This is a genomic window from Pseudomonadota bacterium, assembly GCA_039033415.1.
In the GTDB taxonomy this organism is placed as follows: domain Bacteria; phylum Pseudomonadota; class Gammaproteobacteria; order Xanthomonadales; family SZUA-38; genus JANQOZ01.
Genome location: JBCCCR010000024.1, coordinates 1 through 57,671, shown reverse-complemented (window position 1 = coordinate 57,671; position 57,671 = coordinate 1). Strand labels below are relative to the sequence as shown.

Below are 57,671 nucleotides of genomic sequence, written 5' to 3'. Positions count from 1 at the left end.
CCTGCCAGCGCAGCTCTTCTTCCAGCTGCTTGCGGGCTGACACGTCGCGGAATGCCACCACGGATCCTTTTCGTCGCCCACCGATCTCCAGCGGAAATACGGTGCACTCCACCGGGATCGCGCGACCCTGGCGCGACCAGAACGTCGTCTGCCAGCCGGTGATCTGGTTGCCGGTGCGGTAACACTGGCTCAGGAAACACGACTCCCGGGCCATCTTTTCACCGTCCTCGAAGCGGTTGTGAAACCCTTCGTAGGCGCTGCGTCCGACGAGCTCGTCCTCCGCCTCAAACTGCAGGATGTCGCGTGCGGCCGGATTGATGAACTGGATAAAACCGCGCTCGTCGACGCCGTAGACGCCGTCACCCACCGAGTGCAGGATGCCTTCCAGCTGCCGCTTTTCGCGGTCGATGGATTTACGGTCGATGATGTTGCGGGCCAGCGAACCGATCCGGGCCAGGAACAGCTCGCGCGCCTCGGACTTGAAGATGCACTCGCTGGCGCCCGCGGCCAGCGCCTCGTTGATCACCGTGTCCGAATAGGTCCCGGTGATCACGGCCGTCACAATGTGGGCCGTATTGGGATCCGCGCGCAGCTTGCGGACCAGCGCGACCCCGTTCTGAGCCGGCATGAAATAGTCGACGATCGCCAGATCAAAAGGCTCGCGCAGCGCCATCCGGTACCCCTCCAGCGCGCTCGAGGCGGTGCTCACCAGAAAGCCGTATTTCATCAGCATCCGCCGGAATGCAACCCGCACAGTCGGCGAGTCGTCGACGAACAGCACGCGCAGGTGGTGTTCCGCCAGGAGATCCAGATAATTGACCTGCTGCGGCCGGTAGGGCTCCAGCAGCTTCTTCATCGCGTCAGGGATTTCGGCGCAGTCGCTCCACAGCAGGAGCGCCGAGCGGCGCCGCTGCTTGAGCCATGCGACCGCCATGGAAGCCATCTCATCAGCCACCACCAGCACCACCCGTTGGAGGTGCCTGGAATCCGCCAGAGCGTTGAAGAAAGACTGAGAGGCGGCGTCAGCGCCATTTGGCCATCCCACAACCAGACCGTCGATCGGCGGCCCGCCTCTCGCGGCGGTCGCCAACGCGATCAGTGCTTCCTGGAACGTCTCGCAGGTAGCAACGTGATAACCGGCCTGCTGTAACCGGCTGATGACCCCTTTCTTCTGTTCTGCGGATGGGTTGACGAGTAAAACATGCTTCACCGGGCGTCCCACCGACGACAGATTGACCTTATATCATAGCGTAGCAGCCGCATCTGCACAGGGCGGGTTGACCGGCGCCGAGGTTGGACCGACGAAAGGAAAAGGTCAAAATGCGTCGGCGCAACGAATTTGGCCACTCATTGGTCCAACAAGACATCGAAAAAAAGCCAACTTTTGCGACCGCTGTAGATGATCTGACGGTACGGCGGGCTCAACGAGGTGATACGGACGCAATGGCAGCGATTTATCAGCTATTTGCCAAACCCTGTTACAACGTGGCCTATCGGATGGCCGGTAGCGCCGCCGTGGCCGAAGACATCGTGCACGACACTTTCGTGAAGGTGATCAGCAAAATCCACCGTTATCGGGGCCCAGCGCCCCTGTGGGCCTGGGTTCGCCAGATCACCTTCAATACCACCATCAACCACCTGAATCGGCGCAAATGGCACGTCCCGATGGATACGGCGGAGCAGATCGAAAACACCTGGGCGGACGCCGGCGCGGAGGTGAGGCCAGCGGCCACACATGACGCCGAGAAGCTCCTGGCACAGCTTTCGCCGCAGGCCCGAGCCGTGGTCCTGATGCATGACCTCGAGGGCATGACCCACCGGGAGATCGCCGCCGCCTTCGATCAGACCGAGAGTTTCTCCAAATCGGTGCTCTTTCGGGCCCGCAAGCAGCTCAAGGCGCTGCTTTCGGTCGACCCGGCGCCCGATCAATCCCCCATAGAACCGACCAACCAGCAAGACTTCGAACCATGAGTACATCAGAAGAACCCCGCATCCAGCAGTGGCTGCACAGCCTGCCCGAACGCGAACCGCCCGCGCACCTATGGCCGCGCATCGTCGAAAGCGCGCTGCATCGACAGCAGCGACGCGCTGCGCGCAACGGCTGGCTGGCCGCTGGTGCCGTCGCGGCGGCGCTGGTCATGGCCCTGAGCCTGGGCATTGTGCTGGGTCAGCGAAGCGCCGTGCCGCCGGTTGAGGTAGCGTCGGTCAGTGCTCCGGAGCTGCTGGCGCTGATGGAGCGCACCGAACAACTCGAGCGGGCCCTGAGGGAGCAGCGCAGTGAGTTTGCCCGCCTGGCCAGCACGCAGCAGCAGCTGGTCCGGACGCAGCAAGCCCAGCTGATTGTGCTCGATCAGGCTCTGGCCCAGGCCTACGCCCGCAACGAGCCGGAAGAGACGCTGGCCCGGCTGTGGCAGCGGCGAGTTGACCTGATGGCAAATCTTGTGAGCATCTACGACACAACGCCCGGGGCCGGCAGCGTATGAGTGCCCAGCGCCCAGCAGCCGTTGCCCTCACGCTTGCCGCGATACTGAGCTGGCCGAGCATCCTTCCGGCCCAGAGCGGCGGCGGTGACCCCCGCAACGAGCGAATCAACCAGGCGATCCGCACCATGCTGATCTCCCTGGCACAGGACCCGCTGTTCGACGGCGAAGACCTGGATGTGGTCTTCAGCCAGCAGCCGGAAGCGCTGATCAATCTGGGCGTGATCTACGGCGATACCCGCAGCTCCGACATCGATTCGCTGGGCCTGCCCGTGGTGGCGGTGACGCCCGGCAGCACGGCCGCCGCTATGGGGCTGCGGGCCGGTGATCGGATTGTGTCCATGAACACCGAACCGTTGCTCGGCCTCGGCCAGGATGACAAAGGGGTCTCGCGAGCGGTTGATCGGGTTTCCAACATGCTTCAGCAGATCCCGGCCAACGACCCCGTGACCCTGATCGTCGCCCGCGGCAACCGTCGCGAAACGCTGACCGCGCCGCTGCAGAAATGGCAGCTGCCGCGGGTTGAACTCGCGCTTTCGATGCCTGAGGACGATGGGCCACCGGAAGACCTGATCCTGGGCGCACCGCCCGGATCGGATGATGACCGCTCTCCCTGCGGCACGCTGTCGCTGTATGACCCCCCGCCGCACGAGTTCAATCTCTATCCGGCCTACCTCATGGGGATCAACGTTAATAACAGCGGCGGCATCATGCGCGGCTTTCAATACCTGCCGCCGGGTGAATACGAGCTGCTGGTCAGTGACCTGATTCCCAGCCGTGAGCTTCGGATCAAGCACACCCGGTTTGCCAAGCGCCGCCAGGCGCGCCAGATGACGTTGGAGGTGGCGGACGGCATGGTCTACCACGTCGCCGCCAAGCTCCTTCACGAGCGCAAGCAGCAGGCGGAACATGACGAGTACTGGGAGCCGGTGGTCTGGCGCTCAGAGCCAGGGCACTGCAAAGGCAAGCCGGTCGCTCGCTAGGCCCGTCCTCAACACAAAAATCATCGGTCGCGGCGAGGGTTGCGCGAGAGAACGTGTTATGAAATACTTGCTTACTCAAATATTACACAAGCATAACTCAATCACATGTCACATTTAACTTCTGCCGCCAGCCTGCTCATGAGCCTGACCGAGGCGGGCAATCGCGTCAGCCGCAGGCTCGACCACACGCTGGCCATTCATGGGATTAGCTTTACCGAGTTCCGGGTGCTGCACCACCTGGCGCAAGCGCCCGGTGAAACCATGCGACGGGTGGATCTCGCGGAGACCGTTGGGCTAACGGCTTCCGGCGTGACCCGCCTGCTCAACCCCATGGAGAAGATCCACCTGGTCGAGAAGGAGCGAAACCCTCGGGACGCTCGGGTCAGCCTCGTACGTCTATCGGCGGCGGGCAAAGAAATCTACGGGGACGCGCTGGCGAGCTTTTGTCAGCGGGCACAGGACCTGGCGGTTGGCCTGCCCGGCGAACGGATGGCCGAGCTCGGTGAGCAGCTCAACAGCCTGGCCTAGGGATTCAACCTAGTGCGCTGTCCCGCAAGTTACTTGCGGGACAGCGCACTAGTTGGCGCAATAAAAATGCTCGAGTTCTTCTCGTTTTCCCGACACTCAACGGAGTGCACCCATACCCTGCCCTGGGTTCGCTGCTGAACCCAGGGCTCCAGGTAGTCGTAAAACTCCCGAGCACTGCCCTCGGTACCCACGTCGTCGAACACCACCAGCCGACAGCCGCCGGCAGCCTCGAGCGACCGAAGTTGCTCAAGGAGCGGGTCGTCAGCGTCCACCAGCACGGTATGGTCGAAATGGTCTTCGAGCCACTGGCGCGGCTCCTTCAGGTCGCCGTAATCCATGACAAAACCATGGCGATCGCGCTGCTCACAAGCGAACCACACCTCAAAGCTGCGGCTGTAGCCGTGGAGCAGCGAGCAGTGGCCCTCATGGCGCCATTTGCGGTGCGCGCACGGATAGCCTCGAAAATTCTTGGACGAACGGTACACGCGTCAGCCCGTCTCAGCTCGGGCCTGGATCCGATCGAGCGCGCGATCGATACGCCCCAGGGAGCGATCCTGGCCGAGCAGCGCCAGCACTTGATCATTGCCCGGCGCCGCACCGCGGCCAGTGAGCGCCAGGCGCAGCGGCTGCCCCACCTTGCCAAAGCCAACACCGAGATCGTCGACCACAAGCTGGAGCTGCGTCTGGAGGGCCTCGGGAGTCCAGTCCTCGTGCTGTGCCAGCTGCTGTCTGACCCGCTTGAGCGGCTCGAGGGCCGCCGCCTTGAACTGTTTGGCTTCAGCCTTTTCTTCATACCGGGCGGGTTCAACAAACAGAAAGTCTGCCTGCTGCGCCATTTCCTGAAGCGTTGCCGCACGCTCGCGTAAGAGCCCGGCAACGGCAGCGGGCGGCGGGCCGCTCGCCAGCTCGTAGCCAGCCGCCTCCAGAATTGGCGCGAGGCGGGCGCCAAGAGACTCGAGCTCAGAGTCGATCTGGTACTGCTGGTTGAGCCAGCGCAACTTGTCGGTGTTGAAGCTGGCCGGTGCCCGGTTTACGTCCTTCAGATCAAACAGGGTGATCATCTCCTCCAGCGAAAACAGCTCCTGATCGCCGTGTGACCAGCCCAGCCGGACCAGGTAATTGAGCAAGGCTTCCGGCAGATAACCCTCATCGCGATAGGCCAGCACGCTCACCGCCCCGTGACGCTTGGACAGGCGCGAGCCGTCCGAGCCCAGAATCATCGGCAGGTGAGCAAAGACAGGCGGCTCCGCGCCCATCGCCCGGTACATATTGATCTGGCGGGGGGTGTTGTTGACATGATCGTCACCGCGCACCACGTGGCTGATCTGCATATCCAGATCGTCGACAACCACGGTCAGGTTGTAGGTCGGGCTACCGTCGCTGCGGGCGATGATCAGGTCGTCCAGCTCCTCATTGGAAACCTCGATCCGGCCCTTCACCGCGTCGTGCCAGCTAACGCTGCCGGTGAGGGGGTTACGGAAACGAATCACCGGCTTGACGCCGGCCGGGGGGGTGCCGGTGAAATCCCGATACGTCCCGTCATAGCGAGGCTTCAACCCAGCCGACTCCTGCGCGGCCCGCATTGCTTCGAGCTGCTCGGGACTGCAGTAGCAGCGATAGGCGTGGCCCTCCGTCAGCAGCCTCTCGATGACCTCTCGATAGCGATCGTTCCGTCTGGATTGAAAGATCGGCGCTTCATCCGACTCAAGGCCCAGCCAGGCCATGCCATCGAGAATACTGGCAACCGATTCCTGCGTGGAGCGTTCACGGTCTGTGTCCTCGATGCGCAGCACAAACTCGCCGCCATGGCGGCGGGCGTACAGGTAGCAGAACAGCGCCGTGCGGGCGCCACCCACATGAAGAAAGCCGGTGGGGCTGGGGGCAAATCGGGTACGGACAGTCAACGCTCTTTCTCACCACAATCGGGGCGCCGAATGATACCAGACCGGGCATAATAGGTAGGGTCTGTATTCCCTTGCAGGACCATGGCCAGCAGCCCAGCCGACACCCACCGCCCAGGGGCGGAAACGATTTATTGGCACGACTACGAAACCTTCGGCATCAGCCCCCAAAAGGATCGGCCGGTGCAGTTCGCGGGGCGGCGCACCAATCTTGAGCTGAACGACGTCGGTGAGCCGCTGATGGTGCTGTGCCGCCAGACGGAAGACTACCTGCCCCACCCCATGGCGGCCCTGGTCACCGGCCTGACGCCGCAGCAGGCGGCAGGGGGGCTTATCGAGGCGGACTTTGCCCGGCTGATCCATGACGAGCTGGCGGCCCCGGGCACCTGCGGGTGTGGCTACAACAGCATCCGTTTCGACGATGAGTTCACGCGCTACCTGCTTTTTCGCAACTTTTACGATCCCTATCAGCGCGAGTACCGCGACGGCAACTCGCGCTGGGATCTGATCGACGTGGTCCGACTCTGCTACGCGCTGCGGCCCGACGGGATCAGCTGGCCACGCAAAGACTCCGGCGACCCGAGCTTTCGTCTCGAAGATCTGACGGCCGCCAATCACATCGAACACAGTGACGCACACGACGCGCTTGCTGACGTTGATGCGACAATCGCGCTCGCCCGGCTGCTGCGCTCGCGCCAGCCGAAGCTGTTCGACTACGCTTTCCAGCAGCGAAGAAAGCGCGAAGTGCTGGCCCGGCTGACTCAGCACCAGCCAATCCTGCACGTGTCGGCACGCTATCCCGCCCGGCGCGGATGCCTGGCGGTGGTTCTGCCGGTCGGTCCGCACCCGAGCAACCCCAACGCGATGCTGGCGGTGGACCTGGCGCAGTCGCCAAACGATTTGCTTTCGCTGGACCCCGATGCCATCGCTGACCGGGTGTTCACACCCAGCCGGGACCTGCCGGACGGCGTCGAACGCATCGGCGTTAAGGCGATCGCCGTGAATCGCGCGCCGGTGCTGGCGCCGCTGGGAGTCCTCAACGGAGTCGATCAGGCGCGGATCGAGCTCGACCTTACGCGTTGCCTGCACCACAGCGAGCAGGTGCTCGCCGCCCTGCCCGAGGTCGCCCGAAAGCTGCAGCAGGTCTTCGGCGCCGGCGCGGATTTTGCTCCGATCGACGAAGCCGACTGGTCGCTCTACAGCGGCGGCTTTGCTTCGGCTCACGACCGGAAGCTGGCCCAGGCAGTGCGGCAGAGCGAGCCCAAAGCCCTGGGTGAGATGGGTGATGCGTTTGACGACCCGAGGTACGCGGATCTGCTGTTGATGTATCGCGCCCGCAACTGGCCACAGACGCTGTCGCCGGTGGAGGCCGAACGCTGGCATGCTCATTGTCGAGATCGACTGCTGCGGGGCCAGCCCACCGAGGCCGAACAATTTACGGCCGCGCTGACGGAGGCACGACAGTCACCCTCAGCGGTCGATCAGCAGCCGGTCCTGGACGCCCTGGAAGACTATGGAAGGCAGCTGCTATCGGCCTTCGAACGAGAGTCAGGAGCGACCGCGGACACTACAATCGACTGAGGGCTGTGGGAACCTCGCTACCGGCAAACCGCTACTGGCGTTCGTGGAGACGAATGTCGGTCAGCACACCGCCGGTCACCGTGAGCACCCGGGTCAGTCGGCCGCGGCCAGGTTTATAAACCCACTGCTCAGTGACCAGATCGCTGCTGTCGCGGGCGGCCAGCAGTCGATCGCCCCGGGTCACGGCAGCCACGTCGGTGAGCCGGGTCAACGCGACCACGTCGCGGTATGCGGGCTGGCCGCACTTTTCGATCAGCTGGAAGGCCTGCTGGCCCACTCTCACGATGTCTCGGCCGCAGCGCATGCTGTTTTGCTGGACACCGAGAAACTCAGCCGCAACCACCGGTTGAGCCAGAAACAGCGCCGCCGCGGCGCTAGTGCAATAAGAAAGCGCTCGATTCATGAGTCTATTATGCCCACGGTTTGTCTAAACAAGCTGAACAGACTCGCAGTCCCGCGTCCAGCTGGCGAAGACCACAACCGGGTGCTGGCCAGCCCGTTCGGCTCCTAAAGAACTCAAAGAAATTGCGCTAACAACATGTTTTTAAGACGAAACTATGGGATAATCAGACGTCGGCCGGAGGAATTTTTGTAAAGAAATGGAAACTTTCCCGTAACCGGCACTACCAGCAGGAAAACTGTCGATAGAATCGGGCGACGTCAAAAAGCCCCTGAGCCCTAAGAAGCGCTGAATGCAAAAAGACGCGACACCCCAGGCTGACGAACGCCGGCGCCACCCAAGGCTGCCCGTTCGACACGCCGCCTCTCTGGACGTGCCCGACCACGGGCAGGTTCATATTGTGATCGAGGACTATTGCCCTGGGGGGTTGTTTGCATCGCTGATGGATCAGGGTTCCGTGGCCGAACATCCGGACGCCCGCAACGTTCGCCAGGGCGACAAGCTGGGTTTCAGCATCGTCGTAGACGATACGTCAGTCAGCGTGCAGACCGAGGTTACCGTCGCGCGAGTGGGCGCCCTGGGTTTCGGTCTCGCTTTTGGCAGGGACGAAACCGAGCTGGCCCGAGCCCTGGGTGTCGTCGCCCAGAAGCAGGGGTTCGACGTCCCGGAAGATCGAGGATCATCACCACAGGCCGCGTCCGGACCGGCGGCTGAGGCACTGGAACAGGCCGCGCTGAAGTTTGTCGATGAGGCCCTTCCGGAGCTTCTTGAGGCGGCGAAAGACGAGCTGCTCGGAGCTGCGGGCAGCGCGGCCAGCGACGTCAGCCAGGCCCCGTTTTTTGAGGCAATGAGTCTCCTGCGGCGGCAGGGCCATGAGATCACCGCCGAATTTCGCCGGCTGCTCAAAGACCACCTCCGCAGCTTTGAGGAACTTTCCAAGCCCGGCACCGGCATGGGCCAGCGCCCCGAGTCGGGCGAGCTTTCGCTGGTCGATGAAGAAGAATTTGAAGCGTGGCTGTCCATCTCCGAGGTGGTCGCCAGCGTTGAGAATCGGAACCATGAGGCGCTTCACAGCCTGGAAGCCCGGCTTACGGAATTGATCGGGCGCCGGGTGGATTCCCGCAATAATCCGCTGGCTCCGGCCGCTTTCTGCCACCACTTTGCGGCGGCAATCGACCGGCTGGATATCGGCCACACGCCGTCTCAGGTGCTGTGGCGAAGCTTCGGCAAGAAGCTCAATGAAACCGTTGGGCCGTTCTATGACGAAGCCAATCAGCAGTTAATCGACGCCGGCATTTTGCCTCGGCTGGTGTTTACGCCGGTGCGTCCGCGCCGGGCAGCCCCACCAGGCGGTGGGGGCGGCGCCCCGGCGGCCGGGGACGTTGCACCGCAGGTGGCTGAAGCGCTCAACGAGGCGTTCGCGGAACCCGCACCGACGCCCGGCGGCTACGCTCAGGCGCGGCCGTTCGGCGATGAATACCTGGGGACGCCGCCGGCTACGGCCACCAACAGCGCCAAGATTATCGACCTGCAGCGCTTGCTGCGCGACCGCGCCGCCGCCGAGCAAAGTCCCGAGGCCAGCGCCAAACCCCAGCTCAATCTGGCGGAGCTGCAGCAGGCCCTGATGCGCCTGCAGCAGAACCGAGACAGCCAGCCCAACCTCTCGCTAGAGCAGCGTCTCGCCAAGGCGCTCCAGAGCGAATACGGCGAGGACGCACCTCAGGTTGCGCCCCAGCACACCAGCGCCGTGGAGCTGGCGCAGCAGCTCCTGTCGTCGATTTCCAACGACTCGGTTGTCGATCCGCGCGCCAAGGAATGGATTTCCCAGCTGGAGGTTCAGCTTCTGAAAATGCTGCTCCAGCAGCAGGATCTGGTCAGCGACCAGAGCCATCCCGCCCGGAAGGTGCTCGACCATCTCGGTCAGACGATTATCGGCAGCACCCGCGAACTCAGCGGCCGGGAGCAGCAGCTGATCGGGAAGATCGACGAGATCGTCAATCGCCTCAGCGGTCTGGAAGACCCCAACCGCGAAGCGTTTGCGGCTGCCGCCACAGAGCTGGAGCAGCTGCTAAAGCGCCAGCACCGGTTGCGCTCGGCCCAGCTCAAACGCGTGCTGGAAGCGGCTGACGGTCAGCAGAAGCTGGGCAAAGCCCGGGAAGCGGTCACCGAAGCGCTGCGCCAGGAATTCGGCAATCGAGAGGTCCCCACCCAGGTCAATGATCTGCTGGGTATGGGCTGGCGAAACCTGCTCGACGTCGCCGCGGTTCGCTCCGGCACCCGAGGCCAGGAGTGGGACCGGCTTTATCAGGTCGTGAAAGACCTCGACTCACGCCTGTCGCCCGACCACGACGACTCGGATGAAGACATGCAGCGCAGTGAGGCGCTGCTCCAGAAAATTCGCAACCGGCTCGATCACGTCAGCGCCGACGCAAGTGACCGCGACAAGCTGCTTGGTGCCCTCGGCGAGATGTTGCCGGGCCTCGGGGAAACGCCGCGCCCAGAGCCGGAGACCGCCCCGATTCAAACGGCACAGACCGGTACCGGCGAAGAGGCTGGCGAGCAAGCCGATTCGGCTGATCTTGAACAGCAGCCGCCGGCGGGTGACGGTGTCGAAGCGGCCGAGTCCGCGGACGCGGAAGCGCCTGCAGACCCCGACAAGGAACACTGGCTGGGCCTGGCTAAGCTGCTGGACAAAGGCAGCTGGGTGCTCTACCCCGGACCTGACGGTGAAACGCAGCCGATCAAGCTGGCCTGGATCAGCGACGACCGGCAGCGCTACGTGTTCGTCAACCGCAACGGCCAGAAAGCGCTCGAAATCGGGCCGACCGAACTGGCGGAGAAGTTTCGCGAAAAACAGGCCGACCTGATCGACCAGCCTGACCAGCCGCTGATGGACCGATCGTGGCACGGCATGGTGCAGAACATGCACGACCAGATCGCCCATCAGGCGACCCACGATCAGCTGACCGAGTGCCTGAATCGCCGCGAGTTTGAACGCCGGATCCGCCTGAAGCTGGGTGAAAGCAAGCTGATGCATACCCAGCACATTCTGCTCCAGATCGAGGTAGATCAATTTAAGGTCGTCAACAGCACCGCCGGCCACGATGCGGGCGACCAGCTGCTCCAGGACCTCGCCCGCGTCATGCGCAAGCAGATCCCGGAGGATGCCGAAATCGCCCGGCTCGGCGGCGACACGTTCGCCGTGCTGCTGCCGCGCTTCGAGCTGGCACCGGGCCATGAAGCCGCAGAAAAGCTGCGCCGCGCGATCAACGAACACCGCACCCGCTGGAAGCGCCGCAAGCTCAAGGCGACCGCCAGCATAGGCCTGGTGACCGTTGGACGAAATACCGAGTCGGTGTCCCAGGTGCTCAACCAGATGGAGATTGCGGCCGGGGCCGCGAAGGAAGCCGGCCGCGACCGGATCAAGAGCTATCAGATCGACGACCAGGAGCTGAGCCAACGCGACCAGGCCATGCAGTGGGTCACGGAGCTGGAAAACGCGCTGGACCAGGACCGCATGGAGCTTTACGGCCAGCGGATTGTGCCTCTGGAGAATCCCGAAAACGACAAAGATCACTTCGAGGTGCTTTGCCGGATGCGGGCGGAGGACGGCAGCCTGGTCGGCCCGGAGAAGTTTATTCCTCCGGCGGAAGCCTACGGCAGGATCCATTACCTCGACGAGTGGGTCTTTCGGGCGGCCTTCAACGCCCTCAACGCCAGCCCGGTGAAAGACCGGATCGCGCGCCTGTCGATCAATCTTTCAGGTAAAACCTTTGGCCGGCCCCGGTTCCTGACGTTTATTCAGAACCTGTTCGAAGAAACCGGCATCGAACCATCGAAGATCTGCTTCGAGATCACCGAAACGGCGGCGATCAGTAACCTGGCTCGCTGTACGGACTTCCTGCGGGAGCTGCGCTATCTGGGCTGCCGGTTTTCGCTGGACGACTTTGGCACGGGCCTGTCGTCCTTCAGCTATCTCAAGCACCTGCCGGTGGATTACCTCAAGATCGACGGTTCGTTCATCCGGGACATATCGAGCAGCGCCGCGGACTACGGCCTCGTCAAGACTATCAACGAAATCGGCCATTTTCTGGGTAAGGAGACGGTGGCGGAGTTCGTGGAAAACGAAGAGGTGCTCAACCACCTGCGGGAGATTGGCCTCGACTTTGCCCAGGGTTTCGGCATCGAACGCCCCCGCCCCCTCCAGGAAATCCTCAAGCTCTAGTCTTGCTTGTCGCCGGCTCGGACGGCGCTTAAGCCCGCCCCACTAAAACTCCAAATCAAGGGACGCGCAGAGGTAGTCCATCAGACTTGCCGACTGCTCACAGCGACGTTGGAGGACCGTCAGGAATGAGCTGCTGATCGCCTGGGCTTCGGACAGCGACGCGGAGACGACAAAGTCTTTGCGCCGAAGATCGTCAGCCAGCGGATGATCCGCGTCATATCCCCGCGGGGTTCGTTTCAGCTGTTCACCACCCCAGCTAAAGGTTCTCTTGAACGTCTTGTTGTCCCGCAGTTTCGTCCAGGCGCCGGGGTTGTTGTGCAGAAAGGTACGGATCTGGTTGATCATCGGTCCCGGTGGACGCCATAGGCCAGCGGCAAAAAACACGTTGCCTGGCTGCACGTGGAGGTAGTAGATCGGCGCCCCGTTCCGGCCCGCCTCGCGATGGGTGAAACGCGCCCCAGCCCACGATTTGTAGGGCGTTTTGTCCTTGGAAAAACGCGTATCCCGGTAGATACGAAACAGCGCGCCGCCGTGAGCTTTTTCGACACCGTGATAATGGTCGCTGACCGTCGCCAGGCGCGGATTGAAGTCTTTGATCAGCTTGAGGAACGGATCTCGCACCTGCTCGTGGTAGCGCTCGCGATTGTCGTCAAACCAGGCCTTGTTGTTGTTGCGCCTGAGCTGATTCAGAAACCGAAACGTGTCCTTCGTGAAGTAGGCCGGCAAAGCGTTCTCCTCGCCCGATCGATTCGCGATCATTGCTCCTCTGCCCTTCAAAGGTCAACTAATTGCCCTGGCGATGGTCTATGCTTGTGTTAACTTCTAGTGTCCTATTTGACAAGAAAAACTAGCCGTTTTGCGGCAAAAAATACTGGGGTCAATCTGTGAGATCAGCCATTTTGCTTGCAGCGAGCGTGCTGCTGTCCGCCTGCAGCGCGCTGGAAACGCTGCGCGGCGGTGAGGACGCCGCGGCGCCGGACGATTCGGTCGCCGTAAACGAATCGACGGTCGACACCCTCCCACCCAGCGTGGTGGAAGAGCTCTACACCGAGATCGACGGGGCGGTTGTTGCGTTTGGCGAAGCGCTGCAGCTGCTGGAATCGGGCAGCAGCGACGCTGCCGAGCGTTTGCTGGACGACTCGCTGGCCGCGCTGGACGACCTTTCGGCGCGGTGCCGAGCGATTGCGGGCTGTGATCTGAACGTTGCGCTGACCGCCTATCAGGAGGTCGCTGCGCTGCAGACACAGGTTTTCCATACAAGCGCTGAGGTGTCGGGTGAAGGCGGCCCGGTGGACGCCGAGCCAGCCCCCGTGAGCGCAAGCCGCGGCACGGTCCAGCTCAACGGCACCGACCTTACCGAACTGATCGCCATGAATCACTACGTGCGGAACGCGCTCAACGGCTGGCTGACCTGGAACCGCCCGCTCCTGATGAGCAGCTATGAAAACTACCAGTATCTGCGCAGCGAGATGGCCCCCGCCTTCGACGCGGCCGGGGTTCCCGAAGCGCTGCTGTTTGGGATCCTCGCGGTGGAGTCCGGCGGCCGGGTCCACTCCTTTTCCCGGGTTGGCGCCGCGGGGCCGCTGCAGTTTATGCGCGCTACCGGCAGCCGGTACGGGCTGAAAACCCGCGGCGAGTTTGACGAGCGTCTCGATCCAGCGCGTGCTGCAAAAGCCAGCGTGGACTACCTCAACGACCAGCTGCGGCAGCTCGACAACAGCCTCGAGAAGGTGCTGGCTGCCTATAACTCAGGCGAGAACCGGCTCAAGCGCCTCAACCGCAAGCTGCGCGGAGCTGACTTCTGGTCGTCAGAGTTCTACTACGCGCTGCCGCGCGATACGCGAGACTACGTGCCGAAAGTGCTCGCGGCGGCCTGGCTCTACCTCCACCCGGAGCGCTTTAACCTGGTGTTTCCCGAGATCGACACAGAGCTGGTTGAACTGACCGTCACCCGAGAAATGGCGCTGGGCGAAATTGCCGTTTGCCTGGGCAACGACGACACCTCCAACGGCTGGTTTCGCACGCTGCGGAATCTCAATCCCCGTATCAAGCCGGAGACGCGCGTGGCCGTCAACGAAACGCTGCAGGTCCCGGCCAACGTTGCTGAGCGCTACCAGCAGTGGTGTGAGAGCGACGAAGATCAGCTGCTGACTCGAGCGCAAGAACTCTATGACGCCACCTACGGTCGCGGAGAAGATATCCTGCCGTACGTGGTGCAGCGAGGCGACACGATGGGCGCCATCGCCCGCCGCCATCGCTGTATGTCCATGCCGGAGATCGCCGCCATGAACAATATACCGTCACCGCGGTACCCGCTGCGCGCTGGCAAAACGATCAAGGTACCGAACTGCTGAAGCGCCAAGGGGCGCAGCCGTTCGCTACTGAATGGGCTGCGCGCTGACCACCTTCAGCTGCATCGTATTGAGCGCGCTGGCGTAGGGCTGAGTGCCGATAGCCACCATGGCCGTCCGGGCGCTTTCCAGCCGCCCTCGAAAGACGCGCTGTTCCTGCCGGACCCGGCCCGCGCTGTCGCGATAGGCCAGCGCCACCGTGACGTTGGTTACCGGCACCTGTGTTCGGTTGCCGATCTCCGCAAAAACCCGTCCGTTGGTGTCTACCCGGGTCTGGACCGCGATGTAGCGCTCCGGACGGCGCGGAAGGTCGAGCATCACCAGGCGGCCGTTGGACTGGCGGCCCGCCGGCGTCTGGGAAGACGCCGCCATCTCGTAATAGCCAATCGCTGTATCCACCTGCCCACGACGCTCCGCGATGAGGCCGAGCGCGTTGGCCGCGTCAGCGGTTGGGAGGAGATTGGCACTGGCTTTCAGGTCGCGCTCAGCGGCGTCCAGCTGGTTGAGCTGGCGGTAGGACTCACCGCGTCCGAGGTAAAACTTGAAGTATTCCGGGTTGCGTTCCAGCGCTGCCGAATATTGCCGCACCGCACTCCGATAATTCTTATCCGCAAAGGCTACATCACCTTTCAGGCCGTAGAAGTGCGCCTCGCGGGGTTCGAGCCGGATCGCCTTTTCCGCCAGCGCCGTGGCCTGAACCGGATTGCCGTCCGCTAACGCCTTGCGGCCATCGTCAAACGCGTCATAGGCCGGCTTCCGCTGCTTCAGGCCGGCGACGGCACGTTGATACTCCTCCCGCCCCACCTTGCCGCCGCGACCGATAGCGTTGGCTGTGGCAATGTTCTTCTCCACGCGTTCCTGGGACGGTGGATGGCTGGCAAACAGGCCGCTGAGAAAATCCGTACGACGACCCTCCGAGAGCCGTACAAACGTCTTCTGCAGCTCGACCGCCCCCTGCGGGTCGTAACCGGCTTCAGCCATGTACTTGATGCCGTATTCGTCCGACTCCAGCTCCGCGCCTCGACCGTATTTCTGGTTGACGAGCTGAGCGGCAATCGACGCTCCACCGACCGCATAGCGACTATAGTCGCTGTCGCGAGAAGCGACCGCGGTGGCCAGCACCGCTCCCTGCAGCAGCATGCCCCGGGACATGGCAAGCGCACCGTGACTCGCGGCCGCATGGACGACCTCATGGCCCAGCACCGCGGCCAGCTCCGCTTCGGTCTGCATTTCCAGCAGCAGCCCGCGATTGATCGCAATCTTGCCGCCGGGCAGCGCCCAAGCGTTGGGCACGCCGTTGTTCAGCACCTCAAACTGGTAGGGCAGATCCCGGTCGCTGTGCGCGGCAACCTTCTGGCCCACCGCCTTGACATAGTTCACCAGGGCTGGATCGGTCACGTAGTCGCCGCCCTGCATCTGGCGACTGGGGCCGTACTGCTGGGAGCCGATCTGCAGCTCCTGGGGTTCGCTGACAATATTGAAATTGCGCTTCCCGGTCACCGGATTCGTGGAACACCCGCCGAGGAGCCCACCCAATAGCAGCAGACCGGTCAGCAGCAGCGTGGGCGAAGCGTAGCTGAACAGATCTCCGCGAGGGTTTCGGTGCATGTTGGATTCTCCCGTCGATTGGTCGCGCCGGCCAATTCCATTACCATGAGGGTCCGGAGCCGCACACGCCAGTCACATCTGATGTGAACGGGCCTATCATAGCAACTGCGCAGCACACGGCCGACTTATCATCGGCCGCTGGGCCTGCGCCTTTTCAGCCTGAAGGGTAAATCAATGAGTGGAATTTTGGATCTGATCACCAACGCGATCGGCGATGACGCGGTGCAGAACTTAGGCAAGCAGCTGGGCGCCAACAAGGACCTGACCGAGAAGGCCATGCAGATGGCGCTGCCGGTCATCCTGGGGCAGCTCAACCGTAACGCGCAGTCGCCGGACCAGGTGGGCGGACTGGCCGCGGCCCTGGATAAGGACCATGATGGTTCGATACTCGACAACCTCGGTGGCTTTCTGTCTCAGAACCCCAGCGACCGGGATAACCGGATGGTCGATCACATCTTCGGTGGCCGCCGTCAGGCGGTTGAAAAGCAGCTCAGCAAAACCTCCGGCCTCGACTCAGGCGCCATGGGCAAGCTGATGGCAAACCTGGGTCCGCTGGTGATGGGGGCGCTGAGCAAGAAGCGACAGCAGGCGCCGACCAACGACGGCCTCGGCGGCCTTGGCGGTCTGACTGACCTCCTCAAACAAGACCGCAACGAGGCCGACAGCCGCAGCAAAGGCTTCAGCATCGTCGACCAGCTCCTCGACGCTGACGGTGACGGCGACGTCGACGCTTCTGATCTGCTCAAGCGCGGCGGCGGCCTGCTGGGCGGCTTATTCGGCCGCTAAAGCCGCAGCAATCCCTGAGCGCCGGCCTGTAGGTCATCAGGTCGGCGCTTACGCTCGTCCCTTCCCAAAACCACTCCAACGGACGCCTTTTCATGACAGCAAGCGACAGCACACCCCAGGTGCATTTCGGCGGCGGTGAGCACGCCGCCATCATCGAAGGCCGCTACGCCAACCGCCACGGGTTGATCGCCGGGGCCACCGGCACCGGAAAAACCGTCACCCTGCAGGTCCTGGCCGAAGGGTTTTCGCGCCTCGGCGTGCCGGTCTTCCTGGCCGACGTCAAGGGGGATCTGAGCGGGCTTGGCGCCGCCGGCAAGGCAAGCTCCGGGGTCACAAAGCGGGTTCAAAAGATCGGCCTGCCCAACCACACGCTCGAACCTTCTCCGGTGGTGTTCTGGGATCTGTTTCAGAAGGATGGCCACCCGCTGCGCACAACCGTCAGCGAGATCGGTCCGGTGCTGCTCGCAAGGCTGCTGGAACTCAACGATACCCAGGAAGGGGTACTGAACGTCGCCTTTTCGGTGGCTGACGACGAGGGGCTGGCACTGCTGGATCTCAAAGATCTTCGCTCGCTGCTGAACTTTGTCGGCGACAACCGGAAGGAGATTTCCCTTCGCTACGGCCACGTCACCACCGCGTCACTAGGCGCCATTGCCCGCCGGCTGCTGACGCTGGAACGGGCCGGCGGCGAAAACTTCTTTGCCGAACCGGCCCTCGAGCTCAGAGACGTGATGACGCGCGATCAGAACGGCCGGGGCATCATCAACGTCCTGGATGCCCGTCAGCTCATCATGAATCCGAAGCTCTACAGCACCTTTCTGCTCTGGCTGCTCGCTGAACTGTTTGAGGAGCTGCCGGAGAAAGGAGACCTGGACAAGCCTGAGCTGGTGTTTTTCTTCGACGAAGCCCACCTGTTGTTCGACGATCCGCCCAAAGCGCTGCTCGATCAGGTTGAACAGGTGGTCCGACTGATCCGCTCCAAAGGGGTGGGCGTGTATTTTGTCACCCAAAATCCTCAGGACGTTCCGGATGATGTGCTCGGACAGCTCGGGAACCGCGTCCAACACGCCCTAAGGGCCTTCACGCCGCGCGATCAGAAGGTTGTGCGCGCCGCCGCCCAGACGTTTGTCCCCAACCCAAACCTGGACACCGAGGCGGTGCTGACCCAGCTCGGTGTGGGTGAAGCCCTGGTGTCCACGCTTCGCGACGGGGGCGTGCCCAGCATGGTGGATCGCTGCCTGATCGCCCCGCCCCACTCACGGATGGGTCCGCTGACCAAAAAGGAGCGCAAGGTCGTTTTTGAAGGGAGCGCGGTCGGCGAAAAATACAACACAACCATCGATCGCGATTCCGCCTTCGAGCGGCTGGCCAAGCGGGCCGAACTGCGTGCTCTCGAGGCAGAAAAGGCGGAAGCCGTCGCCGAGAAAGCGCGCCAGACCAAGAAAACGGGAAAAACGCGCGCCAAACGACGCAGCACACGCCAGTCACCGCTGGAGGCGGCGGTCAAATCCGCTGCGCGCTCCATGGGAACGCAGCTCGGGAGAACGCTGCTACGCGGGATATTGGGGGCGTTTAAGCGGGGCCGCTAGAAAGCGGGCTTAGTGGTTGTGGCACTCGAAGCGAACCAGCTGCTCTTCGCTTCGATTTTCTGACAGCTGTCCCAGGCTCACGATACCGAATCGGCGAAGGTGCACCTCATCGCGATGAACGCGGAGTTCCTCTTCACCGTCGATCTTGAGGTACGTGCCGTTGGTGCTGCGGTCCACCAGCACAAAATACCCTTTGCGGTACTCGATGCTCGCATGGTTCCGCGAAATCCACTCGTCGTCGATAATCAGGTCGTTAGAGCGATCACGCCCCATGGTAAACGGGGGCGAGACGTCCTTGACCTCGATGGTCTTGTCACCAAAACGCACGGTGACTGAGGCCCGCTCTTCGATGTCATCCAGTTTCAGGGCCTGGGACACGGTGGTCACGTTGGAGGTGTCTTCCTGCCACAGCACGTCCACGATCTCGATAGGCATCAGCTTGCCCTTAACGCGGGTCTTGCCGAGGCTGCGTATCTCCAGGCCATGATCCGGAGATACGTCCTGCGCCGTGGTGGCGGTGGTGACAATCTGCTGAGATTTGGCCAGCCCGGCCATCCGCGCCGAGACGTTGACGGCATCACCAAAGACGTCGTCGTTTTCGACCAGCACATCGCCAAAGTGCAGGCCGATGCGCACGGACACGTTATGGCGAACAATATTGAGGTCGTTGGCGACCCGGCGCTGCATGTCGCACGCGGCCAGCACGCCCGCTTCCCCGCTCGGCAGGGTGGACATGATCTCGTCACCGATGGTCTTGATGACCCGCCCACCATGTTTGTGGGTGACCTGAGTCAGGGCTGACAGGGTGGTGGCAATAATCTCGCGGGCCTTGACGTCTCCGTGCTGCTCGAACAGCTGCGTGCTGCGACAGACGTCCGCAAAAAGGATCGTCATCGATTCCTGCTGACTCATACCCTGGTTTCCCTGCCTGTCCAATGGCTTGTTAGCGGCCTATTATCACGTCCAGCAGGCGCTGTGGCAATTGCGCAGCCCGGAGCTGGCGCGGCGCCGGCCCGGCGCAAAAAACGCCCAACCCTCACGCTTCCATCCCCAGGAGACGCCTGGCAGCGGCTCCAATTTGCGCTTCGTCGGGCAGCACCAGTGCCGAGGCGGGCCCCAGCGGCGTAAACGTGTCGGCGCCGCAGACGCGCGCCATCGGCGGGGTTTGGCCGTTGCTCGCGTCCACAATGGCGGCCATCACGCCTTCGGCCAGCGCGCCGCTCTGCCGACCCTCGTCGACGACGAGCACCCGCTCGCAGGCCAACGCCTGCTCCGCGATGGCGGATTCGTTGAGCGGCACCAGCCAACGCAGGTCCATCACCCTCACGGCCAGATCGTGGTCCTCTTTCAGCTCACGAGCCACGCGAAGGCTCATCGGCACGCCGTTGCCGTACGTCACGATGAGCAGATCGGTGGCAAACGGGAAGTAGATCCGCGGCTGACCGAGGCCGAAATAGGTTTCCGGCGAGGGATAATCAAAGAGCCATCCGCCGTCGCCGTCGTCATAGAGGTCGCGGGTCATATAGAGCGCAATCGGTTCGATCATCATGCAGACGCGCCCGCTCGTGACGCCCGCCGCAGCCAGGGTCCGCAGCATCCCGGCCGCATCATCTCCTCGCGACGGACAGGCCACGATCAAGCCCGGAATATCGCGCAGCGCCGTGATGCTCGTGTCGTTGTGAAAATGCCCCCCAAAACCCTTTTGATAGCCCAGCCCGGCGACGCGCACCACCATGGGGTTGGCGAAACGACCGTCGGAAAAAAACTGCAGTGAGCTGGCCTCACCGCGTATCTGGTCACAGGCGTTGTGAAAATAGGCCAGATACTGGATTTCGGGGATGGGCAGGAGCCCGACGTTGCTGTAACCCTGGGCCAGGCCCAGGATGGTTTGCTCATCGAGCAGCGTGTTGAACACGCGCGCCGCGCCGAACCGCTGATGAAGGCCCCGCGTGACGGTGTAAACGCCACCCTTCTGGGCCACGTCCTCCCCGAACACCAGGGCCTGAGGATACTTGGCCAGCAGCTCAGCGAGGCCGCGATTGATGTTGACCGACAGGTTGGCCGGCTTTTCACTTTCCGGCGCCAGATCACCAAAGGCCCGCTGCCGCTCCGCCGCGCCGGCCACGCGGGTCGCCTCGTTTCGCAGCGCGCTAAGATGCGTCGGCGCCAGCGGCGCCATGACCTCCGCCACCGAGTTAAGGCGAGGCCGGTGGTGGGCGCGATCCGCGGCCTCCCGACAACGCTCACGGGCCGCCTCATACCGTTCCAGCAAGGCGTCAACCGCGAGCAGACCCTCGTCCAGGATACGGCGGGCGCTCGTCAATAGCGGGTCGCTGGCCTCAGCGCCGGCCAGCTCCGCTTCGCTGCGGTAATCGATTTCAAAATCGGTCCCCGCGTGCCCCATCAGCCGCACGGTTCGCAGATGCAAAAACACGGGGCGGCGGCGTTCGCGGCAGGTGGCGACGGCGTCGCGTACCTCGTTCCAGGCCTGGGCCAGATCCAGCCCATCGACCCAACGATAGTCGAGCCCATAGCGCTCGGCCATGCTGCGCTGCACCCAGTCTTTGGGTGTGCGCACCGAGATACCGAGCCCGTTGTCTTCACAGACAAAGAGCAGCGGTACCGGAATGGCCTGATGGGCCGCCCAGGCAGCGGCATTCAGGGCGCCCTGCGCGGTGCTGTGGTTGAGACTCGCATCCCCGAAGGTACACAGCGCAATTGAGTCGGCGGGGATCGGTAGCTCTGCATCAATCCGACTACCGTGATCGATCGCCAGCGCCGTGCCAAATGCTTTGGGAAGGTGGCTGGCAATTGTGCTGGTTTGCGGCAGCACCCACAGCGGGCGGCTACCCCAAACCTTGTGCCGGCCGCCCGAGGCCGGATCTTCGGCACTGGCGGCAAACGACAGCGCCGTATCGTAGACCGGATCGATCCCGCCTACGTGCCGACTGCGCTCGATCATCAGGGCCCCGCTGCGGTAGTGCAGGAACGCGGGATCGGTGTGCCGGGTGAGGCGACCGAGCAGCGCGTTGCCCTCGTGGCCAGCGCTGCCGATGGTGTAGAACACCCGGTTTTCCACCCGCAGGCGGCGGGCGAGAAGGTCCAGGTGCCGGCTGAGCAGCTGCGATTCAAAGACCTCAAGAAAAGCCTCGACGGTAACGCCAAGGTCAGCCAGGCTCGAGGCCGGGACCGTGGGCTCGTACTCGGAGGCCAGCTTGGCGAAGCTCGCGTCGATCAGCGCCGCCCGATCGAGTTTCTTGGCGCCCCCGGCCATCAGCTGCGGTTGGCCACGCCGTGTGGCACGTGCCCGGTCGCCACGTGGTTGCTAGCTGAATTGCAGTGTTCGGTCTGGTCGTCAAAGAAGATGTCGGCGCCGAACGCTTTCAGGAATGGCCCTTTGGGTTTGCCGCCCAGGAACAGCGCCTCGTCCAGCCGGATGCCCCAGTCGCGCAGGGTCAGGATCACCCGCTTGTGGGCCGGCGCCGAGCGCGCGGTCACCAGCGCCGTGCGGATCGGGTTGTGCTCCGCTGGAAAAGCGGCCTGGATCCGGTGAATGGCGGACAGCACCGGCTTAAAGGGGCCACCGGACAGCGGCTGGTCGGCGGCAGCTTTTTCGCTCGCCGCAAAAGCCTCCAGACCCTGCTCCTGATAGATACGCTCCGCCGCGTCGTGGAACAGCACGGCGTCACCGTCAAACGCGATGCGTAGCTCCGAGTCGCTGCTCACCGCAACGGTCGACGGCAAAATTGTGGCAGCGGCAAACCCGGCGTTCAGCGCTTCGCGGACGTCGTCGGGGTTGGTCGACAAGAACAAATCTGCGCCGAACGACTCGACGTACGCGAAGGGGCTCGCCCCGTTGGTAAAAGCTGCACGGACGATATCCAGACCGTGGTTTTCGATCGAGTTAAAAATTCGCAGCCCCGTATCACCGCTGTTGCGCGACAACAAAATGACTTCGACCAGGGGCGTGGTCGGCGGGTCGTCTGGATGCGCCTGATTCAGTTCCCGCGATAGCCGGTTCAGGTGCAGCAATTTTTTGACCAGCGGAAACGCGATGCCGGGACGCAGGGAGTCGTCTTCGTGCGCGATCTGAAACTGAGAATAGGCCTCAACCCCTTCACGCTCGAACAGCCGGTGGCTCTCGTCGAGGTCAAAAAGCGCGCGGCTGGAAATCGCTACGACAAACGAGGGTTCCACCGCTGTGCTTGCCGGCGCCTGGGCGGTCAACGGCCGGGGGCCTCGCTTCCGCCTCGACCCCGAATCGTCCGGGTTAGTCGCTGGGGTCCGTTCATATCGTGAACTGCTCGTTCAGGATTCGGTCTTCCAGGTTGTGCTCCGGGTCAAACATCATCCGCAGGGTCACGTCTTTCGCCTCGGTGATCGATACCTCCACCACGTCGCGGACCTCAAACGCATCCGCCACTGCGCTCACCGGGCGTTTGTAGTGATCCAGCACTTCGAAGCAGACCTTCGCGTCACACTGCAGTAACGCACCGCGCCAGCGTCGGGGCCGGAACGGGCTGATCGGCGTCAGCGCCAGGATATTGGCGCCGAGCGGCACAATCGGGCCATGGGCGGACAGGTTATAGGCCGTGCTGCCGGCCGGCGTCGACAGCAAAATCCCGTCGCAAATCAATTCTTCAAGCTTGACCGCATCGTTGATTTTGACGCGGATTTTAGCCGCCTGCTTGGTCTGCCGAAAGACCGAAACCTCGTTGATGGCCAGCGCGGTCAGCTCCGCGCCCGACTCACCCTGCGCCACCATGCGAAGCGGGTGAAGCTCAGCGGTCTCCGCGCGAGCCAGTCGCTCGGGCAGATCGAGCCCAGCATCTTCAAATTGGTTCATCAGAAACCCGACCGAACCCTGCATTAGCCCGTAGATCGGTTTGCTCAGGTTCATGCTGCGGTGCATGGTCTGAAGCATGAACCCATCGCCGCCGATGGCTACGATGATGTCCGCCTCCTCCGGCGGGTGATCGCCATAGCGGTCGATCATCTGCTTGCGAGCCTGCTGGGCTCCCTCGGTACGGCTGGCGACAAACGCGATGGCGGTCAAAGTTATTGCTCCCCTGGTGACTCGGCGGTGACGGCCAGCACCCTTTCAAGATTCCTGACCGCAACCGACGCCTTGGCGTAGTCGGCCGTCCCGCTGGCCCGCATGTCCGACATCATATGCCCAAAGCCGCGCACTTCGCTATCGGCGACTGCCAGCCAGTTCCGGAACAGGCCGCCCGCCTCGGCGTCGCCGCTGCTGGCGCCTGCCAGCCGGCCGACAACCTGCTGGGTCAGCTGCTGCTGCTTGCCGTACAGCTCGTCGCGCAGAGCGCCACGCGCCGCGGCGTGCCACTGACCGTCGACCGGCAGCTGTTCAATCTGCTGCATGAGCCAGCCGAGCCGCAGGTGCTGCCCGATGCGAAAATAGCTTCGAGTGACCAGCTCCAGCTCGGTGTCGCCCCGGCGCGCTACGTCCAGGATATCCAGCGCCGGTTTCAGCTGAGAGCAGCTAACCAGCGTGTCGGTGAGTGCCTCCGAAAAGCCACCGCGCTGGAGCCTTGCCCGATAGCCACTGACCCGTTTGGCCTGGGCCGCGGTCATCCAGCCCACAATTCTGCTCATCAGCTCCTGCGCGGGCTTGCCATATCGCTCGACCATGAGGGCGACATCCAGCTGCCCGCGGTGGTGGTTGAGCAGCCAGCGCGTGGCGTGGCGCAGCAGATTCCAGACGGTCAGATGGGCTTCGATCTGGTGCGCGCTGGCCACCTGGTTATCGGTCGCCTCAATCGCCGCCCAGATCTGGCGGGCGTCGAAGATCTCTCGCGCTGCCGTGTAGGCTTTAGCGATCTCCGCGGCGTCAGCGCCGGTTTCCTCACCCATGCGCAGACAGAACGTGGCGCCCATTCGATTGACCATCGAGTTGGTGACGACGGTGGCAATAATTTCGCGGCGCAGCCGATGCTCAGCCGCCAAGTCAGCGAAACGTTCCCGCAACGGTTTCGGGAAATAGCCGAGCAGCTCGCGCGAGAGATAGCTGTCCTCGGGAACGTCGCTCGCCAGGAGGTCCTGGTAGAGCGTGATCTTGCTGTATGACAGCAGCACCGCAAGCTCTGGCCGCATGAGGCCGGTCCCCTGCCCTTTGCGCTGGTGGATCTCCTCATCGGTCGGCAGCGCCTCGAGCTGTCGATCGAGCAGCCCGCGGGCTTCCAGGACGCTGATCATGTGGGCTTTCGAGCCGAGTCGAGGCACCGTGTGCGCCTCCATCAGGCTGAGCGCCTGGCTCTGGAGGTAGTTGTTGCGAAGCACCAGCTCCGCCACTTCGTCGGTCATGGAGGCCAGCATCTCAACCCGCTGGCTGTCGTCGATCTGGTCGTCAGCCATGGCCTGGTTCAGAAGAATCTTGATGTTGACCTCGTGGTCCGAACAGTCCACGCCGCCGGCGTTGTCAACAAAATCGGTGTTGATGCGGCCACCGGCCAAGGCAAATTCTACGCGACCGTGCTGCGTCAGCCCCAGGTTGCCGCCTTCGCCGACCACCCGGCAACGCAGCTCCGAACCATTGACCCGCAGTGAATCGTTGTTGCGGTCGCCCACCTCCAGATCGGTTTCGCTGGCACCCTTGACGTAGGTGCCGATCCCGCCGTTCCAGAGCAGATCCACGGGCGCCTTCAGCAGCGCTCGGATCAGATCGTTGGGTGCCATCGGACCGGCCTTCAGTCCCAACCATTCAGCGACGGGCTCGGTCACGTCTACCGTTTTGTCGAAGCGAGAATAGACACCGCCTCCGTTGCTGATCAGCTCGGCGTTGTAGTCCGTCCAGGAAGACCGCGGTAGGTCAAACAGGCGCTGGCGCTCAGCGAAACTGCTCTCCGGATCAGGCTCTGGGTCAAGAAAAATGTGTTCGTGGTTGAAGGCACCTTTAAGGCAAATCGCCGGCGACAGCAGCATCCCATTGCCGAACACGTCTCCGGCCATGTCGCCGATGCCCACCACGGCGAATGGCTCAGCCTGACAGTCCACGCCAAGCTCACGAAAGTGGCGCTTCACGGACTCCCAGGCGCCGCGCGCCGTGATACCCATTTTTTTGTGGTCGTAGCCGACCGACCCGCCCGAGGCAAAGGCATCCCCAAGCCAGAAGTGATGGTCGGCGGCTACGGCGTTCGCAATGTCGGAAAACGTCGCCGTACCCTTGTCCGCAGCCACCACCAGATACGGATCGTCCTGATCGTGGCGCACCACCCGTGCCGGGTGCGTGAGGCCTTGTTCGGTGAGGTTGTCGGTGATATCGAGCAGGCCGTTGATAAAGCGCCGATAGCTGGCCACGCCTGCAGCCATTCTCGCATCCCGGTTGCTGCCAGGTTCGATATTGCGGGCGACAAAACCTCCCTTGGCGCCAACGGGAACAATCATTGTGTTTTTGACCTGCTGGGCTTTCATGAGCCCCAGGACCTCCGTGCGGAAATCTTCGAAGCGGTCGGACCAGCGCAGCCCCCCGCGGCTGACCGGGCCGCCCCGAAGATGGATACCCTCAACCGTGGGTGAGTAAACAAAAATTTCGCGCCAGGGTGCCGGCTTGGGCAGGTCCGGTACCTTGGCTGAGTCGAACTTCAGGCTGATGTAGCCGCGCTCCGGATCGTCGAGGCTGCCCTGAAACGCATTGCTGCGGAGCGTGGCGCCGATCAGGTCCGCGAAGCTTCGCAGGATGCGGTCGTGGTCCGACGAACGAACCCGCGCCAGGCTCGCGGTCATCAGCACCTGGCACAGGCTGATGAGCTCCGACCGATCCGCCGCCGTCAGGTCAGCGCCGTCCCCAGGCATCAGCTTCAGCGCGGCGGCCGTCCGCTGCAGCCGCGCCAGCATGCGCGCCCGCTGCTGGGCGACGGTCTGACGTGCCGCCTCGTCCTCAGGCTGGCCCGTCAACGGGCCCAGCCCGGGATCGAAGCGCGCCGCAAACAGCGTAACCAGCAGCGCCGCCTGGCGCGGGTGGCTCGCCAGCGTTTGCTCGATGTACTGCTGCGAATAGGGGCAGCCGGTCTGCCGCCAGTACCGGCAGTAGGCTCTCAGGATCACCACCTGTCGCCAGTTGAGACCCGCCCCAAGAATCAGGCGGTTAAAGCCGTCACTCTCCAGCCGGCCTCGCACGATCTGCTCAAAACCCTCCTGAAAAGGCTGGCCAACGGTTTCCAGATCCAGATCGCCGCCGGCGGCGAGAACGATGTCAAAATCTTGCACCCAGCGGACGCTCCCTGGGCCGATCTGCAGCCGGTAGGGCCGTTCCCTCACGACCCGCAGACCGAGGTTCTCCAAAATGGGCAGCACGTCGCTGAGCGCGATCGTGTTGTTCCACCGAAACACCTTGAAGCGGAACTTGCCCGTCGGCTGGACGCGAGGCCGATAGAGGCTCAGCTCCAGCGAATCCTGCGAGTCCAGGCGAGCGAGCTTCTCCACGTCGAAGGCCGCGACCCAGGGGGCAACGTCCTCGACGTAGGCGGCGGGAAACGCCTCACCGAACGTCCGGGTCCACGCTTCGCCGATTTCTTCCCCATGTTTGTCGACCAGAACTTCGCCCAGGCGGTCACTCCAGGACCGCACCGCATCCGCCACGGCCTGCTGCAGGCCGTCTTGGTCGATCACCGTCGCCGGCCCTTGGCGGGTCGGGTCGACCCAGATCATCAGATGCAGGCGAGCCAGCACCGACTCATCAAGCTGTACCGTGTAGTCGATCCTCACGCCGTTAAGCGCACGCGTCAGGATTTCCTGCAGCGTCTGGCGCGTTTCCGTGTTGAATCGTTCCCGAGGCAAATAGACCAGACAGGAAAAAAAGCGCCCAAAGCGATCCTGCCGAATCAGCAGCCGCGTCTGGCGCCGCTCCTGCAGCTCAAACACGCTGGTCACCGTATGAAAGAGCTCCTCCGGGTCGGACTGAAACAGCTCGTCACGCGGCAGGGTTTCCATGATGTGGAGCAGCGCTTTGCCGCCGTGGCTGTCCGGCTTGTAGACGGAGCGATCCATGACCGCGGTCACGTTGCGGCGGACCAAGGGCATGTCCCAGGGGCGCCGGTTGTAGGCGGCGGAGGCGTAGAGACCCAGAAAGCGGTGCTCACCGGTGAGCTTGCCGTTGTCGTCGAAGATCATGACGCCGACATGGTCGAGGTGCCCGCCGCGGTGGACCGTTGAGCGCACCCCCGCCTTGGTCAACACTATCGGTGACGCGTCCGACAGCTCGCTCGGGCTGGCCGTCTTCAGTCTGACCAGGCGCGGCGGCTTGCGCAGCCGTCCCTCGGGGCGGAGGATTCCCAGCCCGGTGCTTTCCTGCGGCTCGAGATCAAACTCGTCTTCCACCGGCACAACCTGATACTGCCGGTAGCCCAGAAACGTAAAATGCTGGTTCACCATCCAGCGCAGGAAATCCGCGGTTTCCTCCTGCCGCTCACTGCCGTAGGGGGTCTTGGCCTGCGCCACTTCATCTGCCACGCTGAGCGCCTGGGCGATCATCGTCTGCCAGTCGTCCACCGCCAGGCGCACGTCTTCGAGCTGGTCGGCAATGCGCGACTTGAGGTCCGCGATCTGCTGGCTATCGCTGATCCGGTCCAGATGAAACTGCATGACCGATTCCGCCGCGCCCTCGTCCCCATCCTGGTTGCCGGGCTTGAGGTCCATCAAAAACCCGCCAGCATCGCGGCTAACGCGGTAGATCGGGTGAATCACGCGGCGGATCGAGTGACCGCTTTCGGCGATGGCGAGCGTCGCTGAGTCCACCAGAAACGGCCGATCGGCGCTGACGACGTCCACGAGGGTCAGCCGCCGCTCCGACCGGAGCGATTCGCTCGGGTTGGAGATTTCGATGCTGACCTGGCCTCTTAGCCGCTGCTTCAACAGCTGCAGCTGCGCGCTGATCGCGGCCGCCCAGAACGCGCCGGCCTCCGCGGTGAGCTCCGCTTCGGGCACGTGAGCTAAGAAGTGTTCAGCAAAAGCGCCGGCCCAGCGGCTCTCGTTGCCTTTGATGGTCTGCGGCAGCAGTTCCAAGGTTTGGTTGCGCACGTCGGCGGCCATGATCTTCGTCATTTCGCTCTCTTCCCTCGTGTCCGGTCTGCCGGTTTTAGCCGGCCCACCGCGAACGGGCTCCTGGCCGAGCGCCAGCGAGCCGTTACTCCTCCCAGTACGGTCCGGCTGGCCGGCTAACGCAGGCCGGCTTCGGACCTTCGGATCACCCTCCGCTGCACCTCGCCGGCACCTCCAAAAGCGTGGGAAATCTTGGCGTCTTCATCGAACCGGGCTGGGGGCTTTTCCGGAGATTGGCCCCTTACCGCACGCTGCTGCGACCCGGCTCACGTCGCCGGCGTATTGTCGCATGCTCGACCGCTGCAACCCAGAGCCATGGATGGCTTTTCGAACCACTCGCAGAGCGCCGGCCCGCAAGGTCACGGTGGCCTTTTTGCGGGGGTCTTGGTACCCTTTCATCTTAATATCGCGATATAAGGATACGATCATCGATCTTGGCACCACTTCCGGCCTCCTCAAGGTATTGGCGGACCCCAGCAGGGTTCGCCTCCTGCTGCTGCTTTCCGGTGAAGAGCTGACGGTGGCCGAGCTTGCCCAGATCACGATGCTGGCACAGCCTCGCGTGTCGACACACCTAGCCAAGCTGCGCGAAGCGGGCCTGGTGGTGGACCGCAAGTCGGGCGTGCAAAGCTACTATCGCCCCCACCAGCGACTGCACGAGGCGCCGCTGGAAGAAATTTGGAAGACTCTGACGGCCGCGGTAGAAGACTCGCTGCTGAGCGCCGATCGCGAACGACTGCCTGGCGTGCTGGCGGCACGAGCCAGCACCCGCAACTGGGCAGACGCCGTCGCTGGCGACATGGAGCGCCACTACTCCCCGGGCCGCACCTGGGAAGCAACCACCCGGGCGGCGCTGCAGCTGCTGCATCTGGGCCGGGTGCTCGACGTTGCGTCCGGTGACGGGGTTCTCGCGGAGATGCTCGCACCGCGCTCCCGCGAGGTGACCTGTATCGATTCCAGCGAACCGGTGGTGGCCGCTGGCGCACGACGCCTCGCGCGCTTCGATAACGTCACGTGCGTGCAGGGCGACATGCACAACATGACGTTTGCCGATGGCGCATTCGACGTGGTGCTGCTGATGCACGCGCTCACCTACACCCGGCAGCCGCAGGAGGCGGTGACCGAAGCGGCCCGGGTACTGGCCCCAGGCGGCACGCTGGTTGGCTCCACCCTCAAGAAACATCGGCATGAAGCGGCGGTGCAGCCGTTCAATCACGTGAACCTCGGTTTCAGCCGGCGCCAGCTGGGTCAGTTTTTCCGGGCCGCCGGACTGAAGGTGGTGAGCTGTGAGGTCACCTCGCGGGAGTCCCGGGTGCCACACTTTGAAGTGATTACGTTTGAGGCCCTCAAGCCCGGCCAAAAGGATTTGCGCCAATGAATTACGATCGTGAACGCGGCGAGCGGCTCAAGGCGCTGCTTGCCGAGAAAATTGCGGTGCTTGACGGCGCCATGGGCACCCAGATCCAGGCTCATCGCCTGACCGAGGCGGACTTCCGCGACGCGGCGCTGGCCGACCACACGCACGACCTCAAAGGCAACAACGACCTTCTATCGGTGACCCAACCCGATCTGATTCGGGACATTCACGGCGAGTACCTCACGGCCGGTGCGGACCTGATCGAAACCAACACGTTCAACGCGACCTCAATTTCCCAGGCGGACTACGCCTGCGAGGCGCTGGTCGGCGACATCAACCGAAGGTCCGCCGAGCTCGCCAGGGAAGCCTGCGAAACCCACAGCACGCCCGAACGGCCGCGGTTTGTCGTCGGCGTTTTGGGGCCCACCAACCGAACGGCCTCGATTTCTCCCGACGTTAACAATCCCGCGCTGCGCAACGTGACCTTCGACGAGCTCGTCGAGGCTTACCGCGAGGCGACGCTTGCCCTGATCGAAGGCGGGGCTGACGCGCTGATGGTCGAAACCATCTTCGATACGCTCAACGCCAAAGCGGCGCTGTTTGCGGTCTCCGGCCTAGACCCAGAAGGTCAGGTTCCGCTGATGATCTCCGGCACGATTACCGACGCCAGCGGCCGGACGCTCTCGGGCCAGACCACCGAGAGCTTCTGGAACTCGGTTCGCCACGCAGATCCACTGACCGTCGGCCTCAACTGCGCCCTCGGCGGCCGGGAGCTGCGCCCCTACGTCGCGGAGCTGAGCCGGGTGGCCGACACGTTTGTCAGCGCCCATCCCAACGCCGGCCTGCCCAACGAGCTGGGTGGCTACGACGAAACGCCGGAGCAGACGGCCGCCATCGTCGGTGAGTTCGCCCGGGCCGGGCTGGTCAACGTCGCGGGCGGGTGTTGTGGGACCACGCCCGCGCACATCGCCGCCATCGCCGCGGCCGTGGACGGCGTGACGCCCCGAGCGGTCCCGACGGTTGAACCAAGGCTTCGCCTGTCGGGTCTTGAGCCGCTGACCGTGACGCCGGAGACCAACTTCGTGAACGTCGGGGAGCGAACCAACGTCACCGGTTCGGCAAAGTTCAAGAAGCTGATTATGGGCGGCGACTTCGAGACGGCCCTGGACGTCGCTCGCGACCAGGTCGAGAACGGCGCACAAATCATCGACGTCAACATGGACGAAGGCCTGCTGGAATCGCAGGAGGCGATGGTCGAGTTCCTGAACCGAATCGCTGGCGAGCCGGACATCGCCCGGGTGCCCGTGATGGTCGATTCCTCCAAGTGGTCGGTGATCGAAGCGGGCCTGAAGTGTATCCAGGGCAAAGGGGTGGTGAACTCCATTTCGCTGAAGGAAGGTGAGGCGCCCTTCCTCGAACAGGCGCGGCTGGTCAAACGCTACGGCGCGGCGGTGGTGGTCATGGCGTTCGATGAGCAGGGCCAGGCCGACACGCTTGCACGGAAAATGGAGATCTGCACGCGCAGCTACCGGCTCCTCACGGAAGTCACCGGCTTGGCGCCGCAGGACATCATCTTCGACCCCAACATCTTTGCGATCGCCACCGGCATCGAGGAGCACAACAGCTACGCCGTGGACTTCATCGAGGCGGTGCGGGGTATCAAGACATCGCTGCCGCACGCGCTGGTCTCCGGTGGGGTCTCCAACGTGTCGTTTTCCTTTCGCGGCAACAACACGGTGCGGGAAGCCATTCACTCCGTCTTTCTGTTCCATGCGGTCAAGGCCGGCATGGACATGGGGATTGTGAACGCCGGCCAGCTTGCGGTTTATGACAACCTGCCGCCGCCCCTGCGTGACGCGGTGGAAGATGTGGTCATGAATCGCGACGACGGTTCCACCGAACGCCTGCTCAACATGGCCGCCGACTATTCCGGGCGCAGCGAGCGCAGGACCAAAAACAACCTCGAATGGCGTGAGCAGCCGGTGCGCGAACGGCTGATGCATGCGCTGATCCACGGCCTCACGGAGTTTATCGACGACGACACTGAGGAAGCCCGGCTCGCCGCCGACCGTCCACTGGCGGTGATCGAGGGGCCGCTCATGGACGGCATGAACGTGGTCGGCGACCTGTTTGGCGAAGGCAAAATGTTCCTGCCGCAGGTGGTCAAGAGCGCGCGGGTTATGAAGAAAGCGGTAGCCCACCTGATTCCTTACATCGAGAAGGAGAAAGCCGGCGGTGCAAGCAGCAGTGCCGGCAAGATCCTGCTGGCCACCGTCAAAGGGGATGTGCACGATATCGGCAAAAACATCGTCGGCGTGGTGCTGAGCTGCAACAACTTCAGCGTCGTCGACCTGGGCGTCATGGTGCCCATGCAGCAGATCATCGAGACCGCACAGAAGGAGCAGGTTGACCTCATCGGCCTGTCGGGGCTGATCACGCCATCACTCGAAGAAATGAGCGACGTCGCTCGGGAGCTGCAGCGGTGCGGTCTGACGCAGCCGCTGCTGATCGGCGGTGCCACCACGTCGCGAACCCACACCGCGCTCAAGATTGAGCCGCACTATGAATCACCAACGGTTTGGGTCAAAGATGCGTCGCGCGCCGTGGGCGTTACCCAGAAGCTGATCAATCCGGAAAGCCGCGAGAGCTACGTCAAAGACATCCGTTCGGACTACGAAAAAGTGCGTGAGCGATATCGGTCTGGACCGAGCCGTCGGCCGCTTGTGCCGATCGACGTGGCCCGCGAACGACATCTGCCGATCGACTGGCAGGCGGGCGATCTCGCAAAGCCGCTTGACCCTGGTATCCACGAACTCAAAAATTTCCCGCTGGCCGAGCTGGTCGAATTCATCGATTGGACGCCGTTCTTTATGACCTGGGAGTTGGCCGGTCGCTACCCGGGCATACTTGACGACGCGATTGTCGGGCCGCAGGCCAGCGACCTGTATGCGGACGCGCGCGCCATGCTGGATCGAATTGTCAGCGAGAACTGGCTGACGGCCCATGGGGTTGCCGGGATTTTTCCGGCCAACGCGGTCGGCGATGACATTCAGATCTACGGTGACCCGGGCCGGTCCGAGGTGGCGACCACCCTGCACTGCCTGCGTCAGCAGATCGATAAAGATCCGGGCAAACCCAACTTCAGCCTGGCGGATTTTGTCGCGCCGAAGGACTCCGGCCTGGAGGATTATATCGGGGCTTTTGCGGTGACCGCCGGCCTGGGTTGTGAGGAGCGCGCGCGGGCATTCGAGGCCGATCACGACGACTACAACTCCATTCTGCTCAAAGCGCTGGCAGACCGACTGGCCGAGGCCTTTGCCGAATGCCTGCACGCTCGGGTTCGTCGCACCCTGTGGGGCTATGCCCCGGATGAGACGGTGGACAACGAGGCGCTCATCGACGAGAAGTATCGCGGTATCAGACCAGCGCCGGGCTATCCGGCCTGTCCTGAACATTCTGAAAAGCAGACAATCTTTGATCTGCTGAATGCCCCGAACGCGACCCACATGATGCTCACGGAGTCGTTTGCCATGACGCCGCCGGCGTCCGTCAGTGGCCTATATTTCGCCCACCCGCAGAGTCAGTATTTTGTGCTTGGCAAGATCGACCGGGATCAGGTGGAAGACTACGCGGCGCGCAAGAACATCAGCCTTGCCCAGGCGGAACGCTGGCTGGCGCCGAACCTTGGCTACGACCGTTAGTGCTCTAAGTCAGAGGGACGCTGCGTCTTAGTGCCTCGTTGGGTGCCAAGAAAAGGAGCCAGAGCGCTGCCGAAGGCCGCACCGCCCCGTGCCGCCGTCAAAATCAGGCTTCGTCGTAAGCCTGCTTGAGCCAGTCTTTGAGCTCCGAATCGATCTCAATGGCGTCCTCCACCCGCACACGGTGACTGACCATCGCGTTGAAGCTCCCCGAGGGCTCCAGCCGATCGTTCGACTCCGTGTCCTTGAGCTTTATACCCACGTCGAGACGCGAAGCGGTAGAAGGCTGAATCAGAGCAAACTGTTTATTGCGACGCAGGCTGACGTACGCTTTTTTCGGCGAAACCTCGATGTCGTCGCCGAAACGTTCGACCACTCCAATCAGCGTGTCGTAGATCGGCCGCAGGGCAGACTTGGGCCCCGCATACTGCGTTTCGACCAGCTCTTCCGGCGACTTCATCGATTCGCCGGTTTTCAGGAACTCCGAGGCAATCAGATTAGCGAAGCCGTGGCTGACGCCATGCTCCGACTTAAGATGTTTGACGAGCTCCCCATGTTTCCCCAGCCCAGCGCCCCTCAGCAGCTTGAGCCAGGTATGCAGATCATTGCCGGTCTTCTCCGACAGGTTGTTGATCATGGTCTGCAGCTGTTCTTCCGGAGATGCCATGAATCCTCCGCGCTTATTCGCTTAGCCCAAGCATAGGACGCCGGAGAGGACGAAACAAGCGCCCCGCCCCGCCGTTTCCACAACCAGCGGGATAAATCAGGCCAGCTCGTCGCCGTCCGCAACCTGGGGACGGAAAGCCACCGCTTCCTCTTTTACCTCGGCCACCTGCTCAACAATCGCGGGTAACACCAGGTGGTAGCCGCCGCGGAAAGTCACAATACCGAGTTCACCCCGATTGAGCGCCTGCTGCTGCTCTTCGGTGACAAAAATCTTGCGGATCTTGCCGGCATACTCAAAAAAGCGATCGATGTCCGCATCCTGACTGTTGAGGGATGCCGGCTTGATCAGCTTGGCAAGCGCGTCATTCAGCGCCTTGCGACGCTGCTGCTCGAGCCGCTTTTCGCGGGCGGTTGCGTCGCGCTGGCGCTGCTCGTCTCTGGCTCGCTCCGAGTACGCGGCAGCAAGGGTGATCTCGCCGCCAGCGTCTTTATTCTGAGGCTTCACAGCCCCTTTTCGGCGATTTTTTCTGGCCGGCTTTTTGGGCGTTTTCTTGGCCAACCCCAGCTGCCGGAGCTGGTCTGCCATCGACGATCCGCTCACCGCTCAGTCTCCCAGATCGTCGCCGTCAACCTGGCCGGTGATGCGGCGTCGAACATGTGACCACGACATGCCGACGGCCAGCACCGTGGCCATGACCACCAGCCCGATCCAGGTCAGCACGTGCCCGGCGTCAATGGTCAGGAGCTGAAGATCGACCAGGAGCCAAACGAGCGTCGCCATCAACCCGACAACCAGCACAATGCCCAGCGCGCCGATGCTGCGCCAGGTTGCGCGGAAGAAGATGATGAGACCAATCAGCAAAACGATCCCGGCAAGAACCTTGAGCGGAAGCTGTTCCGACACCGACTGGGAGACCCAGTGTACGTATGAATAGCCCGTGGGATTAAAGATCGACGCCGTCAGCGCCAGCGCCGCTACCCAGCGTAGAGCAAAGCCCCCAAAGCCCAGTTGTTTCGAAGCCATACCGCCATCACGTGTTGAGCCAGCCCGGCATTTTAGTCGGACCGGCCAAAAAAATCCCGGGTCAATTGAACTGGCAGACCGTTGAAAAAGCCATCCATGGCCCATGATGATAACGGAGGCGACGACGCCAAGTGAAAAATGCGATTTTCACTTGGCTTACATTTTCAATGGCTTGAGGCCATCGAAAATGTCGGCATATCCTTGTACCGAATGCTGCGCGCCGAAAAACTGCGTTTTTCAACACGCAGTCCATGAAAGCGCTGGCGCTGCCATTTTTGCCGGGCCCTGTCAATTGGTCGGTGAGCGGAGTTTCCGCTAGATTGAGTAGATGGCATCGCCATCCCACAGCGACTCGACCTCTCGATCCCTGTTACTCGGCAGCCAGTCTCGCCTTCAGTGGCTGTGGACCGGCGGCTTTGCGCTGCTGGGCTTAGGTCTGCTCACCTTTACGCTGACGCGCCCGCCGCCACCGCCACCGATGCCCCAGCTGGTCGAGGTGCAAAACCGTGGCGAGCTGCGGGTGGCCACGGTCAACAGCCCCGTAACGTATTACAACCTGCAGGAACGCGATACCGGCCTCGAATACGACCTGGCCGGGCGGCTGGCCGAAGATCTGAACGTCAGCCTTCGGATGATCACGGTCGAGAGTTTTTCCCAGCTTCTTGAAGCGGTGGACAGCGGTCGGGCGGACCTGGCAGCAGCCAACATCACCGTCACGCCGGGACGCCAGGCGCGTGCCCGATTTTCGGAACCCTACACCGAGACGATCCAGTACGTGGTCTACAAGGCCGGCAACCGGAAACCGCGCTCCCTCGCCGACCTGGCTGGCCGCAACATGGTGGTGGTCGCCGATTCCAGCTATGCCGAAACGCTGGAGGGATTCGGTGACCGTCTCGCGGAGCTGACCTGGCGACAGTCCAGCGACGACATCGAATCCCTGTTCGACGCGGTGAGCAACGGGGAAGAAGACCTGACGATTGCCGACTCAACGGTGCTGGAGATTCAGCAGCGCTTTTTTCCGACGCTGCGCAGAGGATTTGCCCTGACCGAGCCCCAGCCCATCGCCTGGGCCTTTCCCGTCAATCGTGACGATTCTTTGCTGAGCGCGGCGAACAGGATACTCGGGGAGCTGCGCGGCAGCGGCGAGCTGGCTGACATTAAAGACCGTTACCACGCGCACATCGCCTATTACGATCGCAGTAACAGCCACTATTTTCTGCGGCATATTCGAAGCCGACTGCCCGACCTGAAGTCGTATTTTGTGGCCGCCGGCGAACAGAACGAACTGGATTGGCGGCTGCTCGCGGCAATCGGCTACGCCGAATCACTGTGGGATCCAAACGCCGTGTCTCCGACCGGGGTCCGCGGCGTGATGATGCTGACCAGCGCCACCGCTCGCATGGTCGGCGTGACGGAGCGCGAGGATCCCGCCCAGAGCATCGGCGGCGGCGCTCGCTATCTCAAGCGGGTGCTCAAAAAGATTCCGCGCCGCATTCCCGAGCCCGATCGGATCTGGCTCGCGCTCGCCGCCTACAACATCGGGTTTTCCCACCTCGAGGACGCCCGGATATTGACGCAGCGCGCGGGCCAGGACCCCGACCGCTGGGATGAGGTGGTGCAGCATCTGCCCAAGCTCAACCAGCCTCAGTGGTATCGCACAACCCGGCACGGCTATTCACGTGGCCGCGAAGCAGCTGCCTACGTGCGCAATATCCAAAGTTACTACGACATACTCAACTGGGCGCTGGCGACAAAAAACGACCAACCCGCACCGGAGCTTGCGCCCTGAGCCGGCTTTTTTTGCCGGGGATTTCGCTTGAAGTAAGGCGCGTAATAGCCTGATAATGTTGCCTCTTTTGCTCGAACGTCTAGTGAGGTGCTATGATTCGAGCGGGGTGTTTTTACGAACGAGCGAGGCACACAGCGGCGCTCGGGTCAGCAACAGGAATTCCGGCAGGATGCTCGGATGGTGATGGGGAGTGCAAACACGCATGATTGAATTTGGGCATGGAACCCATGTCGGTCTCCGTCGTGAACACAATGAAGACACCTACTGCGCCAAGCCCGACCTCGGACTGTGGCTGGTCGCTGACGGGATGGGTGGCCACGACCTCGGGGAGGTCGCCAGCGCCATCGCCCGCGACACTGTTGTGCAGGAGTTCAGCGCTGGGCGGACGCTAAGCGAATCGGTCCAGGCAGCCGCCCAGCACATCGTGGATCAGTCGAGGGCCAGACAGAGCGCCATGCCCATGGGCACCACGCTGGTCGCCACGCGGATTCAGGACCACCAGTTTGAAGTCGCCTGGGTTGGCGACAGCCGGGTCTATCTTTGGAACGGCGAGCTCAAGCAGCTGACCAGCGATCATTCTTACGTCCAGGAGCTCGTCGACCAGGGCGCCATCAGTGCCGAGCAGGCCAAAACTCACCCGCACCGCAACGTGGTGACCCAGGCGCTGGGCGTGACCGACCCGTCCTCACTCAGCGTGGATACCGTCAGCGGGGAGCTGAAGTCGGGCGAGATGCTGCTGCTGTGCAGCGATGGGCTCACCGAGGAGGTGGACGACGACTACATCGCCCACGTGCTCGGCCAGAATCTGGCACCTCAGGAAAGTGTCGACCACCTGATCCTCGCGGCGCTGGACCACGGCGGGTCCGATAACGTGACGGTGCTGCTGGTGGGAGAAGCGGCCTAGAACCTGCTGATCGATCGGTCGCCGGCCATAAAAGTTGCGGCTGGCTAGCAACAGCGGCTAGCCGCCACCATTTTGCTCGATCTGCCTCATGAGCTCAGCGAGGGCCTCGTTGTCCGGCTCCGCCTGCAGACCGCGATCAACCATCGCGCGAGCCTTGTCCCACTCGCCACGACTGATACGCACCTCAGCCGCACGGAGCCAAAGCCCGGCGATTCTCGCCAGCCGCTCGTTGGCGCGGCGGTTGGCCGGATCGATGGCCTTCACCTCGAGATACTTGTCCATGGCGTTTTCGCCAGGCGGATGGGAGAAGATGTTGGCGTCGAAGTAGTTGTCGGCCTGCTTCAGCAGCTCCTCAACGCGGGCCTCCGCGTCAGCGTCAAGCGCCACCGGCTGTGCGGGCTCTGAGGGTGTGTCCTCGGCAGTACCTGCGGTCACAGGTTCCGGCTCAGCTGCAGGATTATCGGGTTCATCGTCAGCGCCACCGGCCAGCGACGTCGTTGCACCGCAGCCGTCCGGACTGTTTTGGAGCGGATCTTCCAGCTCGTAGTCCTGGCTTTCGATCTCGTTCAGCAGGTATTCGATGCCCTGGTCACCCGGAAACTGCACCGAAGCCTGGCGCAGGAGCGTGTAGGCGTTTTGCAGCTCACCCTTGGCCCACTCGATTTCGGCCGCAGACTCGATTGTATTGGCCAGCTCCCGCAGCTTGAGGCGCGCGGAATCGTTGTCAGGATCTTCCGTCAGGATGGTGCGATAGCGTGCCAACGCACTCTCGCCGCCGTTGCACAGCAGCGCGCCGCTTTCGACAAACGCTTCCGCTTCTCCGATGAGTCTCGCGAAGCGCTCTCGCTGCTCGTCCTCGCGGTTGGGCGGATCGGGCATCGGTTCAACAATATCAGGACCCGGTGTCGGTGGATTTGGATCGGGCTGATCTTCACCGCCACCACCACTCATCGCGTTCCAGCCCACAATCGCCAGCGTCAGGACCGCGATCACCGCCGTCCCGCCGACCACGATGGGCATCATAGAACGCTTGCCTTCCGTGCTCTCGGCGGGCTCCTGAGCGGCTTTTGAGGCCGGGGGCGGCGTGGCGCGCCGGCCGGGCTCGGACGGGCTCATCTTGCGACGGGTGGTCTTGCGCGCCGGCGCCACCGCGCCGGTCACGTCTTCCAGGTCGTCCAGAAAGTCGTCAGCCTGTGCGTAACGCTCTTCCCGATCTTTCGCCATAAGCTTTTCGATCAGCGGCTGAAAGTGGGAAAACTCCGCGGGCACCTCAGGGCACGGTTCGTTGATCTGCATCAACGCCACCGAGAACGGGTCGTCTGCGTCGAAGGGCGGCTTGCCGGTCAGCATCTCGTAAAACACCACACCCAGGCTGTAGAGATCGGTGCGATGATCGACCTTCTCGCCCTTCGCCTGCTCCGGGCTCATATAGTGCGGCGTGCCGATTGAGGTGCCGAGCTTGGTGGCGCCGGTGTTGGAATCCACCGCTTTGGCAATCCCAAAGTCGCCCAGCACACAGTCGCCGTTGCCGCGGAAGAGGAGATTCCCCGGCTTAACGTCGCGGTGAACAAACCCCTTGGAGTGCGCAAACTGCAGCCCCTGGGCAATGTCCGTGATGATGTGCAGGATGTCCGCCTCGGACATCCCCTCGTTCATCTTGTCCCTGGCGGTGCCACCCGGCAGGTACTCGCTCGCCATGTAGTAGTGGTTTTCGTGCACACCGATGTCGTAGACGGTGAGCAGATTCAGATGGTTGAGCTGGGCCGCGATCCGGCCTTCTTTCAAGAAGCGCTGGCAGTAGGTTTCATCCACGGCCAGGCCCGGCGTCATGACCTTGAGCGCGACATCCCGGTGCAGGTTTTCCTGGATGGCGAGATACACCGTCGCCATGCCGCCGGAACCTAGCTCGCGCTGTATGTCATAACCGGGAACTTCCACTAACCGGACTCCATCAAAATTTTAAGGCCGCGACAAACAGTCGCGGCCTTCAGGGAAGCGGCATGTGCGGTCGGGCCAACGCCCGAGCAGCCTTCGTTCAGGGTGCGGCGTCCTTCAGGGCCCGCAGAGCACGAACAAACTGTCCCTGCTGATAATTATCTTCGTCTTTGGTGGCCTCGAACAAGGCCTCGGCTTTGGCGCGCAGATCCTCGGCCCGCTGCGCGTTGATCACCTGCTCGTTCTCAAAGGCAAGGATCATCGTATCGACCGCCATAGCCGCCTGTTCAGCGTTGGCGTAGTCGCGGTACTGGCCACGTTCGCCGTCAGCCACCACGCTGGACAGAACGCCCTCCAGCAGCGCGCCGTCGTACTGAGCCGCCTGGACTTTGTTCACCCCAGCCCGCAGGGAAGACAGCACCGCACGGCCGGCCTGCACCGTTTCGGCCCGGCCTTTGGTCGTGGCCACATGGAGATCGCGAACCTGCTGCGAGAGCGCCTCACCCTCACCGGCGTCGAGCGCGGTGAGCACATGTTTGAACATCAGCAGGCTGGCGTCGTTGTAGCGAACGATACCAGGGCCGAGGCCCGTTCCCGACCGCGGCACCCACCGGTCACCAAACATCGAGCGATGGCAGGCGTGGCAGTCAAACAGCACCAGCTCCGGAAAAATTCCGTCGGTGCCAGCCTTGTCGTCCATCAGCGTCTCAAGCTGCGTGATGGCGGCGACGCCCTGGCCGACCGCCCAGTCGCGCGCGCCGTTGAGATCCCCCTTACGCTGAACGTAGTCGTCATCAACCTGAAAATGTGGGTTGAGCCAGGTGAAGGTATCCAGCTCAAACGACAGCCGTGGATGGCCGGCGCCCATGATGCGGTGCGTGATCATCTGGTCCTTCGTCCCGAGGTGGCAGGTGAGACACATCTCAGCGCGCCGCTGCGGATTTTCGGTTGGATAAAGACCCGCCGCGAGGTTGTCCTCATGACTGACCTGGCCGGACGCGTGAGAAGACAGGTATTTCTCGGCGCCGCCGTGGCACGCCTCACAGCCGACGCCGTCAGCGATATCAAATTTTTCCCCGCGCATTGCCACCGGCGTGTTGTCGGCATGGCAATCCAGGCAGATGTCCGCCTCATGCGCGTTGGCAAGACCCATGTTGCGGGCGATACGTTTGGAGCGGTCGTTGAGCAGAACCTGGTAAGCCTGCGAGTGTTTGTCGACGCTTTGCCAGGTCGCAAACTCATTTTGCAGCACGTTGGAATCGCGGAATGCTGATACCGAGCCGTGACACGTGCTGCTGGCGCAGCTGGCCACCCCCAAGTGCCGGTTATCGTCCCCAGGCGGTAGAGCCAGGGCAGAAGTGCTGATCAGGCATCCCAATAGCCAGTAGAGTCTTTGCTTCATCTTGGTTCCCCTTCCTTTCAGCGAGGCTGACTCGCTCTGCCCCCGAAAGTCCCCTCGGGCGCTTCCTGCAACTTTGCCTTCAAGTATGCCACCGTCTTGCCACGATTGCCCGCTTTTCAGGTAAACTCCGCCCCGTTGCGGCGCTGGCCCAGAGGTTGCGCTGCATCGGTCGCCCGTTGACTCTGGCTGTCGCAGAGGCGTATTTCGTGGGCAGTTCAACGCCCGGACATTTAAGTAAAGCTCGAACCAGTCGATAAACAGGACCCATCGTGCAAACCAATCAACGAATCGTGCTCGGAATACTCTCACTTGTTGCCCTCGGTCTGTTTGCTCCGGGTCTCGCCTTCGGCGCGGCTACCGCGGAACTCGATTTGACCACCCACTGGGTCGGGGTCACCGCGCTGGCCCTTTTTGTCGCGGCTTACTCCCTCGTCATCGCTGAGGAGTTCACCCATCTGCGCAAGTCCAAGCCGGTGATGCTGGCCGCGGGCCTGATCTGGGTGGTCATCGCCATGGAGTACGCCAACAATGAGCTGACGCATTCGGCGGAAACCGCCGTGCGCGTCTTCCTGGTGGAGTTCTCCGAGCTGTTCCTGTTCCTGCTCGCCGCGATGACCTACGTCAACGCCATGAGCGAGCGGAACGTCTTTGAAGCGCTGCGCGCGTTCCTGGTGAGCCGCGGGTTCAGCTATCGCAAGCTTTTCTGGATCACCGGCATCCTGAGCTTCTTCCTGTCGCCGATCATTGACAACCTGACCACCGCGCTGGTCATGTGCGCTGTGGTCATGGCGGTCGGCCGCAATAGCCCGAAGTTTGTCGCGATCAGCTGCGTGAACATCGTGGTGGCCGCCAACGCGGGCGGTGCCTTCAGCCCCTTCGGCGATATCACAACGCTGATGGTCTGGCAGGCCGGCCTGATCCCCTTCGGCACCTTCTTCAGCCTCTTTGTGCCCTCGGTGGTGAACTACGTGATCCCGGCCGCCGCGATGCACTTCGCGGTGCCCAACGACGTTCCGGAAGTATCCGGCGGCACCGTAGCGATGAAGCGAGGCGCCCGGCGCATCATGTTCCTGTTCGTCTGCACGATCGTCACGGCCGTCAGCTTCCACAACTTCCTGCATCTGCCGCCGTTCCTCGGCATGATGACCGGCCTGGCCTATCTCAAGTTTTTTGGCTACTACCTGAAAAGGACCCACCACAAAGAGCTGGCCTTTAATGAAGGCCGCCCCGGGGATGTGTCAGCTTTCGACAGCTTCCGCAACGTGGCGCGGGCTGAGTGGGATACGCTCCTGTTCTTCTTCGGCGTCATCATGTGCGTCGGTGGCCTGGGTTTCATCGGCTACCTGGAACTGGCCTCGCAGGCCATGTACGGCCAGCTCGGCCCCACGATCGCCAACGCTCTGGTCGGTGTTCTGTCAGCGATCGTCGACAACATCCCGGTGATGGTGGCGGTGCTGCAGATGCAGCCAGGGATGGATGAAGGCCAGTGGCTGCTGGTGACGCTGACCGCCGGCGTGGGCGGCAGCATGCTGTCCATCGGGTCAGCGGCTGGGGTAGCGCTGATGGGCCAGGCTAGGGGCGCCTACACCTTCTTTGGTCACCTGAAGTGGTCGCCGGCGATCATCGTTGGCTACATCGCGAGCATTTACGCCCACCTCTGGGTCAACGCCGCTTATTTTACCGAGGTTTCCATCACCGGCTGAGTGGTATCGCGCTGGCGTCGACCGGTCGACGGTCTATGCCGCAAGTGGTGGGTCCTGAGGTCAGGCGCCAGGTTCGGAAAGACGGGCCCAGATTGTCGGGCCGCCGGCCGCCGCTTCGATCTGCGCCATCCGCTCTTCGTGCGCCGCCCGCTCCGTCTCGGACGCTGACCTGCGCAGCAGCGGTGGACGCTCCTGCGGCTGAGTGACAGCCGCCTGCGTCTGCGCCGTCTGTCCGGCCAGCTCCAGGGTGAGACTGGTCTGGCCACCGGTCATCCGCAGATACACCTCCGCCAGGATGCTGGCATCCAATAGCGCGCCGTGCAGCTCCCGCCGGCTATTGTCGACGTCATAGCGCCGGCACAGCGCGTCCAGCGAGTTGCGCATGCCAGGATGCATACTCCGGGCCAGCTCCAGCGTGTCCAGAACGCTGCAGACGCCGCCAAGGGAAGGCAGCTGACGGTCGAGAATCGCCAGCTCACTGTCGAGAAACCCGACGTCGAAGGGCGCGTTGTGAATCACCAGCTCAGCCCCTGACACAAAACTCATGAACTCATCGACCACCTGCGAGAACAGGGGTTTGTCAGCTAGGAATTCATCGCTCAGCCCATGCACCTCGAGGGCGCCAGCCTCCACCTCTCGCTGCGGATTGAGGTAGCGATGGAACTGGCGGCCCGACAGCCGGCGATCCACCAGCTCCACGGCACCAATTTCGATCACCCGGTGCCCCTGAGACGGCTCCAGTCCCGTGGTTTCGGTATCCAGCACAATCTGTCTCACGAAGGAACCGCCTCCCGCGCCAGCGTGTCTGCGCGCTCGTTGCCAGGGTCACCGCTGTGCCCTTTGACCCAATGCCAGTTGATTCGATGCCGGCTGACCGCAGCGTCCAGCGCCTGCCAAAGATCCTGATTCTTCACCGGCTTTTTCGCCGCGGTCTTCCAGCCGTTGCGCTTCCAGTTAGTCATCCACCGCGTGACGCCATCGCGCACGTAAGTCGAGTCGGTATACAGCTCCACATCGCAGGCCCGCTTGAGGGCCGACAGCGCCTCGATCACGGCCTGCATCTCCATCCGGTTGTTGGTGGTCTGCTTTTCACCGCCGCTGAGCTCCAGCTCGCGAGTCCCGTGTGACAGGAGCGCGCCCCAGCCGCCCGGCCCGGGGTTGCCGCTGCAGGCCCCGTCCGTGTAGATCGTTACCGTCATCGCCGTAAGAACCGCCCGCGCCCCTGCGCACCACCGAGTTGCGGTGCGGCGGATTTGAGGGCTGAGAGCCGCCCGGGACGCAGCGGTACAATCTGCGGATCGCTGCTGTTTTTGCGGGCCACCAGCACAAAAGACTGGCCAAACCAGCCGAGCCAGGGAGCCCCTGACCAGCGACGAGAGGTGCGAGCCAGCCAATCGCGAAGCCGGCCGCCGCGATCGCTGACCGGGCGAACCAGCAGAGTCTGAAAATCGAAACCACGAAGCTGTTCGGCCATCGCCGGTGGCGACAGCGGATGAATGAGCAGCGGGTGGCGGTGGCCCCGCGGGTTAAGCCCCAGCACGATGGCGATCCCGCCCGGGCGAAGCACCCGATGCAGCTCACCCCAGAGCTCGCGGCGCCCGGGCATCTGCTCGTGCACGTGGTCGAGCACCACCATGGCAACCGAATCGTCCTGGAACGGCAGTTCCGCCAGCTGACCCGCTACACAGCCTTCCAGCTTACCTGCGGGATTCACCCGGAGCTGGTGACAGCTGATCGTCTGAGCTGTCGCAAGCAAATCATCGGCGGTGGTCAGCGAGCTCACCTGCAGCGCGTGATAGCCGAAAACGTTGGCGACCACCGATCGGCAGACGCGGACTTCCGCTTGCCGCAGCCTCGCCGGAAGCTCAACCGGCACGGAACCTGGCGAGCCGCCTTCAGCGCCACCCAACGTGGCACTCGATGATTGAGATTGATCCAGCAAAAGACTGCCTGCCACCAGCCGTGAAAACGCCATCATTGTACCCCACCCGTCCGCTTTCCATGTTTTACCGCATCAAGTATGGTGAGCCGCGTTTGGGTCGGCCGCCCGCCGAGCTGAGCCTGGCGCAGCGGCAGTCCCAAGGGATGAAGCGATCGACATCGCGCTGCTGCCAGCCGTACTGAATCAATTGAGGGAAGAGTAAAAACCATGGGATTTCTAGCCGGGAAGAAAGCGCTGATTGTCGGGGTTGCCAGCAACCGTTCTATCGCCTGGGGCATCGCGGAAGCCATGCACCGGCAGGGAGCGGAGATCGCCTTTACCTATCAGAACGAAAAGCTGAAATCTCGGGTCGACAAAATCGCTGACCAGTGTGGCTCGTCGATTGTGCTGCCCTGTGATGTCGCCGAAGACGACCAGATTGCGGCGGTCACCGACGCGCTGACCACGAGCTGGGGTAGCCTGGACATCCTCGTCCACTCCGTGGGTTTTGCGCCGCGGGAACAGCTTGTCGGCAACTTCGCGGAGGCGGTGACCCGTGAGGGGTTTCAGATCGCTCACGACATCAGTGCCTATAGCTTTGCGGCGCTGGCCAAGAGCATGCACCCGCTGATGAAAGACCGAAACGCCGCTCTGCTGACGCTGTCCTACCTGGGGGCCATGCGGGCGATGCCCTACTACAACGTGATGGGGCTGGCGAAGGCCAGTCTGGAAGCGGCCGTGCGATACCTGGCCCAGAGCCTTGGCCCCGATGGCATTCGGGTCAACGGCGTCAGCGCCGGACCCATTAAGACCCTCGCCGCTGCCGGGATCTCAAATTTCCGCAAGATGCTGGACCACGTGGAACGTACGGCACCGCTGCGGCGGACCATCACCACCGAGGAAGTCGGAAACGTTGCGGCCTTCCTGTGTTCCGATCTGGCTTCCGGCATTACCGGCGAAATCACCTACGTCGACTCGGGCTACAGCATCCTCGGCATGCCGGACCTCAACCAGGACGCCGACGGATAGCGTCGTGACACCGGCGTCCAGGCAGCGTTAGAAGGTCGCGCCGACCGGCGTCAGCCGCTCCTCAATCACGTCGATCTCAGCGGCCGCCCGGAGCTGAGCGTCAGCGCCGGCAACCTCTTCGCCCGAGAGCTTGCGCTCAATCTGAGTGGAGACCCGCTCAATCGCGTTGTCGTCTTCCTGGCCTTCCGTCACGGCAAACAGCGAGACGGCGTAGAAGGTTTCCGGGCCTCCGGCAACCAGGCCAAACGTCGGCTCAGCGTCGGCCGGCCTCGCCAGGCGAAAGACGCCCTGAGCCAGCTGACCATCAACCTCTCCGGGGCGGCCAAAGCGGGGCACGTCCAGGCTTTCCACCACACTTTTGGCGGCGTCCTCCTCGGACGATTCTTCCGCGTCGCTCTCAGCGGCTCCACCCTCGTTCGCCTCATCCGCTTCCTGCGCGGCAGCGTCTGCTTCCGGTAGAGCAGCGGGATCGTCCGCAGGGGTCATCGGCGCCGGCAGCGCCGCCAGGGCCAGCGCCAGGGTTCCGGCGTCAGCTGCCGCGTCGCTCAGCGACTGGGCGGCTTCCCGGGCCAGCTCGCGAGCCTCCCGACTCAAGACACTCGCGCGCGCGTCTTCCCTCACCTCTTCGAGCGGCGAAAGCGATTCGTCAATTCGCTGGTTTACGCGCAGCACAATGGTCTCGGTTTCGCTCAGGCTGATCGGGTCGCTGTTCGAGCCCTCCAGCAGCACCTGGTCGGCGTAAGCCGCCTGAATAACCTGCTGGTTGGCCGTGACCCCGGCGCCACCGGTGCGGGAAAACGGTTCGCTGGTCTGAATCTCTAACCCCAGCGAATCAGCGGCCGTCTGGAGGCTGCCTGAATCTTCATAGCTGAGATCGTACAGCCGGTCCTGCTGTTCCAGGTACAGCCGTTCGAGCTCGGTTTCGCGGTACTCGGCGGTCAGCTCCTCGCGCGCTTCCTCAAAGGTTTTGCCGCGGCTTTCCTCCACTTCCAGGAGGTTGATCACGTGAAAGCCAAACGCCGTGTTGACGGGGTCAGAAATGGTGTCAACCTCCATCGCAAACAGCGCCTGCTCGAACGCTTCGACCATAACGTCGCGTTCGACCCATCCGAGGTCACCACCAGCCTGCGCTGACCCGATATCGTCAGACAGCTCCTTGGCTAGCTCGGCGAAGTCCTCCCCCGCGCGAGCCCGGGAGGTCGCTTCGGCGGCCCGAGCCTCCGCCGCCTGGAGCTCCTCCGCCGGCGCGTTTTCGCCGACCTCGATCAGGATATGTGAGGTGCGGCGCCGCTCGGGAATCACAAAGCGACCCTTCTGCGTGTCGTAGCGAGCCTTGAGCGAACTCTCGCTGATCTCTAGATCGGTCGTGAGGTTGGCGCTGGACAGCAGTACGTACTCGATGATCACCGTCTCAGGGTTGGTGAACTGAGCCGGGTTTTCGTTGTAGTAGGTCTGGATGTCCTCGTCGGTGACCACAACCTGGTCGCGGAATTCCTCCGAGGTATACGCTACGTGCCGAAACGACCGCTGCTGCGCCTGAAGTCGCTGGGCGCGGGAGATCTCGGAAGGAAGCGCGAAGGCTGATGCTGACAGCACCGCGGGAATTTCGTTGTACAGCAGCTCGTCTGCGAGGCCTGCTTCGAAGCTGCGGGGTGTCTCACCCTGCTGCGCAAGCAGCGCGACATATTGGTCCTGACTGAACACGTTCCCAACGTTGAACGCTTCAAAGCTCTGGATCGAGTCCTGCAGACGCCGAGGCGTGATGGTGAGGCCAGCCTCCTGGGCCGCCTGAACCCGAATCTCCCGATTGATCAGCAGCTCCAGATGTTCGCGACGAATCAGCGGCTGGTCAAAGTAGTCGTTTCCCAACGATCCACCAAACTGCGACTGCAGCCGGGCACGGTAGCGGCTAAAGCTCTGCGTAAACTCGGCCAGCGGAATCTCTTCACCGTTGACCGCGGCGACCGCATCCTGCGGCGTGGTGTTGAAGTACTCAAAACCGCCGGTGGCAACGAGCACTACACAAATCAATCCGATAATCGTCCAGGCGATGAATCCTGAAGCCCGGTCCCTGATTGCCTGCATCATTGGCTTTCGCTCCGAGGCCTGACTTCAGGCCTGCAAGTCAAAAAAACAAAAGGCGCCCTGGGGCGCCCTTTGCTTATATGGCGGAGTGGACGGGACTCGAACCCGCGACCCCCGGCGTGACAGGCCGGTATTCTAACCAGCTGAACTACCACTCCTGAACCTGGTGGTGGGTGCTGCAGGGCTCGAACCTGCGACCCTCGCCTTGTAAGGGCGATGCTCTCCCAGCTGAGCTAAGCACCCCCCGAGAAGGCGCGCTAGTTTACGGCATCCTTAAGGCCTTTGCCAGCCTTGAATGACGGGATTTTGGACGCCTTGATTTTGATGGTTTCGCCGGTACGCGGATTCCGACCGGTGCGCGCTGCGCGCTTCTTAACGCTGAAGGTACCAAAGCCAACCAGAGACACCGTGTCGCCCTTCTTGAGGGCCTTGGTGACTGCTGCGAGGACTGCCTCTACCGCTTCGCCTGCGTCACTCTTGCTCAGGTCTGCTGCCTTTGATACTGCTTCGACGAGCTCAGTTTTGTTCATAGTTTTTCTTCCTCATGTATGCGGCCCACCCCGGCTCGGGACTTTCCGTTAACGGCCATCGATGGGCCGGTTTCCGAGGTACGCTTGAGTATGTGAATGTAGCCGATTGCTGCTGACGTTCACCCCTTCCGAGTCGGCTGGAATGTGGCCCCAGGAATTGCCTCGAAGCCTCCCCACGAATAGCCAGCCGCCTCAGCGAAGAAGCGTTTATACCAGCCCCTCCGGACGAGGGCAAGGAATTGTCACGCAACTGTCTTATTCGCCGAAAAGTCAATGGCCACGCGGCCTGCGCGGGAAAACAATTGCGGAAGAAAGGTCGGTTTTTGCACCGAAACGGTTGACATTTTCTTGGGGCTTAAGTTCTTTTTTTGAGCTAAAGTGACTTGGCGTCACAGCCGCACAACGCCTTGAATAAGCAGCCGAACTCCTCGAAGCCTCGGCCGTTGCCCCGACCCGGCCCTTACCCTGCTCTCCATCGCCTGGCCGACAACAAAAAAGGCCGATCGAAGACGCGTGTCGACGGTCGGCCTGGAGGTCTAGCAGGGGCCTCGCCCCGGGAACCCAATCAGTGGGCGCGGATCGACTCCGACTCCGGGTCGTCGGGCTTGTCGGAAGCCGGCAGCTCTTCGGACTGACTCAGCGGGACGGGCTGTGCCGCCAGCGCCTGTTCAAGGACCTCATCAATCCAGCTCACCGGAACGATATTCAGGTTGCCCTTCACGTTCTCGGGAATATCGGCCAGATCCTTTTTGTTGTCCTCAGGAATCAGGACCGTCTGCACGCCGCCTCGATGCGCAGCCAGCAGCTTCTCCTTCAGTCCGCCGATCGGCAGCACGCGACCCCGCAGCGTGATTTCACCAGTCATCGCCACGTCAGACTTCACGGGGATTCCGGTAAGCGCGGATACGAGCGCGGTACACATGCCGATACCGGCACTCGGGCCATCTTTGGGCGTCGCGCCTTCCGGCACGTGGACGTGTACGTCGACCGCGGCATGGAATTCGTCTTTGAGACCGAGCGTTGCCGCCCGATTTCGGACGACGGTCATCGCCGCCTGGATCGACTCACGCATGACGTCACCGAGCTGGCCGGTGAGCAGCATTTTTCCTTTTCCGTTGACCACGGTGGCCTCGATGCTCAGAAGCTCGCCACCCACTTCGGTCCATGCAAGGCCCGTAGCGAGGCCGACCTCGTCCTTTTCCTCCGCCAGTCCATAGCGGTGACGACGCACGCCGAGGTAGGTATCCAGATTGTCCGACCCGACCGCGATGGAGGTCTTCTCCTTGTCCAGAATCAGTTCTTTCACCACCTTCCGGCAGATCTTGGCAATCTCGCGCTCCAGCGAGCGCACGCCGGACTCCCGAGTGTAGTACCGAATGATGTCGCGCAGCGCGTCTTCATTCACCTCAAGCTCGTCTGACTTAAGCCCCGTTGCCTTCTCCTGCTTGGGCAGCAGATAGCGCTGAGCGATGTTGAGCTTCTCGTCCTCGGTGTAGCCGGGGATCCGAATCACTTCCATCCGGTCCAGCAGCGGCCCCGGGATGTTTAGCGAGTTCGCCGTGGCGACAAACATGATCTCGGACAGGTCGAGGTCCACCTCGAGGTAGTGGTCGTTAAAGGCGTGGTTCTGCTCCGGGTCCAACACCTCAAGCAGCGCCGACGACGGGTCTCCTCGAAAGTCCATCGACATCTTGTCGAGTTCGTCCAGCATGAACAGGGGATTGCGCTTGCCGGCTTTCGTGAGGTTCTGCACGATTCGGCCAGGCATGGAGCCGATGTAGGTCCGGCGGTGGCCCCGAATCTCCGCCTCGTCGCGCACGCCGCCAAGTGACATCCGAACAAACTGACGGTTGGTAGCGCGGGCAATCGACTGACCTAGCGAGGTCTTACCAACGCCCGGCGGGCCAACCAGGCACAAAATCGGGCCTTTCATCTGGCGTACCCGCTGCTGCACCGCCAGGTATTCAAGGATTCGCTCCTTGACCTTGTCCAGCCCGTAATGGTCTTCCTCAAGGGCATTTTCCGCCGCCGCCAGATCTTTGCGGATCCGCGAGCGCTTCTTCCAGGGCAGACCCAGCAGCGTATCGATGTAGTTGCGCACCACCGTCGCCTCGGCCGACATCGGCGACATCATCTTGAGCTTGCCCAATTCGGACATCGCCTTTTCTTCAGCCGCCTTTGGCATGCCGGATTCCGCGATCTTGCGGGCCAGCTCATCGGACTCACCCGGGGTTTCCTCCAGATCGCCGAGCTCCTTCTGAATGGCCTTCATCTGCTCATTCAGATAGTACTCGCGCTGGCTTTTCTCCATCTGGCTTTTAACACGGCCGCGGATGCGCTTCTCGATTTGCAGAACATCGATCTCGCCTTCGACCAGCCCGAGGAGGGCCTGCAGGCGCTGGCCGATGTCGCCGATCTCCAAAATCGCCTGCTTGTCTTCGAGCTTGATCGCCAGGTGGGCGGCGATGGTGTCCGCAAGACGGCTCGGATCATCGATCCCTGACAGGGTCGCGAGCAGCTCGGGCGGGACCTTCCGATTCAACTTCACATACTGCTCGAACAGCGACACCAGCGAGCGCGCCGTCACGTCGAGCTCGCGATCCTCCGCCTCGCTGCCGGCATCGATCACCGAGACCGTCGCAATAAAATGCTCGTCGCGCTGGACCATCGCCTCAACCCGCGCGCGATCGGCCCCCTCGACAAGCACCTTGATCGTGCCGTCGGGTAGCTTCAGCAGCTGCAGGACCGTCGCCAGCGTACCCACCTCGTAGAGGTCTTCGGGCTGCGGATCGTCCACCTCCGCGGAGCGCTGCGCCAGGAGCATGATGCGTTTGTCCTCGCCCATCGCAACGTCCAGCGCCCGGATGGACTGCTCGCGGCCCACAAACAGCGGAATCACCATATGCGGATAGACCACCACGTCGCGCAGCGGCAACACGGGGACGTGGACCAGGTCCATGGGAGACGGATTAGCTTCGTCAGAACGGGAAGTGGCCATCGGGCACCTCAGATTGCTCGTTAATAGTAGTAGATCGTTTGCTTTCGCCAGACCTTGAGGCGGCGTCTGCTGACGCCCCTGCCCTGTCCAGGCCGCCGAACTGGCGGCGTCGGAGGCCTAAAGGGGCTCTCCCGGCAGACGCTGGGCTCTGGCAAAGAGATTGGGCTCGCGACGCCGGGTTTCAACGCCGCAGCCCGGTTTGTGGCTGCGGGGTCGGGCAACAGTGGCCCTGACCCCTACTCCGAGACTGCGCGAGCGTTCTCGTAGATCAGGTAGGGATCCGCCTCGCCGTTGATGACAGCCTCGTCGATCACAACCTTGCTGACGCCATCCATCGACGGCAGGTCATACATGCTGCTCAGCAGCACATTTTCGAGGATCGTCCGAAGACCGCGGGCACCGGTTTTGCGCTCCATCGCCTTGCGCGCGATAGCGCTCAGCGCGTCGTCGCGGAATTCCAGCTCCGCTGACTCCATCTCAAACATTTTCTGATATTGCTTGGTGATGGCGTTTTTAGGCTGGGTCAGAATCTTAACCAGCGCGTCTTCGTCCAGCTCACGGAGCGTGGCGACCACCGGCAGGCGCCCCACAAACTCCGGAATCAGGCCGTAGCGCACCAGATCCTCCGGCTCAACGTCCAGGAGGACGTCACCGAGGTCAGCCGACTCTTCCTTGCTGCGAACAGTCGCGGCAAAGCCGATGCCGGTGCTATCGGAACGTGACTGAATGATCTTCTCCAGCCCGGCAAATGCCCCGCCGCAGATAAACAGGATGTTCTGCGTATCCACCTGCAGAAACTCCTGCTGCGGGTGCTTGCGACCACCCTGGGGCGGCACGGAGGCCACCGTGCCTTCGATCAGCTTCAGCAGCGCCTGCTGCACGCCCTCGCCGGACACGTCGCGGGTGATGCTGGGGTTCTCGGCTTTGCGCGACACCTTGTCGATCTCGTCGATATAGACGATGCCCGTCTGGGCTTTCTCGACGTCGTAGTCGCACTTCTGCAGCAGTTTCTGAATGATGTTTTCGACGTCTTCGCCGACGTAGCCCGCTTCGGTCAGCGTGGTGGCGTCAGCGATCGTGAAGGGAACGTTCAGCAAACGAGCCAGCGTTTCGGCGAGCAGCGTCTTGCCGGATCCCGTCGGACCGATCAGCAGAATGTTGCTTTTGGCGAGCTCGACGTCTTCGTTGCTGTTGTCGACCTCAAGTCGCTTGTAGTGGTTGTAAACGGCGACTGACAGCACACGCTTGGCGTGCTCCTGCCCGATCACGTACTCGTTGAGGACGTCGTTGATTTCGCGAGGTTTTGGCAGCTTGCTACGCGCCGCCGTTGATTTCTCTTCCAGCTCCTCACGAATGATGTCGTTACAGAGCTCGACGCACTCATCGCAGATGAATACGCTGGGACCGGCGATCAGCTTACGCACTTCATGCTGGCTTTTGCCGCAAAAAGAGCAGTAAAGAATCTTACCGCCGTCGGATTTGCTGGATTTTTCTTCGCTCATTTACCGCAGTTTACAGCCTGTATTGACCCTTTTCGAGGATACCACACCAGGAGGCGTTTGCCCCCTGCTGTCGAAATGTTCCTCCGACGGATATCGGCAGGTCGAAGAAAAACCTAAACGCCGTGAACCGGCGCCGAATCCCGCTCCTCGAGAACCATGTCTACGAGACCGTAATCCACCGCCTCTTCGCCGCTCATAAAGCGGTCGCGATCGGTGTCTTTCTCGATCGCCTCCACCGTTTGACCGGTGTGCTTGGCCATGATTTTGTTGAGCCGTTCCTTGAGCGTCAGCACTTCACGGGCGTGAATATCGATGTCGGAAGCCTGACCCTGGAAGCCGCTTGACGGCTGGTGGATCATGACGCGCGAGTGAGGAAGACACGCCCGCTTACCGGCCTCACCGGCCGCTAACAGCAGCGCACCCATGCTCGCCGCCTGGCCAACGCAGATGGTGCTGACCGCGGGCTTGATGAACTGCATCGTGTCATAGATCGCCATGCCGGCCGTCACGGAGCCGCCCGGGCTGTTGATGTAGAAGTTGATGTCTTTCTCAGGATTGTCCGACTCGAGGTACAGCAGCTGCGCCACTACGAGGTTGGCCACGTTGTCGTCGACCGGACCGACGAGAAACACCAGCCGCTCCTTGAGGAGTCTTGAGTAGATATCGTAAGCCCGCTCGCCACGGGAGGTTTGCTCCACCACCATGGGTACGAGATTCAAAGCTCTGGTTTCCATCATGCTGCTTCTCCCTTGCTGGCCCGGTTCATCAGCTCATCAAAGCTCACCGGCGATTCGGTTACGTTGGCCTGTTCCAGCACGCAGTCGACCGCCTGCTCTTCCAGCACCAGGTTTTGGACGTTGTTCAGCAGATTCTCATCGCTGTAATAGAGATTGACGACCGCCGCCGGGTCTTCGTACGTGGAGGCGATCTCCTGGATCGTTTCCTGCACGCGAGTCCCGTCGACGTTGAGGCTGTTGTGGCGCGCGACCTCGCTGACGAGCATCGCGGCTCGCACCCGCCGCTCGGCCGCTTCCTCAAAGCCCGCGGGATCGGGCAGCTCGGCATCTGCCTGGCCCGCCTGCTGCAGCTGGCGCTGAGCGGTCTGGGCCATGGCCTGCTGTTCCTGCTCGATCATCGATGCCGGAACCGCCATCTCGGGATACTTCTCAACCAGCCGGTTCATCACGCCGGCGCGCATCACCCGGCTGATGGTTTGCTTGAGCTCGCGCTCGAGGTTATCCCGCACATCACTGCGGAACTGATCCATACCGCCTTCGCTGACGCCGAAACCTTGAATAAATTCGTCGTCGACCTCTGGCAATGTCGGCGCCTGGACCTTTTCCACCCGCAGGCTGAGCGACCCGGTTTTGCCGGCCAGCGTCTCGACCTGGAAGTTTTCGTCGAGCGTCAGCTCGCTGGTCTTCTCGCCTTCGGTGGCCATGCCGCTAAGCTCGGCTTCGATCGACGCGTCAAAGGCGCCGTTGCCGAGAATGGCGCCAGCACGCTCTTCACCGTCCTCCGGAAACGTGACGCCGTCGCCCTCGAAGCGGAAGTGGAAGAACACCAGATCGCCTTCGGTGGCGGGGCGCTCCACCTCGTCCCAGCTCTGGCGCTGACGACGCAGGGTTTCGATCATGTTGTCGACGTCTTCGTCGGTCACCTCGGCCGTGGGCTTCTCGATTTCCAGCTCACCAAGCGCGAGCTCCTCGAGCTCGGGGAAAACGTCGAATTCGGCGGTGTAGGTGAAGTCGACATCGCGCTCAGGCGGCTGCGCGTCGATCTGCGGGGCTGAGGCCACGCGGAGGTTTTCCTGGCTGAGCGCCTGCTGGAAGGACTGGTTGACCAGCTCATCAACCACCTCAGCGCGAACCTGAGGACCAAAGCGCTTTTCGATGACCGTCATCGGCACCTTCCCGGGCCGAAAGCCCTTGAGCCTGACCTGACGCTTCAGGTCCTGCATTTTGCCGCTGACCTTCCCCTCAATTTCTTGTGCCGGCAGCGCAACCGTCAGCTTGCGGCTGAGCGCCCCCGTATTTTCTACCGAAACCTGCATGTTTCCTCCGCAGCCAGTGCTGTCGTGCCGGTGGTTTTTTTTGTTTGAGGGCTGGCGGCGCGCCCCAAATTCGGGAGCAGCCCGGCCCAACGTGCTTAGTTAGTGGTTACATCCGTCAAAATCAATGGCGGGCGCGAAATGTGTGTCGCCGTGCAGCGGCGTTGCTTCGATCCGTTTCCCGCCCGGCATAGTTGCCGTCCCGCGCCTGTTGCCACATTCACCGGTCGGACCGCCGAACCGTCGGCCAGGCCGTTGCTGCGAGTGAAACGCCTTTTGCGTCGCGGTGGTGGCTGGTGCGAAAGGAGAGACTCGAACTCTCACGGGTTACCCCACTGGCACCTAAAGCCAGCGCGTCTACCAATTCCGCCACTTTCGCGCTGCACAAAAAATGGGGTGAGCGACGGGGGTTGAACCCGCGACCTCTGGAGCCACAATCCAGTGCTCTACCAACTGAGCTACGCCCACCATTGTATTGCCGTCGGCAGTCGGCGACCTGCCGTGGCTATTTTGACGCGCCTGGCACCGTTCGCCAAGCGCCGTCGGTACTGCCCGCGCGCCGCAGCGCGCAGTCCAACCCGGCGCCCTGACTTTCGCTCGTGGCGCCAGCTTGGCGCGCCCGGCAGGACTCGAACCTGCAACCGTCGGCTTAGAAGGCCGGTGCTCTATCCGGTTGAGCTACAGGCGCCGAGAAACTGGTCGGGGTAGAGGGATTCGAACCCCCGACATCCTGCTCCCAAAGCAGGCGCGCTACCAGACTGCGCTATACCCCGAAAAAAGCCGTCGAATGGTACGGGTCCGGCCGCCCCCAGTCAACGACTCTGGCGCTGAGGGTCGCCGCACCGGCGACAGCCGGATAGTTGGTTTCCCGGCACCCGTCCAGGCCCGATCATTCCCTGCCCCTCTCCAAAACGGTACTGTTGTCCGTTCACCGATCTGGCACCGAGCCAACGTAAATGCGAACATCTTGCGATCACGGCCGATCGCTTCCGGACCATGGAACAGTACCTGGACGTTCTTCGAACCATCAATCCGCTCAGCACCTTTGGGGCCGAGCAGTTCACGGCTTTTCTCGACGCCGCGAGCACGCGAGAGCTCACGCAGGGTGAATGCGTCTACCTGGAGGGTGACGAAGACGAGCTCATCATCTTCCTGGCGGACGGCGCCATTGCGCGCAAGTCGGCCAGCGGACAGGTCCGCTCGCTCGCGGTCGGGGACGACGCGGCGCGCTACGCCATGGGCAACCTGCAGCCCCGGCCACACACCGCGCAGGTCACGAGCGATTCCGCCGTGGTGGTCGAGGCACCTCGAGGGCTGGTGGAAGACCTGGCGACTCGCAGCCAGCTGGTCACCGGGGAGATGCCTTCCCTGAGCGTGACAGACGTTGCAGATGCCGAGGGGCTCGACGGTTCATGGATGTTTCAAATCGTGCAGAGCGAGATCTTCCGTGAGCTGCCGACGGAGAATATCGAGCTGTTCTTTGCGGCGGTCGAACGCATGGAGTGCGAGGCCGGCCAGGAAATTGTTCGCCAGGGTGACGACGGCGACTACTACTACATGATCGTGGAGGGCCAGGCCGAGGTGCGGCGCATGGCAGGTCAAGTACCAATTCCGATCGCGACGCTCGAGGCGGGACAGAGTTTTGGAGAAGAGGCGCTGATCTCCGGCCTGCCCCGGAACGCCACTGTCGTTATGACGCAGCCCGGCGTTCTGATGCGCCTGGCCAAGGAGCGATTTAAGGCGCTGCTGATTCGCCCGGTCGTTCAGTCGCTCTCCGCGCGCGAGGCTGCCCGTCAGGTGAAGCAGGATGGCGCCGTCCTCATTGATGTGCGCATGGAGAACGAGCACGGCAGCCGGTCGATTCGCGGGAGTCGCAATATCCCGCTCTACCGGCTCCGCGACGCGATTGCTGAACTCGATGCAGCGGGAAGCCATATCGCCTACTGCGACTGCGGCGCACGCAGCTCCGCGGCCGCCTTCCTCCTGTCTCAGCACGGGATCAACGCCAGCTTCATCGAAGGCGGCATGTCGGCCATGCTGGCAGGGCAATAGTCGCTCGCTTGTGCGCAGCAGCAACTTTGGGCGACAATCGGGCTACTTTAAAGGACACGGCGGTGTCGCTTACCGACGCGACGCGGGATAGGAGAGTCCCTGTGACCCAAGAAAGAACAACATGCTGATTCTGACCCGCCGGGTCGGCGAAACGCTCATGATCGGTGACGAAATCACGGTCACCGTGCTGGGCGTCAAGGGGAACCAGGTGCGCATCGGCATCAACGCGCCGAAAGACGTGGCCGTGCACCGGGAAGAAATCTACGAGCGAATTCGCCAGGAAGACGACGCCGAAAACCCGGCGAAAAGCTAAGTCACCCAACGTACCGCCGAGCGACCGCGATCGCCCGCCAGGCGACGCGACGCCCTTTTTTCATTTTTTCCGTGAAAAACACCAAAAAGGTCAGTTATGATACGCCCCCCGCGGAGAGGTGGCCGAGCGGCTGAAGGCGCTCCCCTGCTAAGGGAGTATGGGTCAAAAGCCCATCGAGGGTTCGAATCCCTCTCTCTCCGCCACTAAAAAACCCGCGCATGCGCG

42 protein-coding genes and 7 tRNA genes (1 of these 49 running past the window's edge) are annotated in these 57,671 nt (G+C 62.6%); 18 read left to right on the top strand and 31 right to left on the bottom strand.

All coding sequences use genetic code 11. From position 1 onward, the window contains the following. Window positions 1-1,210, bottom strand: partial view of an EAL domain-containing protein gene (locus AAF358_18680; GenBank protein ID MEM7707584.1) — the 5' portion only. 1,370 nt of this gene lie to the left of the window's left edge; 1,210 of the gene's 2,580 nt are visible here — the first part of the coding sequence; the start codon lies at window positions 1,208-1,210; the stop codon falls past the left edge of the window. Between the two features lie 233 nt (window positions 1,211-1,443). Here AAF358_18680 and AAF358_18675 point away from each other — a divergent pair, with 233 nt between their 5' ends. The 4 genes from AAF358_18675 to AAF358_18660 all read left to right on the top strand — a co-directional run bounded on the left by AAF358_18675 (window position 1,444) and on the right by AAF358_18660 (window position 3,991). Beyond that, the gene (locus AAF358_18675) at window positions 1,444-1,971 is read left to right on the top strand and encodes an RNA polymerase sigma factor (protein ID MEM7707583.1); all 528 of its coding nucleotides are present in this window, start codon (window positions 1,444-1,446) and stop codon (window positions 1,969-1,971) included. Next, the gene (locus tag AAF358_18670; protein MEM7707582.1) at window positions 1,968-2,483 is read left to right on the top strand and encodes a hypothetical protein; all 516 of its coding nucleotides are present in this window, start codon (window positions 1,968-1,970) and stop codon (window positions 2,481-2,483) included. Before AAF358_18675 ends, AAF358_18670 begins: the two co-directional genes overlap by 4 nt. Next, entirely contained in the window at window positions 2,480-3,463 is a 984-nt protein-coding gene (locus AAF358_18665) for a PDZ domain-containing protein (protein ID MEM7707581.1), read from the top strand. The genes AAF358_18670 and AAF358_18665 overlap by 4 nt, the downstream gene beginning before the upstream one ends. A 105-nt stretch (window positions 3,464-3,568) precedes the next feature. Further along, entirely contained in the window at window positions 3,569-3,991 is a 423-nt protein-coding gene (locus AAF358_18660) for a MarR family winged helix-turn-helix transcriptional regulator (protein MEM7707580.1), read from the top strand. A 29-nt stretch (window positions 3,992-4,020) separates the two neighbouring features. Here the strand turns inward: AAF358_18660 and AAF358_18655 are convergent, their stop codons facing one another. Both AAF358_18655 and gltX read right to left on the bottom strand, forming a co-directional pair. Next, window positions 4,021-4,476 carry a 6-carboxytetrahydropterin synthase gene (locus tag AAF358_18655; protein MEM7707579.1) on the bottom strand — a complete coding sequence of 152 codons (456 nt, stop codon included), beginning with the start codon at window positions 4,474-4,476 and terminating at the stop codon, window positions 4,021-4,023. A 3-nt stretch (window positions 4,477-4,479) separates the two neighbouring features. Then, window positions 4,480-5,895: a glutamate--tRNA ligase gene (gltX, locus tag AAF358_18650; protein ID MEM7707578.1), complete on the bottom strand. Its 1,416-nt coding sequence runs from the start codon at window positions 5,893-5,895 to the stop codon at window positions 4,480-4,482. An 81-nt stretch (window positions 5,896-5,976) separates the two neighbouring features. Here gltX and sbcB point away from each other — a divergent pair, with 81 nt between their 5' ends. Next, complete coding sequence (sbcB, locus tag AAF358_18645) at window positions 5,977-7,473, top strand: exodeoxyribonuclease I (GenBank protein MEM7707577.1); 1,497 nt, start codon at window positions 5,977-5,979, stop codon at window positions 7,471-7,473. A gap of 31 nt (window positions 7,474-7,504) precedes the next feature. On the opposite strand, the gene AAF358_18640 is transcribed toward sbcB, so the two are convergent. Next, the gene (locus AAF358_18640; protein ID MEM7707576.1) at window positions 7,505-7,876 is read right to left on the bottom strand and encodes a DUF2845 domain-containing protein; all 372 of its coding nucleotides are present in this window, start codon (window positions 7,874-7,876) and stop codon (window positions 7,505-7,507) included. A gap of 289 nt (window positions 7,877-8,165) precedes the next feature. Here AAF358_18640 and AAF358_18635 point away from each other — a divergent pair, with 289 nt between their 5' ends. Beyond that, window positions 8,166-12,098, top strand: a complete 3,933-nt coding sequence (locus AAF358_18635; GenBank protein MEM7707575.1) for a DUF1631 family protein — start codon at window positions 8,166-8,168, stop codon at window positions 12,096-12,098. A gap of 42 nt (window positions 12,099-12,140) precedes the next feature. On the opposite strand, the gene AAF358_18630 is transcribed toward AAF358_18635, so the two are convergent. Beyond that, window positions 12,141-12,857, bottom strand: coding sequence for a TIGR02453 family protein (locus tag AAF358_18630; GenBank protein MEM7707574.1), 717 nt, complete (start codon window positions 12,855-12,857; stop codon window positions 12,141-12,143). Window positions 12,858-12,982: 125 nt separating this feature from the next. Between AAF358_18630 and AAF358_18625 the strand changes: the two genes are divergently transcribed. Then, window positions 12,983-14,452 carry a transglycosylase SLT domain-containing protein gene (locus AAF358_18625; protein MEM7707573.1) on the top strand — a complete coding sequence of 490 codons (1,470 nt, stop codon included), beginning with the start codon at window positions 12,983-12,985 and terminating at the stop codon, window positions 14,450-14,452. A 24-nt stretch (window positions 14,453-14,476) separates the two neighbouring features. Here AAF358_18625 and AAF358_18620 read toward each other — a convergent pair whose 3' ends face one another. Continuing rightward, a complete protein-coding gene (locus AAF358_18620) occupies window positions 14,477-16,057 on the bottom strand; it encodes a M48 family metalloprotease (protein ID MEM7707572.1) in 1,581 nt (526 codons plus the stop codon). A 174-nt stretch (window positions 16,058-16,231) separates the two neighbouring features. Between AAF358_18620 and AAF358_18615 the strand changes: the two genes are divergently transcribed. Together AAF358_18615 and AAF358_18610 are read left to right on the top strand one after the other, a co-directional pair. Then, window positions 16,232-16,843, top strand: coding sequence for a DUF937 domain-containing protein (locus AAF358_18615; protein ID MEM7707571.1), 612 nt, complete (start codon window positions 16,232-16,234; stop codon window positions 16,841-16,843). 92 nt (window positions 16,844-16,935) lie between these two features. Then, window positions 16,936-18,432: a helicase HerA-like domain-containing protein gene (locus AAF358_18610; GenBank protein ID MEM7707570.1), complete on the top strand. Its 1,497-nt coding sequence runs from the start codon at window positions 16,936-16,938 to the stop codon at window positions 18,430-18,432. Window positions 18,433-18,441: 9 nt separating this feature from the next. On the opposite strand, the gene AAF358_18605 is transcribed toward AAF358_18610, so the two are convergent. From AAF358_18605 to AAF358_18585, 5 genes are all read right to left on the bottom strand, one after another. Next, on the bottom strand, window positions 18,442-19,344 hold the full coding sequence (locus AAF358_18605; protein MEM7707569.1) for an adenylate/guanylate cyclase domain-containing protein: 903 nt from the start codon (window positions 19,342-19,344) through the stop codon (window positions 18,442-18,444). 124 nt (window positions 19,345-19,468) lie between these two features. Continuing rightward, window positions 19,469-21,706, bottom strand: a complete 2,238-nt coding sequence (locus AAF358_18600) for a thiamine pyrophosphate-dependent enzyme (GenBank protein ID MEM7707568.1) — start codon at window positions 21,704-21,706, stop codon at window positions 19,469-19,471. After that, window positions 21,706-22,659 (bottom strand): 5'-nucleotidase, encoded by a 954-nt coding sequence (locus AAF358_18595; GenBank protein MEM7707567.1) that lies wholly within the window; start codon window positions 22,657-22,659, stop codon window positions 21,706-21,708. Before AAF358_18595 ends, AAF358_18600 begins: the two co-directional genes overlap by 1 nt. Window positions 22,660-22,720: 61 nt before the next feature. Then, window positions 22,721-23,494, bottom strand: a complete 774-nt coding sequence (locus AAF358_18590) for an NAD kinase (protein ID MEM7707566.1) — start codon at window positions 23,492-23,494, stop codon at window positions 22,721-22,723. Then, window positions 23,491-28,491, bottom strand: coding sequence for an NAD-glutamate dehydrogenase (locus AAF358_18585; protein ID MEM7707565.1), 5,001 nt, complete (start codon window positions 28,489-28,491; stop codon window positions 23,491-23,493). Before AAF358_18585 ends, AAF358_18590 begins: the two co-directional genes overlap by 4 nt. Before the next feature lie 424 nt (window positions 28,492-28,915). On the opposite strand from AAF358_18585, the gene AAF358_18580 reads away from it, so the two are divergent. Both AAF358_18580 and metH read left to right on the top strand, forming a co-directional pair. Continuing rightward, complete coding sequence (locus tag AAF358_18580; GenBank protein MEM7707564.1) at window positions 28,916-29,866, top strand: metalloregulator ArsR/SmtB family transcription factor; 951 nt, start codon at window positions 28,916-28,918, stop codon at window positions 29,864-29,866. Then, a complete protein-coding gene (metH, locus tag AAF358_18575) occupies window positions 29,863-33,546 on the top strand; it encodes a methionine synthase (protein MEM7707563.1) in 3,684 nt (1,227 codons plus the stop codon). Before AAF358_18580 ends, metH begins: the two co-directional genes overlap by 4 nt. Before the next feature lie 103 nt (window positions 33,547-33,649). Here the strand turns inward: metH and AAF358_18570 are convergent, their stop codons facing one another. The 3 genes from AAF358_18570 to AAF358_18560 form a co-directional block, all read right to left on the bottom strand. Then, on the bottom strand, window positions 33,650-34,210 hold the full coding sequence (locus AAF358_18570; GenBank protein MEM7707562.1) for a DUF4287 domain-containing protein: 561 nt from the start codon (window positions 34,208-34,210) through the stop codon (window positions 33,650-33,652). A gap of 96 nt (window positions 34,211-34,306) precedes the next feature. Then, window positions 34,307-34,795, bottom strand: a complete 489-nt coding sequence (locus AAF358_18565) for a DUF2058 family protein (protein ID MEM7707561.1) — start codon at window positions 34,793-34,795, stop codon at window positions 34,307-34,309. Window positions 34,796-34,813: 18 nt separating this feature from the next. Further along, window positions 34,814-35,233 (bottom strand): DUF6524 family protein, encoded by a 420-nt coding sequence (locus AAF358_18560; protein MEM7707560.1) that lies wholly within the window; start codon window positions 35,231-35,233, stop codon window positions 34,814-34,816. A gap of 328 nt (window positions 35,234-35,561) precedes the next feature. Here AAF358_18560 and mltF point away from each other — a divergent pair, with 328 nt between their 5' ends. Together mltF and AAF358_18550 are read left to right on the top strand one after the other, a co-directional pair. Beyond that, complete coding sequence (gene mltF / locus AAF358_18555; GenBank protein MEM7707559.1) at window positions 35,562-37,022, top strand: membrane-bound lytic murein transglycosylase MltF; 1,461 nt, start codon at window positions 35,562-35,564, stop codon at window positions 37,020-37,022. A 202-nt stretch (window positions 37,023-37,224) separates the two neighbouring features. Next, the gene (locus AAF358_18550; protein MEM7707558.1) at window positions 37,225-37,926 is read left to right on the top strand and encodes a Stp1/IreP family PP2C-type Ser/Thr phosphatase; all 702 of its coding nucleotides are present in this window, start codon (window positions 37,225-37,227) and stop codon (window positions 37,924-37,926) included. Between the two features lie 57 nt (window positions 37,927-37,983). Here AAF358_18550 and AAF358_18545 read toward each other — a convergent pair whose 3' ends face one another. After that, window positions 37,984-39,864: a serine/threonine-protein kinase gene (locus AAF358_18545; GenBank protein ID MEM7707557.1), complete on the bottom strand. Its 1,881-nt coding sequence runs from the start codon at window positions 39,862-39,864 to the stop codon at window positions 37,984-37,986. A 97-nt stretch (window positions 39,865-39,961) separates the two neighbouring features. Beyond that, window positions 39,962-41,263, bottom strand: coding sequence for a multiheme c-type cytochrome (locus AAF358_18540; GenBank protein ID MEM7707556.1), 1,302 nt, complete (start codon window positions 41,261-41,263; stop codon window positions 39,962-39,964). Between the two features lie 269 nt (window positions 41,264-41,532). Here AAF358_18540 and nhaD point away from each other — a divergent pair, with 269 nt between their 5' ends. Continuing rightward, a complete protein-coding gene (nhaD, locus tag AAF358_18535; GenBank protein MEM7707555.1) occupies window positions 41,533-42,966 on the top strand; it encodes a sodium:proton antiporter NhaD in 1,434 nt (477 codons plus the stop codon). 60 nt (window positions 42,967-43,026) lie between these two features. On the opposite strand, the gene dnaQ is transcribed toward nhaD, so the two are convergent. The 3 genes from dnaQ to AAF358_18520 are packed head-to-tail and all read right to left on the bottom strand — an operon-like array spanning window position 43,027 to window position 44,944. Next, entirely contained in the window at window positions 43,027-43,743 is a 717-nt protein-coding gene (gene dnaQ / locus AAF358_18530; protein MEM7707554.1) for a DNA polymerase III subunit epsilon, read from the bottom strand. Then, window positions 43,740-44,165 carry a ribonuclease HI gene (gene rnhA / locus AAF358_18525; GenBank protein MEM7707553.1) on the bottom strand — a complete coding sequence of 142 codons (426 nt, stop codon included), beginning with the start codon at window positions 44,163-44,165 and terminating at the stop codon, window positions 43,740-43,742. Before rnhA ends, dnaQ begins: the two co-directional genes overlap by 4 nt. After that, window positions 44,162-44,944 carry a methyltransferase domain-containing protein gene (locus AAF358_18520; protein ID MEM7707552.1) on the bottom strand — a complete coding sequence of 261 codons (783 nt, stop codon included), beginning with the start codon at window positions 44,942-44,944 and terminating at the stop codon, window positions 44,162-44,164. The genes rnhA and AAF358_18520 overlap by 4 nt, the downstream gene beginning before the upstream one ends. A gap of 171 nt (window positions 44,945-45,115) precedes the next feature. Between AAF358_18520 and AAF358_18515 the strand changes: the two genes are divergently transcribed. Next, the gene (locus tag AAF358_18515) at window positions 45,116-45,916 is read left to right on the top strand and encodes an enoyl-ACP reductase (GenBank protein MEM7707551.1); all 801 of its coding nucleotides are present in this window, start codon (window positions 45,116-45,118) and stop codon (window positions 45,914-45,916) included. 27 nt (window positions 45,917-45,943) lie between these two features. Here AAF358_18515 and AAF358_18510 read toward each other — a convergent pair whose 3' ends face one another. From AAF358_18510 to AAF358_18455, 12 genes are all read right to left on the bottom strand, one after another. Then, window positions 45,944-48,004 (bottom strand): SurA N-terminal domain-containing protein, encoded by a 2,061-nt coding sequence (locus tag AAF358_18510; GenBank protein MEM7707550.1) that lies wholly within the window; start codon window positions 48,002-48,004, stop codon window positions 45,944-45,946. Between the two features lie 78 nt (window positions 48,005-48,082). Beyond that, window positions 48,083-48,159, bottom strand: a tRNA-Asp gene (locus tag AAF358_18505). Between the two features lie 9 nt (window positions 48,160-48,168). Continuing rightward, window positions 48,169-48,244, bottom strand: a tRNA-Val gene (locus tag AAF358_18500). 14 nt (window positions 48,245-48,258) lie between these two features. Beyond that, a complete protein-coding gene (locus tag AAF358_18495; protein MEM7707549.1) occupies window positions 48,259-48,531 on the bottom strand; it encodes an HU family DNA-binding protein in 273 nt (90 codons plus the stop codon). A gap of 565 nt (window positions 48,532-49,096) precedes the next feature. Further along, entirely contained in the window at window positions 49,097-51,529 is a 2,433-nt protein-coding gene (gene lon / locus AAF358_18490) for an endopeptidase La (GenBank protein MEM7707548.1), read from the bottom strand. 236 nt (window positions 51,530-51,765) lie between these two features. Then, entirely contained in the window at window positions 51,766-53,031 is a 1,266-nt protein-coding gene (gene clpX / locus AAF358_18485; protein MEM7707547.1) for an ATP-dependent Clp protease ATP-binding subunit ClpX, read from the bottom strand. A 113-nt stretch (window positions 53,032-53,144) separates the two neighbouring features. After that, window positions 53,145-53,765 carry an ATP-dependent Clp endopeptidase proteolytic subunit ClpP gene (gene clpP, locus AAF358_18480; protein ID MEM7707546.1) on the bottom strand — a complete coding sequence of 207 codons (621 nt, stop codon included), beginning with the start codon at window positions 53,763-53,765 and terminating at the stop codon, window positions 53,145-53,147. Then, complete coding sequence (gene tig / locus AAF358_18475) at window positions 53,765-55,084, bottom strand: trigger factor (GenBank protein ID MEM7707545.1); 1,320 nt, start codon at window positions 55,082-55,084, stop codon at window positions 53,765-53,767. The genes clpP and tig overlap by 1 nt, the downstream gene beginning before the upstream one ends. Before the next feature lie 291 nt (window positions 55,085-55,375). Beyond that, window positions 55,376-55,460 (bottom strand) — tRNA-Leu (locus tag AAF358_18470). Window positions 55,461-55,473: 13 nt separating this feature from the next. Beyond that, window positions 55,474-55,549: transfer RNA gene (locus AAF358_18465), tRNA-His, on the bottom strand. A gap of 143 nt (window positions 55,550-55,692) precedes the next feature. Beyond that, window positions 55,693-55,769 (bottom strand) — tRNA-Arg (locus AAF358_18460). Window positions 55,770-55,777: 8 nt separating this feature from the next. Next, a tRNA-Pro gene (locus tag AAF358_18455) sits at window positions 55,778-55,854 on the bottom strand. Between the two features lie 223 nt (window positions 55,855-56,077). Between AAF358_18455 and AAF358_18450 the strand changes: the two genes are divergently transcribed. The 3 genes from AAF358_18450 to AAF358_18440 all read left to right on the top strand — a co-directional run bounded on the left by AAF358_18450 (window position 56,078) and on the right by AAF358_18440 (window position 57,649). Then, window positions 56,078-57,133, top strand: a complete 1,056-nt coding sequence (locus AAF358_18450) for a cyclic nucleotide-binding domain-containing protein (protein ID MEM7707544.1) — start codon at window positions 56,078-56,080, stop codon at window positions 57,131-57,133. Between the two features lie 121 nt (window positions 57,134-57,254). Beyond that, window positions 57,255-57,446 carry a carbon storage regulator CsrA gene (gene csrA, locus AAF358_18445; protein ID MEM7707543.1) on the top strand — a complete coding sequence of 64 codons (192 nt, stop codon included), beginning with the start codon at window positions 57,255-57,257 and terminating at the stop codon, window positions 57,444-57,446. A 112-nt stretch (window positions 57,447-57,558) separates the two neighbouring features. Then, window positions 57,559-57,649, top strand: a tRNA-Ser gene (locus AAF358_18440). Window positions 57,650-57,671: the final 22 nt, after the last annotated feature.

Excerpts from the sequence above, each read along its gene's own strand:
- mltF (MEM7707559.1), top strand. The coding sequence starts at position 35,562 with ATGGCATCGCCATCCCACAGCGACTCGACCTCTCGATCCCTGTTACTC.
- AAF358_18660 (MEM7707580.1), top strand. The coding sequence starts at position 3,569 with ATGTCACATTTAACTTCTGCCGCCAGCCTGCTCATGAGCCTGACCGAG.
- AAF358_18540 (MEM7707556.1), bottom strand. The coding sequence starts at position 41,263 with ATGAAGCAAAGACTCTACTGGCTATTGGGATGCCTGATCAGCACTTCT.
- AAF358_18585 (MEM7707565.1), bottom strand. The coding sequence starts at position 28,491 with ATGACGAAGATCATGGCCGCCGACGTGCGCAACCAAACCTTGGAACTG.
- AAF358_18560 (MEM7707560.1), bottom strand. The coding sequence starts at position 35,233 with ATGGCTTCGAAACAACTGGGCTTTGGGGGCTTTGCTCTACGCTGGGTA.
- AAF358_18520 (MEM7707552.1), bottom strand. The coding sequence starts at position 44,944 with ATGATGGCGTTTTCACGGCTGGTGGCAGGCAGTCTTTTGCTGGATCAA.
- AAF358_18450 (MEM7707544.1), top strand. The coding sequence starts at position 56,078 with ATGGAACAGTACCTGGACGTTCTTCGAACCATCAATCCGCTCAGCACC.
- AAF358_18675 (MEM7707583.1), top strand. The coding sequence starts at position 1,444 with ATGGCAGCGATTTATCAGCTATTTGCCAAACCCTGTTACAACGTGGCC.
- AAF358_18510 (MEM7707550.1), bottom strand. The coding sequence starts at position 48,004 with ATGATGCAGGCAATCAGGGACCGGGCTTCAGGATTCATCGCCTGGACG.
- AAF358_18550 (MEM7707558.1), top strand. The coding sequence starts at position 37,225 with ATGATTGAATTTGGGCATGGAACCCATGTCGGTCTCCGTCGTGAACAC.
- AAF358_18600 (MEM7707568.1), bottom strand. The coding sequence starts at position 21,706 with ATGGCCGGGGGCGCCAAGAAACTCGATCGGGCGGCGCTGATCGACGCG.
- AAF358_18610 (MEM7707570.1), top strand. The coding sequence starts at position 16,936 with ATGACAGCAAGCGACAGCACACCCCAGGTGCATTTCGGCGGCGGTGAG.
- AAF358_18665 (MEM7707581.1), top strand. The coding sequence starts at position 2,480 with ATGAGTGCCCAGCGCCCAGCAGCCGTTGCCCTCACGCTTGCCGCGATA.
- AAF358_18495 (MEM7707549.1), bottom strand. The coding sequence starts at position 48,531 with ATGAACAAAACTGAGCTCGTCGAAGCAGTATCAAAGGCAGCAGACCTG.
- clpX (MEM7707547.1), bottom strand. The coding sequence starts at position 53,031 with ATGAGCGAAGAAAAATCCAGCAAATCCGACGGCGGTAAGATTCTTTAC.
- AAF358_18565 (MEM7707561.1), bottom strand. The coding sequence starts at position 34,795 with ATGGCAGACCAGCTCCGGCAGCTGGGGTTGGCCAAGAAAACGCCCAAA.
- csrA (MEM7707543.1), top strand. The coding sequence starts at position 57,255 with ATGCTGATTCTGACCCGCCGGGTCGGCGAAACGCTCATGATCGGTGAC.
- AAF358_18640 (MEM7707576.1), bottom strand. The coding sequence starts at position 7,876 with ATGAATCGAGCGCTTTCTTATTGCACTAGCGCCGCGGCGGCGCTGTTT.
- clpP (MEM7707546.1), bottom strand. The coding sequence starts at position 53,765 with ATGGAAACCAGAGCTTTGAATCTCGTACCCATGGTGGTGGAGCAAACC.
- AAF358_18620 (MEM7707572.1), bottom strand. The coding sequence starts at position 16,057 with ATGCACCGAAACCCTCGCGGAGATCTGTTCAGCTACGCTTCGCCCACG.
- AAF358_18570 (MEM7707562.1), bottom strand. The coding sequence starts at position 34,210 with ATGGCATCTCCGGAAGAACAGCTGCAGACCATGATCAACAACCTGTCG.
- lon (MEM7707548.1), bottom strand. The coding sequence starts at position 51,529 with ATGGCCACTTCCCGTTCTGACGAAGCTAATCCGTCTCCCATGGACCTG.
- tig (MEM7707545.1), bottom strand. The coding sequence starts at position 55,084 with ATGCAGGTTTCGGTAGAAAATACGGGGGCGCTCAGCCGCAAGCTGACG.
- AAF358_18615 (MEM7707571.1), top strand. The coding sequence starts at position 16,232 with ATGAGTGGAATTTTGGATCTGATCACCAACGCGATCGGCGATGACGCG.
- sbcB (MEM7707577.1), top strand. The coding sequence starts at position 5,977 with ATGGCCAGCAGCCCAGCCGACACCCACCGCCCAGGGGCGGAAACGATT.
- rnhA (MEM7707553.1), bottom strand. The coding sequence starts at position 44,165 with ATGACGGTAACGATCTACACGGACGGGGCCTGCAGCGGCAACCCCGGG.
- AAF358_18630 (MEM7707574.1), bottom strand. The coding sequence starts at position 12,857 with ATGATCGCGAATCGATCGGGCGAGGAGAACGCTTTGCCGGCCTACTTC.
- AAF358_18635 (MEM7707575.1), top strand. The coding sequence starts at position 8,166 with ATGCAAAAAGACGCGACACCCCAGGCTGACGAACGCCGGCGCCACCCA.
- AAF358_18605 (MEM7707569.1), bottom strand. The coding sequence starts at position 19,344 with ATGAGTCAGCAGGAATCGATGACGATCCTTTTTGCGGACGTCTGTCGC.
- AAF358_18515 (MEM7707551.1), top strand. The coding sequence starts at position 45,116 with ATGGGATTTCTAGCCGGGAAGAAAGCGCTGATTGTCGGGGTTGCCAGC.
- AAF358_18670 (MEM7707582.1), top strand. The coding sequence starts at position 1,968 with ATGAGTACATCAGAAGAACCCCGCATCCAGCAGTGGCTGCACAGCCTG.
- metH (MEM7707563.1), top strand. The coding sequence starts at position 29,863 with ATGAATTACGATCGTGAACGCGGCGAGCGGCTCAAGGCGCTGCTTGCC.